We start from the raw sequence: 57,070 nt of genomic DNA on the forward strand, positions 1-57,070 counted from the left end.
TTCTGCTCAAATCTCCCGCTATGCGGAAAGTGATATGGTCAGAGAAGCGGTAAAGACTACAAAGCTCCACAAGCTGGTGGTCATCTACCGCGGAACGGAAATGGTGGCTTGCGAGGAAATATAATTACCGGAGAAGAATTACAGATTCAACAAATAATAAAATGATGAAATGATGAAAGCAAGACATATCTCTTATCTTATCGCATGCATGCTCATGATATGCTGCCTGAATACCCAGGCGCAGAATACATTCCCCTACCCTGCGCTGCCTGATACGCTGCGCAGCGTAGAACAGCGCGCTACCTACCTCAGCGAGCACTACTGGGACAACTATCAGTTTGCTGATACTACCCAACTGAAAAATGAGGAGATTACAGAACAGGGATTCGTCAACTTCATCGATATCCTCGCCCGTTTCAACGACGAGATTGCCCAGAAAGGCATCAGCGCCTTCACTGCCAAGGCTTACGCACAGAAGCCTGCCAAGGAGAAATTCGAGAGCCTGATAGAGCATTATTTCGACGACCCACAGTCGCCGATGAGAAACGACAGGGTGTATAGCTTCTTCCTGGCGGAAATGAAGAAGTCGCCTTACTTCGATGAAGCGGAAAAGGAACGCATCGACTTCAAGTGGAAGGCGGCACGGAAAAACCTGCCAGGCACCAAGGCTACCAACCTCTCCTTCAAGCTGGAAGATGGAAAAATGCATCAGTTGACTGACTATCAGAACGAAAAGGTGATACTCTACTTCTATGATCCGGAATGCGAGAATTGCCACAAGGTTACGGCGTGGCTGAAAAAACAGACCATTCCTGCTGAATACAGAATGCTCAGAATCATTGCGGATGATCAGATTAGTGCTACTTACAGCATCAAGGCGATGCCTACGATTTACTTATTAGACAAAGGCAACATCGTGGTTTTAAAGGACTGTACGCCGGAACTGCTCATCAGCGTAATCAATAACAATTAATAAAAAAAAACTAGACTGGTCGTCTGAGCGACGCTCAACTTATTATCATTTACATTTACATTTACTATTATTCAAATACATTATTTAATTATTCAATTTACATTCTTTAATCACACTTTCTATATTATATTATCTATTCTACCTATTTATATTGAATCATAATCGTAAGGTATTGTATTAATCATATACCCTATCTTATTTCGCCTTTGAAGAGTCGTAATGCATATTGAACTCCTCGCGAGTGTGGTCGTTTCTCTTAACTACGATCACATAGTCACCATCCTTAACTATTCCAACCTTCGCAACAAGAGTGAAATAACCATACTTACCAGACTTGCCGTAATCGCCTGTCTCGGTGATGATAATCTTGTTGCCAACTAACTGAGAGTCAAACTTGATATTTGTGCCCTCATCAAAGATTACATTCTTGTGAGTCAACTGCAACTGACCACCAGAAAGAACCTTGCATACCAGCTTCTCGTTGTTCTCACCATTGATGTTAGAGGTTTCATTTACCTCAGCACCGGTTGTCTGTGAATAACTGAGCAGTGAGAAGTTTGACTTTGTTGTAACGGTGTTGACACGTGTTGTTGTATCGCCCGTCAAATCATCGTCAGCCGCACTGCAGCTTACTAAACCCAATGCCATCATACAAGTGATGACCATTCCAAAAAACTTTTTCATATTTTATCATTTACTAATTGTTATTCAATCATTTAAACCTGGTCTCCTCTTACAAGCATCTGCGGGGTTGCAGCACTCTGGAAGACTTCCAAAATAACCTTTCGGCCTAAATCATCTTTTACAATATACAAATGATATACAAGAATCTCAAAATGTAGTTCTTACATTTGTTCGGCTGCAAATTTAGAGAAAAAAGTAATACGCTCCAAACTTTTTAGGTTAAATTATGTGAAGACACAGAACGTTCACGCACACAACAATCCTGTTACATAACAAAATGAAAGAAAGATGAAAGAAAAGGGCATTAAAAAAGCGGAAACCCCGAAGGATTCCCGCTACTATTTTGGGTTGATAAATCTCGAAGATTAGTCGAGGTTAGCCAACTTGTTGTCAGAATGAAGAACATCCTTGATCTTGTGGCTATAGAGGTCAACCATGTACTCACGAGCCTTACCGCAGTACTGACGTGGGTCGAAGTACTCTGGGTGCTCAGCCAATGTCTCACGAACACCTGCTGTGAAAGCAAGACGAGAGTCAGAGTCAATATTGATCTTGCAAACAGCGCTCTCAGAAGCCTTAGTCAACTGCTCCTCTGGGATACCAACTGCATCTGGCAACTTACCACCGAACTTGTTGATGATATCAACATACTCCTGAGGAACTGAAGAAGAACCGTGGAGAACGATAGGGAAACCAGGAAGCTGCTCCTCAACTGCTGCCAATACGTCGAATGCCAATGGAGGAGGAACGAGGTGACCAGTCTTAGGGTCACGTGTGCACTGCTCTGGCTTGAACTTGTAAGCACCGTGAGAAGTACCGATAGAGATAGCCAATGAATCAACACCTGTACGTGTAGCGAAATCAACAACCTCCTCAGGCTTTGTATAGTGAGACTCCTCAGCTACTACGTCATCCTCTACACCAGCGAGGACACCGAGCTCACCCTCTACAGTTACACCGAACTGATGAGCGTAATCAACAACCTTCTTTGTCAATGCAATGTTCTCCTCGTATGGAAGAGCAGAACCATCGATCATTACAGAAGAGAAACCGAAATCTACACAGTCTTTACATGTCTCGAAGCTATCACCGTGATCGAGGTGGAGAACGATCTCAGGATGGTTGCAACCCAACTCCTTAGCATACTCTACAGCACCCTCTGCCATGTAGCGGAGCAATGTAGGGTTAGCATACTTACGAGCACCCTTAGATACCTGGAGGATAACTGGTGACTTCAAGTTTGAAGAAGCCTGGATGATAGCCTGGAGCTGCTCCAAGTTGTTGAAGTTGAAAGCAGGAACGGCCCAACCGCCCTTGATAGCTCTTGCGAACATTTCCTTAGTGTTCACAAGACCGATTTTCTTGTAATCTACTGCCATAATTGTTATTAATTTTATTGTTTAATGAAACATTCTATTCATTTTTATCTGGTGGATTCTAAACGCCCCCACCATAACCGAGTGCAAATTTAACTTTTTCTTTTGAGACAGCAAAAAATATGCTTACTTTTTCGTGTTACAAGCGAGTTAAAAAAGTTAATTCCCCCTTTTTAGTCGCCTAAAACCCCTTATTTGCTAATTGCACTTTGCAATTTGTACTCCCGAACGGCATAAGCCAAGACGATGAGAAAACCCACGAAAGGTACCACGAAAGGCAGGGTGACATGGGTGGTATCGGCTATCATTCCCATCAGCAGGAAGCCGCATCCACCTATCGGAGTCATCATCAGGAGCGAGGATGCCGACTTGGTGAGATTGCCCAATCCCGTGAGGGCGATGCTGAAGATGGTAGGGAACATGATTGCCTCGAAAAGATAGTTGCCCACCAGGGCTACCAGCGATACGATGCCCAGATCGCAAAGCACCAGTCCGACGCAGACCACGCTGCCCACGGCACAGATGAGGAGCATGGTGGTTGCCTGGATATGGCGCATGATCCAGCTGCCCAGGAATCTGCCTACCATGAAGAACGCCAGGGCAAGGGTGAGGACGAGAGAGGCGGTGCGGTCGCTCATCCAATGCATGCCGGTGACGAAATTGATGAAGTAGGAATTGATGGATATCTCGGCTACCTCATAGCTCAGAAGGGCAAAGAGGCCGAAGACGAACATCCTGTGGTTGGCAAAGAGCTTGGCGATATTGCTGCCCTTCGCCTTGTCTTCCGTCGTCTGCTGGTGCTGGATTTCCGGCAGATCGACACGGGAGAACACCACGGCGATGGCAAGCACCAGAACGCCCAGGATGGCATAAGGTATGACCACATTGCCGCCCTGCTGCGTATCATTGAAGAGGAACTGACCGATGCAGAAGGTGGCAAAGATGCTGCCCAGTCCATTGAACGACTGCGAGAGGTTCAATCGGCTGGTAGCGGTCTCCCTGGCACCCAGTTCGGTAACGTATGGATTGGCGGCTGTTTCGAGGAACACCAGTCCGCATCCGATGACGAAGAGGCAGAAGAGGAAGGCTGAGAAGCTGCCTATCGATGCCCCCGGAATAAAGAAGATGGCACCCAGACCGAAGAGCAGGAGGCCGAACACTACGCCACGGCGATAGCCATACTTATTGATGAAGATGCCCGCCGGTATAGCCATGAGGAAATAACCCAGATAGGTGGTTACCTGGATCAGGGCTGACTGGGTGATACTGATGTGCAGGGCATTCTGGAAGTGCTTGTTGAGCACATCGAGAATGGCACGCGCGAAGCCCCACAAGAAGAAGAGCGACGTGATGAGAATGAACGGGACAAGATATTTCTTGTCGCTCACTGAATGGTTTTCTGTTTCTTGGTTCAACATTTTTTTATTCTATTTCTTTTTTACTGAACACTTTTTTATTCTTGATGCCGGCAGTGCCGGGAGCCTATTCCTGCGGATGCAGGACAGCTCCCTCCTGCTTCTTGCCATCCATCAGGATTCTGAGCGGACGGTCGAAGCGTACATGGCGCACATACTGCGTCTCCTCTACGGCTGGCATCGCATCCAATATCTCCTTGTTCACGAAGCCTCCCTCTTCGGTATTGGTATCTACCGTGAAATAGCCCACGCCGAAAGAGGTGAGGTTCTGGAAGAAGTGGGTGCCCTGACTCGGATCGATGTTGTAATTCTTCAATGCCACCTCTACGATGACGCGGGCGGCACTGATATGAGGCCACTTGACCGGTACGCCCAGGTAATGATCACTCGATCCCCAGCGGCCCGGACCTATCAGCACATAATTCTTGCCATCTGCCAGGAACTTGCGGTTGATGCGCTCGATATCATCGGCTACATAGAAGTTGTTCATCGCCGAGAAGTGGTCATCGTACTTCACATACACCACATCGGTGACATCCTCGCTGATGCCATGGCCCAGGGAGTTGTGGGAACGGAGCAGACAGTCGGCATCCGGTATCGCCCTGACATCCTCGTCGAGCATCTCCTTGGCATCCACGATCGGACGGATCTGGAGGAGATAGAAATCGCAGGTCTTGTCGGCATGGATATTGCAGGCAAACTCAATCTCCACCGGTCGGCGCATCGCCTCGGAACCGCACTTCATCGACATCTGCATGAGTTCCGGCAGGGGTACCACATCGTGCTGGAGCACTCCGGCAAAGGTGATGAGCTTGCGGCCGGTTTCATACACACCGTCGTTGATGACCTGATCGTAAGGGTCGAAGGTAGAGGCGATGTAGTTGAGACTCTGGTCTTCTACCGCATCCTTCACGCGGAGCTTGAGGATATTGAATCCGTCATCCACCTTGAAGTCATCGCCCACATGCTTCATGTCGAGGGCGTAGAACTGGGTCTGGGTATCGCGCAGCGCCATCTCCGTCTCGGAAGTCTGCAGCACCTGATGCGGATGATACGGACAGACGCGGAGGGTCTGACCGCCATCCACGATATACTTACCCAATCCGAGGGCAAGACTGGCAATACCCTCCTCTGCCTCCTCATCGCCGATAGGATAATAGTTGAGCGAACGGAGCACGCCACTCATCGTAGGATAATAGCGGGTGCCATAGTCCTTGCCCACCACCTCCTGCAGGATTACCGCCATCTTCTCCTGGTCGATGACGTTGCGGGTGGCGGTCATGTATGCCTTGGAATCGCGATAGAACACCGAGGCATACACGCCCTTGATGGCGCAGGCGAGCATCTGGAGCATCTGATACTTATCCGCGAGATAAGGTATCATATAGGTGGAATAGATGCCGGCGAAAGGCTGATAGTGGGCATCCTCGAGCAACGAACTGGAACGGATGGCGATAGGACTCTTCGTTGCCTCGAAGAAGGTGAAGAAGTCGGCTATCAGCGAATCGGGCAGCTGAGCATGGAGGAAGTGCTTCAGGATTTCATCATCGCTGGCATCGCTCAAAGCTATCGGATAGAGATTGTTGCTCATCATGAACTCGTCGAAGATATCGGTACAGAGCACCACGGTCTTCGGAATCTGCACGGTGGCATTCTCATACTGGTTGAACTCGGGATGGCGCTTGATGATGTTGTCAAGGAAGGCTAGTCCCCTGCCCTTTCCACCCAGCGATCCTTCGCCGATGCGGGCAAAATGGGCGTACTTGTCGAACTTCATACGGTCGAACACGGCAACCACGCCCAGGTTCTTCATGTGACGGTACTGCACGATGGCATCGAAGATGATCTGCCGGTGGGCATCCACATCCTGCAGCTTCTCCCAGGTGACGTGCTTCAGGAAGGCGGAAACCGGGAAGATGGCACGGGCACAGAGCCAACGGCTCATGTGGTTGCGGCTGATATGATAGAGCATCGAATCGTTGGGGATGTTGAAGATGTTATCCTGCAACTCCTTCAGACTGCGGATGCGCATGATTTCCTCGTGGGTTTTCGGATCGCGGAAGATGAAATCGCCGAAGCCCATGTGCTTCTCCATCAGGCGACGGAGATCCACACTCATCTTCTTGGAGTTCTTATCTACAAAGCGGAATCCCTCGGCTTCTGCCTTGGCACGGTTGTCGCTCTCGGAACTCTCGATGATGAGCGGCACGAACGGATCGGTCTTGCGGATGTAACGGAAGAGACGCAATCCGGCATCAGGACATTTCTCACGTCCGAAGGTATCGGTGCCGTGCTCGGGATTCGCCTCCTGCTCCACCTCGTTGCCAAAAGCCTTGGCGGCACTCTTCAACGGGAATCGGGCATCGCTGATGACACCCAGGGTATTGTTGGAATACTTATCGTAGAGTTTCTGCGCCTCTTCGTAGGTACGGGCGAGCACCACCTTCGGACGGCCACGCATTCGCATCGTGGCAGCATGGCGGTTGAGGGCTTCCTTGGAAAAATTCTTGCTCTGCTCGAGGATATAGTTGTAGAGGTTGGGCAGGATGGAACTGTAGAAGCGCACGGAGTCTTCTACCAGGAGTATCATCTGCACGCCTGCCTCCCGGATATCGTGCTCCAGGTTCATCTTATCCTCTATGAGCTTGATGATGGAGAGGATGAGGTTGGTGTTGCCCAGCCAGCAGAACACGTAATCGAAGATGCTGAGGTCTTCGTTCTCCATTCGCTTGGTGATGCCGTGGGAGAACGGGGTGAGTACCACGCAATGGATATTCGGGAACTTGCCCTTGATATCGCGCGCCACATCGAAGGCATCGTTGTCGGCATTGCCCGGCATACAGATGACGAGGTCGATGACGGTGGAGCGCAGCACCTGGGCTGCCTCTTCGGTGGTTGAGACCTGGGTGAAGGTTGGGGGATAACGGAGTCCCAGCTCCATATACTCATTATATATCTTCTCCTCGATGCGTCCATCATCTTCTAGCATGAACGCATCGTAAGGGTTGGCTACAATCAAGACATTGTAGATACGTCGCATCATGAGATTGACAAATGATACGTCTTTCAAATAGAACTTATTCCACTCTTGGGGTACATTATTTTCCATATGTGTAGCGAATTATAGTGCAAAGATACTGATTTTCTGAGATTTTCTTGCATTTTTCATCGTTTTTTTATATATTTGCAAACAAAATATCGAGAAGTTATGAAAAGAAGATTATTTATCATAGCATTATTGAGTACATTTCTGAGTACATTATCATGCATCCCATGCTGCGGTCAGAAGCATCAGCGTGGCAAGGCATCCTATTACTCTAAACGTGCCACAGGTGCCAGATCGGCAAGTGGACAGAGAATCCACCATGACAGTCTGACGTGTGCACACCGTTATTATCCCTTCGGCACGATGCTGAAGGTTACGAATCTGAGAAATGACAAGAGTGTAATCGTTGAAGTGATCGACCGTGGTCCGTTCGGAAGGGGAAGAATCATCGACCTTTCCTGGGCAGCCGCGAAAGAAATCGACATGATTTCGCAGGGTGTGGCTACGGTGAAGGTAGAAAGACTGGATAACCCTGTTCCTTTCAAGCCTGAGGATAGCAAGCTCCCGAAGATAGATTTCGAAATGGCTGAGTTTGAACCAAAACATTATTTCGAAAAGAAGGAAAAGGCAAGGGAGAAGGCTGAAGCAAAGATCGAGGCAAAGGAAAAAGCTAAAGCCAAGGTCGAAGCAAAAGAAAAAGCCCCTCATCACCGCCATACGCCCTAAAAGGCAAAAGCTCCCAGCACCAACACGCCCTAAAAGGCAAAAGCTCCCAGCACCAACACGCCCTGAAAGGGCAGAAGCTCCTAGCCCAGGGCAACACCCTGGGTAAACCAGCTATGTACAATACGCCCTGAAAGGGCAAAAGCTTTATACTCCCCCCAAAAAAGAAAAAAGCAAGAACCAGCAATCAAGCTGTTTCTTGCTTTTTTTGATTTTATGTTGCAACTACTAGGGGATTATTATCTCTTGGTAGGGATATTGAATTCATTGACCTTGGAAATGGATTTTCCCTCGTGAATCACACTCACACAGAACCGTGCCATTCCATCCTTTAACTTTCTATCCGCTTTCACCATTGCGGTGTATCGAACACCCGATCCTGGGGAAATCTTCTCGACATGGATACTCGGCGAGATGAAGATATGCTTGTTGCCGGTGGTTTCAACCACGGTTGGAACAACATCGTAAACCGGCTCATGACCTCGGTTGACAATCTCGAATATCACCTTGCAGGTTTCATTGCGATTCAAACAATTATCTTCGTTGTCATCAACAAACCGAGCATTCACAATCTCCAAAGTAGGAGAATAGGAGAATCGGGCACCAAGCTCCTCAACGGTAGCAGTCGGCATCGAAGTAGTAGGCTGCTGGGCACTGTAATCGCCGGTATAGTCCTTGCCCTTGAAATCATAGAGACGGTCATCACCCCCATTGTTGGAATCAAAGATCTCCGGATTATCAGTTACGGGAGTATTGCTGTAATCACTTCCGGAGCGCCGCTCTACTCTATCCTGCTTGTAAGCTGCTTCACGGTCAGCCTGCGCCTTATCTGCCTGACTTCCGATGACAGCACCTACAACAGCACCGCCAGCCATGCCGATGATGGTTCCCATATCAGAACCTCTAGGTCCACCAGATAATCCACCGATAGCAGAACCGAGAATGGAGCCGATGGAACCTCCAGCATAGGCTCCACTGCCAGTATATGTATCGCAACTGCTCATCACCAACGAAGAACAGAGCATCAAAAGAATCACTTTTTTCATAACCATATCATTTAATTCTGCTGCAAAAGTACAACTATTTATTGAAAACATCAAGAAAGAATCCCTAAATAAAGTTAGGGAATCCCCTAAAACAAAAAAAGCGCCTCTGTCTAACGACAGAAGCGCTAATATATAGTGAGATCAGTTGTAACTTATTCAGCTGCAGCCTCTTCAGTTGCAGGTGTCTCAGTTGCAGGAGCCTCCTCAGCCTTTGTTGCCTTGCGACTACGACGAGTCTTCTTAGCAGCAGCCTTAGGAGTCTTAGCCATGTTCTCATCAAAGTCAACGAGCTCGATGAAAGCGATCTCAGCTGCGTCACCCTGACGGGTACCCAACTTGATAACGCGAGTGTAACCACCAGGACGGTTAGCTACCTTCTCAGCTACCTCACCGAAGAGAGCCTTCACAGCGTACTTGTTCTGAAGATAACGGAAAACAACACGACGTGATGTAGTTGTATCATTCTTTGAACGTGTGATCAGTGGCTCAACATACTTCTTAAGAGCCTTTGCCTTTGCGAGGGTCGTAGTGATTCTTTTGTGCTCACTCAAGATAAGTGATGCAGCCATGTTAGCCAACATCGCGTTACGATGAGAAGCAGTACGACCTAAATGGTTGAATTTCTTATTGTGTCTCATTTTAATTTTTGTTCTTTTTGGACAAAGGATGCATTACGCATCCTTGTCTAATTTATACTTTGAAATATCAGTTCCAAAAGACAGATTCAGACTCTCGAGCAAATCATCAAGCTCTGAGAGCGATTTCTTACCGAAGTTGCGGAACTTCAAGAGGTCAGTCTTGTTAAACTGAACCAAATCACCCAAGGTATCTACATCAGCTGCCTTCAAGCAGTTGAGCGCACGAACACTGAGGTTCATATCTACGAGACGAGTTTTGAGCAACTGGCGCATGTGAAGAACCTCCTCATCAAACTCCTGGTTGGTATCCTGATCAGGACTCTCCAGGGTAATCTTCTCATCAGAGAAGAGCATGAAGTGATAGATAAGGATCTTCGCAGCCTCTTTCAGCGCATCCTTAGGACTAATGGAACCATCTGTTGTAACTTCGAGTACGAGCTTGTCATAGTCGGTCTTCTGTTCAACACGATATGGCTCAACCGCATACTTTACGTTACGGATAGGGGTGTAGATGGAATCGATTGGGAGAACGTTAACGTCTGTGCAGAATTGACGATTCTCATCAGCAGGAACGTATCCACGTCCCTTATTAATTGTCAGATCAATCTGCATCGAAGCTTTGGAGTCTAAATGACAAATCACCAAATCAGGGTTTAACACTTCAAATCCAGTCAGATACTTGCCTATATCACCAGCCTTGAATTCTGTAGAATTCTCAACGGTGATACTAACTTTCTCATTCTCGAATTCTTCTACTACTTGCTTGAATCGAACTTGCTTGAGATTCAAGATAATGTTGGTAACATCTTCCTTTACACCAGGAACTGAAGAGAACTCGTGCTCAACACCCGCGATGCGGATGGTGTTCACAGCGTAACCCTCCAATGATGAAAGGAGAATGCGGCGCAAGGCGTTACCGATGGTAACACCAAAGCCAGGCTCCAACGGACGGAACTCAAACTTTCCGAACTGGTTGTCAGCCTCCAGCATTACTACTTTATCAGGTTTTTGAAATGCTAATATCGCCATTAATTTAATGATTTATTTAGAGTACAACTCAACGATTAACTGCTCCTTAATATTCTCTGGAATGTCAGCACGCTCTGGCTTGTGCAAGAACTTGCCACTCTTAGAATTGTCGTCCCACTCAATCCATGGGTACTTGCTATGATTGAAACCAGCAAGTGCTGCCTCGATTACCTCGAGAGACTTAGACTTCTCACGAACGGCAACTACCATACCTGGCTTAACTGCAAATGAAGGGATATTAACTACCTTGCCATCAACAGTGATGTGCTTGTGACCCACCAACTGACGTGCAGCAGCACGAGTAGGAGCGATACCAAGACGGAATACCACGTTGTCGAGACGGCACTCGAGATTCTGGAGAAGAACCTCACCAGTAATACCCTCAGCCTTAGCAGCCTTCTCAAACATATTACGGAACTGACGCTCTAATACACCGTAAGTGTACTTAGCCTTCTGCTTCTCTGCCAACATGACACCGTACTCAGACATCTTGCGACGACGGTTGTTGCCATGCTGTCCAGGAGGGAAGTTTCTCTTGGACAAAACTTTGTCTGCGCCGAAGATTGGCTCACCAAAACGACGCGCAATTTTAGATTTCGGACCTATATATCTAGCCATAATATTTATAAAATGCTATAATGTTTGTATCAATGAATGCTATTATACACGACGACGCTTTGGAGGGCGACATCCGTTGTGTGGTAATGGAGTTACGTCAACGATCTCAGTTACCTCGATACCTGCACCGTGTACGGCACGGATAGCAGACTCACGACCGTTACCTGGACCCTTTACGTATGCCTTAACCTTGCGAAGACCAAGGTCGAAAGCTACCTTTGCACAATCCTCTGCAGCCATCTGAGCAGCATAAGGAGTGTTCTTCTTAGAACCACGGAAACCCATCTTACCAGCTGAAGACCAAGAGATAACCTGACCCTCGTTGTTAGCAAGAGATACAATGATGTTGTTGAATGAGCTGTGTACGTGGAGCTGACCGATTGCGTCAACACGTACGTTTCTCTTCTTAGATGTTGCTTTTTGCTTTGCCATAATTAATTTCCTCCTTAGAATTACTTAGTAGCCTTCTTCTTATTAGCAACAGTCTTCTTCTTACCCTTGCGAGTACGAGCATTATTCTTTGTGCTCTGACCGCGAACTGGAAGACCATTACGATGTCTAACTCCACGATAGCAACCAATATCCATCAGTCGCTTAATGTTCATCTGGATCTCTGAACGGAGATCACCTTCAACCTTGAACTCAGCGCCGATAATTTCACGGATCTTGGCTGCCTGATCGTCAGTCCACTCGCTGACTTTCAGGTCACGGCTTACACCTGCCTTATCCAATATCTTTGCTGAACTACTTCGACCGATACCATAGATATAGGTCAATGCGATTTCGCCACGCTTATTCTGGGGCAAATCTACTCCAACAATTCTTATTGCCATTGTTTAATAAAAAATTAAAAAATTAATACTTTGCGTTAAAAGCGGTGCAAAAGTACAACTTTTTTTTGAAACAGCCATACTTTTACAGAACTTTAACATTAGCCCTGACGCAATTTCATCTTAGGGTTCTTCTTGTTGATAACGAAGAGACGACCCTTACGACGTACGATCTTGCAATCAGCTGAACGCTTCTTCAATGATGCTCTTGTCTTCATAACCTTATATGTGATAATTATTTGTATCTAAAAACAATTCTACCCTTAGTCAAGTCGTATGGACTCATTTCCACCTTCACCTTATCACCAGGTAAAATCTTGATGTAATGCATTCTCATCTTACCAGAGATGTGGGCAGTAATGTCAACACCATTCTCCAATTCAACGCGGAACATAGCATTTGATAATGCCTCTACAATTGTTCCATCTTGCTCAATAGCGGCCTGTTTTGCCATAATTAAATTTTTTGTCCTTCTAAATGTTCAACTTCTACGAATGAAGATAAAATTTCAGCTTTACCTTTTCGAACAACGATTGTATGCTCAAAATGAGCTGCTGGTTGACGATCTCTAGTAACTATGCTCCACTTGTCGGGGAGCAAGCCAATCTGACGGTCGCCCATTGTTATCATCGGCTCAATAGCCAAGCACATTCCTTCCTTTAACAGAATGCCGGAACCACGACTGCCGTAATTACGAACGGGAGGATCCTCGTGCATAGCCCTGCCAATGCCATGACCTGTTAGCTCTCGTACTACTCCATAACCATATTGCTGGCAATGAGTCTGTACGGCGTAACCAATATCACCCAAATGCTTTCCTGCCACAGCCTGTTCGATACCCAGGTACAAAGATTCTTTAGTTACCTTAAGGAGTTGTTGAACATCGGAAGTTATCTCTCCAACAGCGAAAGTATAGCAACTGTCACCATTGAAACCTTCTAAAAGGGTGCCGCAGTCGATGGAGATAATATCACCATCCTTCAGCACGTCCTTCTCACTAGGAATACCATGTACTACTACATCATTGATGGAAGTACATATACTAGCGGGAAAAGGCTCTCCATAAGGATTAGGAAAATTCTTGAACGTTGGAATCGCACCGTGATCACGGATGAACTCCTCGGCTACCCTATCCAAATGGAGAGTCGTTACACCTGGTTTTATATGTTTACCTAATTCCGCAAGCGTTGCGCCAACGAGTTGGTTAGCCTTGCGCATCAGGTTAATTTCATCCTCTGTCTTCAGAAATATCTGCATTTCAAAAGATAAAGATTAATATGCAGCAACACCACCCTGACGAGTATGGCCTGAATTGAGAAGACCATCATAGTGGCGCATAAGCAAATGACTCTCGATCTGCTGCAATGTGTCAATCACAACACCTACCAAAATCAACAGAGAAGTACCTCCGAAGAATTGTGAGAAGGCCTGCTGCACATCAAGAAGTCCTGCAAGAGCTGGCATAATCGCAATAAATGCAATAAATAATGAACCTGGTAAAGTAATACGAGACATTACGGTATCAATGTACTCAGCGGTATCCTTACCTGGCTTAACACCTGGAATGAAACCATTGTTACGCTTCATATCCTCCGCCATCTGAGTTGGGTTCAATGTAATAGCAGTGTAGAAATATGTAAATGCAATCACGAGGATTACATAGATTACATTATAAAGTAAACTGCGGTTATCCATCAGCTGCTGAACAACGCTACTTGCATTTTCAGACTGGTAGCGAACTACTGCCAATGGAATGAACATCAAAGCCTGCGCAAAGATGATAGGCATTACGTTGGCTGCGAAAAGCTTCAATGGGATGTACTGACGTGCACCACCGTACTGCTTGTTACCAACCAATCGCTTAGCGTACTGAACCGGAATCTTACGTGTACCCTGTACCAGAAGAATTGAGGCACAAACTACAGCGTAGAGAATAAGGATCTCTACAATGAACATGATCAAACCACCACCAGAGATAGCCTGCAAACGAGAGGTCATCTCCTGCACGAATGCCTGAGGCAAACGAGCGATGATACCGATCATAATGATGAGAGAGATACCATTACCAACTCCCTTATCCGTGATACGCTCACCAAGCCAGAGAATAAACATACTTCCTGCTGCAAGGATGATAGTAGCTGGAATCATAAAGACGGTCCAGCTAATACCCGTTGCCAAAGCGTTAGCAGCCTGCATCTTCAAATTCAGAAGGTAACTAGGAGCCTGAAAGACCAGGATGGCTACAGTCAGGACTCTAGTGTACCATTGTATTTTCTTGCGGCCGCTCTCGCCCTCGCGCTGCATCTTCTGGAAGTAAGGTACAGCGACAGCAAGAAGCTGCATAACAATTGAAGCTGAGATATAAGGCATAATTCCCAATGCGAAGATAGACGCATTAGAAAATGCACCACCAGAGAACATGTCCAAAAGCGACATAAGACCGCCTGAGGTCTGCGACTGCAATTTTTCCAACATGCTCGGATTGATACCCGGAAGTACCACAAACGAGCCAAAACGGTAAATAGCCGTAAACAGAAGAGTAATGAGGAGTCTCTGACGGAGGTCCTCAATCTTCCAACAGTTCTTTAGTGTCTCAATAAACTTTTTCATTACTTAGATTATAGTTGCGTTACCACCTACTGCCTTGATTGCTTCTTCGGCAGTCTTTGAGAAAGCATTAGCTTCAACTTCCAATTTTGCTTTGAGTTCACCGTTACCGAGAACCTTAACGAGCTCCTTACCATTGGTAAGACCAGCTGCCTTGAGTTCCTCAATACCGATCTTTGTAAGGTTCTTTGCTTCTGCAAGAGCCTGAAGAGTTGAAAGGTTTACTGCGAAGTACTCCTTATGGTTGATATTCTTGAAACCAGCCTTTGGAACACGACGCTGCAATGGCATCTGACCACCTTCGAAACCAATCTTTCTCTTATAACCAGAACGAGCCTTGGCACCCTTGTGACCACGTGTAGAAGTACCACCGAGACCAGAACCTGGACCACGACCAATACGACGACGTGAATGGGTAGAACCTGCAGCAGGTTTCAAATTATTTAATTTCATAATCGTTCCTAATTTTTTGAGATTAATTAATCAACTACACTTACGAGGTGATGAACCTTACGGATCATACCACGGTTGCTAGGAGTATCCTCTACCTCAACAACCTGAGAAATCTTGCGGAGACCCAGACAAGCGAGTGTACGCTTCTGATCAACTGGAGCACCGATCTTACTCTTAATCTGCTTGACTTTAATTGTTGCCATATTCGATAAATCCTAATTAACCGTTAAATACTTTATCCATACTGATACCACGCTCACCTGCTACAGTGTAAGCATCACGCATCTCTGCGAGAGCAGCGATAGTAGCCTTTACCAGGTTGTGGGCATTAGATGAACCCTTAGACTTTGCAATAACGTCCTTGATACCTACGCTCTCAAGAACAGCACGCATAGCACCACCGGCCTTCAAACCAGTACCGGCAGCAGCTGGCTTGATGAGAACCTTAGCACCACCGAAAGCTGTCTCAACCTCGTGAGGAACTGTACCCTTGAGTACAGGAACCTTAACCAGGTTCTTCTTAGCAGCCTCAGTACCCTTAGCAATAGCAGCTGTAACCTCACCTGCCTTACCAAGACCGTAACCGATAACACCGTTACCGTCACCTACAACGACGATAGCAGCGAATGTGAAAGTACGACCACCCTTGGTAACCTTAGTTACACGGTTGATTGCAACCAAGCGATCCTTAAGTACTTCTTCGTTATTTACCTTTACTTTATCCATTGCCATAATCGTTTAAAATTTAAGACCACCATTACGAGCACCGTCAGCCAACTGCTTTACGCGACCGTGGTAGAGATAACCGTTACGGTCGAAAACTACTGACTCAACGCCAGCAGCCTTTGCCTTCTCTGCGATGAGCTCGCCAACCTTGGTTGCCTGCTCCTGCTTAGGCATCTTCTCCAAACCGAGTGAAGAAGCTGATGCAAGTGTAGTGCCTGTCAAATCATTAATAACCTGAGCGTAAATCTGCTTGTTAGAGCGGAATACACTGAGACGTGGACGCTCAGCTGTTCCGTTAACATTCTTGCGAATGCGGAACTTTATCTTAATTCGTCTTTCTACTTTCTTTGTTGTCATAATCGTAAATAATTAAAATTACTTAGCTGAAGCACTCTTACCAGACTTTCTGCGAATAACTTCACCCTTGAAGAGAATACCCTTACCCTTATAAGGCTCAGGCTTGCGGAAAGAACGAATTTTTGCACAAACGAGTCCCAACAACTGCTTGTCGCATGACTCCAATGTCAAGATTGGGTTCTGGTTTCTTTCAGACTTAGTCTCAACCTTAATCTCCTTAGGCAACTGGATGAAAATAGGGTGAGTGTAACCCAAAGCGAACTCGATCAAGTTGCCCTGGTTAGAAACACGATAACCAACACCTACCAATTCCAAAACCTTTGTATAACCAGCGCTAACGCCAACAACCATGTTGTGAACGAGAGAGCGATACAAACCGTGGAAAGCCTGCTTCTGCTTAACATTTACAGGACTATTTTCATCGATTTCAAAGCTAATCTGACCATCTGCGTTGATAAACTTGATAGATGGATCAATCCACTGAGAAAGTTCACCCTTAGGGCCCTTTACTGTACAAACGTGTGAATCGTTGTCATAGTTTACAGTAACACCTGCAGGGATACTAATTGGCAATTTTCCTATTCTAGACATATAAAAGCCTCCAATTAATAAATATAGCAAAGAACCTCGCCACCGATCTTAAGATCAGAAGCCTCTTTGTCTGTCATTACACCTTTGGATGTAGATAAGATAGCAATACCTAATCCGTTAATAACTCTTGGCATGTCCTTGTAACCAGTGTACTTACGCAAACCTGGAGTTGACACGCGCTTCAAACACTTGATAGCGTTTTGCTTTGTAGTTGGGTTGTACTTCAAGGCAACCTTGATTGAGCCCTGAGGACCATCCTCTACAAACTTGTAGTTGAGGATGTAACCTTTCTCGAAGAGGATCTTTGTAATCTCTTTCTTCAAGTTAGACGCAGGAACTTCTACAACACGGTGATGAGCCATGATTGCGTTTCTGAGTCTTGTCAGATAATCTGCTATTGGATCTGTCATAAAATATAAATGTTTAATTAATCGGGACTACCCCGACAATATTAAATAATAAAAAATTCCTTGCCTGTAAAGATTACCAGCTTGCCTTCTTAACACCTGGAATCAAACCTGCAGAAGCCATCTCACGGAACTGGATACGTGAAAGACCGAACTGGCGGATATAACCCTTTGGACGACCAGTGATCTTGCAACGGTTGTGAAGACGGATAGGGTTTGCATTCTTAGGGATAGCCTGAAGCTTACGAGCTGCCTCGTATGCTTCGGCTGGATCATTAGAAGTTGCAATAATCTTTTTCAGAGCTTCGCGCTTCTCAGCGTAACGAGCTACAAGCTTTGCACGCTTAATCTCGCGAGCTTTCATTGATTCTTTTGCCATATCTCTTAATCTTTATTTGCGTTCTTGAATGGAAGACCGAATGCCTTCAGAAGTGCAAAACCTTCCTCGTCTGTCTTAGCAGTTGTAACGAAGGTGATGTTCATACCCTGAATACGGTCAATCTCATCGATGTTGATCTCTGGGAAGATGATCTGCTCTGTGATACCCAATGTGTAGTTACCACGGCCATCGAACTTGCTCTCAATACCCTTGAAGTCGCGGATACGAGGAAGAGAAACACGAACGAGCTTCTCCAAGAACTCGTACATACGCTCACGACGCAATGTTACCATAACACCGATAGGCATCTTCTTACGAAGCTTGAAGTTTGCGATATCCTTCTTAGAATATGTAGCAACAGCCTTCTGACCGGTGATAGCAGTAATCTCGTTGATAGCTACGTCAACAATCTTCTTGTCCTGTGTAGCGTCACCGAGACCCTGGTTGATGACAATCTTCTTCAAAACTGGAATCTCCATTGCTGAAGAATAGTTGAACTGCTTCTGAAGAGCAGGAGCGATTGTCTCCTTATATACTTTCTTTAACTGTGCTGTATCCATTACTTGATTTCCTCCCCTGACTTTTTAGCGATGCGAACAACGTTTTTACCCTCATGCTTGATAGCAACGCGAGTAGCCTTGCCACTCTTAGGATCGATCAAACTCAAATTTGAGATATGAATAGGAGCCTCCTGCTTTACGATGCCTCCCTGAGGATTCTGTGCAGATGGCTTAGTGCTCTTAGATACCATGTGCACACCCTCTACGATGGCACGGTTCTCGTCAACGAGGACCTTGAGCACCTTACCTGTCTTGCCCTTATCAGCACCGGCAATAACGATAACGGTATCGTCTTTCTTAATATGTAACTTACTCATTACTTTATACTTTTAAAATATTAAAGAACCTCAGGTGCCAAAGAAACGACTTTCATATTAACTGCACGAAGCTCACGAGCAACAGGGCCGAAGATACGGCTACCACGAAGCTCACCTGCATTGTTGAGCAATACACAAGCGTTATCGTCGAAACGGATATATGAACCGTCTGCACGACGAATCTCCTTCTTTGTGCGAACAATCAAAGCCTTTGATACTGCACCCTTCTTCAAATCACTTGATGGGATAACGTTCTTGACAGCAACGACAATCACGTCACCAACGCTAGCGTAACGACGGCCTGTACCACCGAGAACTCGAATGCAAAGAGCCTCGCGAGCACCGCTGTTATCACATACTGTAAGTCTTGATTCTGCCTGTATCATAATTACTTAGCTTTTTCTACAATTTGTACTAATCTCCATCTCTTTGTCTTAGACAGAGGACGAGTCTCCATGATCATAACTGTATCACCTACGTTAGCCTCATTGTTCTCGTCATGTGCATGGTACTTCTTTGTCTTCTGGACAAACTTACCATAAATAGGGTGCATCTCCTTGAACTTAGCTGCAATAACAATGGTTTTATCCATCTTGTTGCTGATAACAACACCCTGTCTTACTTTTCTTAAATTTCTTGTTTCCATCTGGACCATTATTATTTGTTAAGTTCTCTCTGACGAAGTTCAGTTTTCATACGTGCGATATCACGACGAGCAACCTTAATCTCTGATGGATTCTCAAGTGGAGTTACGTTGTGGTTGATCTTCTTCTTGTTCAAAGCGTCAACTGCTGCCTCCAGCTTCTCAACCAATTCCTTGGTCTCGATATTTTTAATTTCTGCAATCTTCATAATTAAGCGTTTTTATCGTAATCACGTCTAACAATAAACTTAGTCTTCACAGGAAGCTTCTGAGCGCAAAGACGGAGTCCCTCCTTTGCAATGTCGAAGCTTACACCCTCTACTTCGAAGAGAATACGACCTGGCGTAACAGGTGCAACCCATCCTGCTGGATCACCCTTACCTTTACCCATTCGGACATCGGCTGGCTTACGAGTGATTGGCTTATCAGGGAAAATGCGAATCCAGACCTGGCCCTGACGGTTCATGTAGCGGTTCAATGCCACACGAGCTGCCTCAATCTGACGGCTATCGATCCACTTTGACTCAAGAGTCTTGATGCCGAAAGAACCGAATGCCAATTGTGTACCTCTGTGAGCGTTGCCCTTATTGCCACGACCATCTTGAGGTCTTCTATATTTTACTCTTTTTGGCTGTAACATGATAGCTTTCTAAAATTTAACGGTTATTGTTTCTTTTACGATTACCACCACGGTTGTTAGAGCGGCCGTTACCACGGTTGTTGCTCTTGTTGTCCTGTGAGAAGTTTGGAGTAAGATCAGCCTTACCATAAACCTCACCACGGCAAATCCATACCTTGATGCCAAGCAAACCTACCTTGGTAAGTGCCTCGCACTGGCAGTAGTCGATGTCTGCACGGAATGTATGGAGAGGTGTACGACCTTCCTTGTACATTTCCTTACGTGCCATTTCAGCACCGTTCAGACGACCTGTAATCTGAATCTTGATACCCTCAGCACCAGCACGCATAGTGTTAGCAACTGCCATCTTGATAGCGCGACGATAAGCAATCATGTGCTCAATCTGGCTCGCGATGTTCTTACCTACGATGGTAGCATCAAGCTCAGGCTTCTTAACCTCGAAGATGTTGATCTGAATATCTTTCTTATAAAGCTTCTTCAACTCTTCCTTCAACTTATCTACATCCTGACCACCTTTACCAATGACAATACCTGGACGGGCTGTGCAAATAGTAATGGTAACAAGCTTCAATGTACGTTCGATAACGATACGAGAAACACTTGCCTTAGCAAGACGCTCGTTAAGATACTTACGGATTTTCTGATCCTCTACGAGGTTGTCACCGAAGTTCTTACCACCGAACCAATTTGAATCCCAACCACGGATAACACCAAGTCGGTTACTAATCGGATTAACTTTCTGTCCCATTCTACTTAATTATTTTTCGTCATTAGTTTTTGCATCAACAAAGAGAGTAACATGGTTAGAACGCTTACGGATTCTATAACCACGACCCTGTGGTGCAGGTCTCATACGTTTCATTGTAACGCCTTCGTCAACGAAGACCTTACTGATATAAAGCTCACCGTCTTCAGCCTTGCGATTATTCTTTGCCTCCCAGTTAGCGATAGCTGAACGAAGTAATTTCTCAACGTCAGCAGATGCCTGCTTCTTAGAGAAGCGAAGTACTCCGAGTGCACGGTTAACCTCCATACCACGAATCATGTCTACTACATAGCGCATCTTACGTGGAGAAGAAGGAACGCCTACCAACTTAGCGAAGTACAAGTTTTTACGGGCTTCTTTCAATTTCTCAGCCGCAATATGTTTTCTTGCTCCCATTATTTACTTAAATTTTTAAATGGTTTAACCCTTAGCTTACTTTCTGTTACCAGAGTGACCGCCAAAGCGACGTGTTGGAGCGAACTCTCCAAGCTTGTGGCCAACCATATTCTCTGTAACATAAACAGGGATAAATTTATTACCGTTATGAACTGCAACAGTATGTCCTACGAAATCAGGAGATATCATTGAAGCTCTAGCCCATGTCTTAACAACATTCTTCTTGCCACTCTCGTTCATAGCGAGAATCTTCTTCTCGAGAGAAACGTTGATGTATGGACCCTTTTTAAGTGAACGACTCATAATTTACTCTTTATTTTTTGTTAGCTCTTTCGATAATATACTTGTTAGAAAGCTTCTTAGGTGCGCGAGTCTTAAGACCCTTAGCGTACAAGCCCTTACGTGAACGTGGATGACCACCACTCTGGCGACCTTCACCACCACCCATTGGGTGATCAACAGGGTTCATAACAACACCACGGTTGTGTGGACGACGACCCAACCAGCGTGAGCGACCAGCCTTACCAGACTGCTCAAGTGCGTGGTCTGAGTTACCAACACTACCAACTGTAGCCTTACAAGCACTCAAAATCTGGCGTGTTTCACCAGAAGGGAGCTTAATTACACAATAACTGCCCTCACGAGAAGTCAACTGAGCAAAATTACCAGCCGAACGAACCAACAAAGCACCCTGACCAGGACGCAACTCGATGTTGTGGATCACTGTACCTACAGGGATGTTTGCCAAAGGAAGACAGTTACCGATCTCAGGAGCAGCATCTGCACCTGACATCAAAGTAGCGCCTACCTGAAGTCCGTTAGGAGCAATAATGTAACGTTTTTCACCATCAGCGTAGTAAAGCAACGCGATACGAGCCGAACGGTTTGGATCGTACTCGATTGTCTTAACAACTGCTGGAACACCATCTTTCTCACGTTTGAAGTCGATTAAACGATACTTCTGCTTGTGACCACCGCCAATGTAGCGAACGGTCATCTTACCGGTGTTGTTTCGACCGCCGGTAGAACGCTTACCGTAAACGAGAGACTTCTCTGGCACGGATGCAGTAATATCCTCGAACGTGCCAATAACCTTGTGTCTTTGACCCGGAGTAACCGGTTTTAATTTACGTACTGCCATTTTTTATTTTAAATATTGCTGTAAAAATCAATTGTATCGCCCTCCTTCAGAGTAACGATTGCCTTCTTGAACGCATTCTTCTGACCCTTAACAAGACCTGCCTTAGTGTAACGAGCAGAGCGCTTGCCAGCGTAGCGAATTGTGTTCACGTCAACTACTGTAACATTATACAGACTCTCAACTTCCTTCTTAATCTCGAGCTTATTAGCCTCAGGACGAACAACGAAGCCATAGCGGTTAGGCTGCTTGTCTGTAATCTTGGTCATCTTCTCAGTAACCAATGGTTTGATAATAAATGCCATATTCTAATATCTCCTTTTTACTTTGTTAAGATCTGGTCGATAGTCTCAAGCGACTTCTCAGTAATCACTACTACATCAGCGTTCAAAACTTTGTACGAATTGACGTTAGATGCGAGGATAACCTCAGCGCGCTGTAAGTTACGTGCAGACAAATATACGTTTTTATTTGATTCTGGCAAAACAAAGAGTACCTTTTTGCCCTCGATTTTAAGATTCTTAAGAACACTTAAGAATTCTTTAGTCTTTGGAGCCTCAAAAGTGAAATCTTCCAACATCACGATTGCGCTCTCCTGTGCCTTATAAGACAAAGCAGACTTACGAGCAAGAATCTTTACCTTCTTGTTGAGCTTGAAGCGGTAATCACGTGGCTTAGGACCAAATACGCGAGCACCACCTACGAGTACAGGTGAGTTAATATCACCACGGCGAGCACCGCCGCCGCCCTTCTGACGACCAAGCTTACGAGTAGAACCGCTCATCTCGCTTCTCTCCTTAGACTTAGCTGTACCCTGACGCTGGTTAGCGAGATACTGCTTTACGTCGAGGTAGAGAACGTGATCGTTAGGCTCAATGCCGAAGACTGCATCATTAAGAGCTACCTTGCGGCCGGTCTCCTGACCTTTGATATCTAATACGCTAACTTCCATTATTTCTCAATTAAAACAGTTGAACCTTTGCATCCAGCGAAAGAACCCTTAACGATAAGGAGATTCTGCTCTGGAATTACCTTTAACACCTGAAGGTTCTGAGTTGTTACTCTATCACCTCCCATTTGGCCGCCCATGCGCATACCCTTGAATACCTTTGCAGGGTAAGAACATGCACCAATAGATCCCGGCTTGCGAGCGCGGTCATCCTGACCATGAGTAGACTGACCTACACCACCGAATCCGTGACGCTTAACAACGCCCTGGAAGCCTTTACCCTTTGATGTACCAATTACGTCAACGAACTTGCAGCCGTTGAAGATATCAACTGTAATGGTGTCACCGAGGTTGTACTCCTCATCAAACTTGAACTCGGCCAAGTGCTTCTTAGGTGTTGTGCCTGCCTTCTTGAAGATTCCCATCATAGGCTGAGAAGTGCGATTCTCCTTAGCCTCGCCGAAACCTAACTGATAAGCCTTGTAACCATCCTTCTCTACGGTCTTAACCTGGGTTACAACACAAGGACCTACTTCGATAACAGTGCACGGAATATTCTTACCGTCGGCACTGAAAACGGATGTCATTCCGATTTTTCTTCCAATTAATCCTGGCATTTCAATTTAATTTTTAATAATTAGACTTTGATTTCTACTTCTACACCACTTGGCAATTCAAGCTTCATCAAGGCATCAACGGTCTTAGCTGTTGAGCTGTAGATGTCGATGAGACGCTTGAAATCTGAGAGCTGGAACTGCTCGCGAGACTTCTTGTTAACGAAAGTACTGCGGTTTACAGTAAAAATACGCTTGTGTGTTGGCAATGGAATAGGACCGCTAACGATAGCGCCTGTTGCCTTAACAGCCTTCACAATCTTCTCAGCTGACTTGTCAACCAACTGGTGGTCGTAAGACTTCAGCTTAATTCTGATTTTCTGACTCATTTTTAAAATTAAGTTATTATTAATATGAATTATTTTAGTCTAATGGAAGAAGAGGTACGCTGCTTAAGAGTCATTCGCTAAGCAGCGCCTCATCTTACCGTTATTTCTTTATTTGATTAAAGGAGTTCTGCGTGACCCTTAACCTCCTCCAACACTGCCTTAGCGATTGTTGAAGAGAGAGCTGCGTGGTGATCATACTCCATAGAGCTTGTTGCACGACCAGAAGTGATAGTACGCAAAGCTGTTACATAACCGAACATCTCAGCCAATGGAACCATAGCCTTTACGACGCGAGCGCCGCTACGACCTTCCTCCATACCCTGAACGAGACCACGGCGCTTGTTCAAGTCACCGATTACGTCACCCATGTTCTCTTCTGGAGTAACAACCTCTACCTTCATGATAGGCTCCATCAAAACAGGACCTGCCTTAGGGCAAAGTACCTTGAATGCCTGATGTGCTACCAACTCGAATGACAACTGGTCAGAGTCAACTGGGTGGAAGCTACCATCGGTCAAAGTTACCTTCAAACCTGTCATTGGGAAGCCACCGAGTACACCATTTGACAAGCAGTCAGCGAAGCCCTTCTGTACTGATGGGATGAATTCCTTAGGAACGTTACCACCCTTAACCTCGTTGATGAACTGCAAGTCGCCCTCCTTGTAATCCTCGTCCTTAGGACCGATGGTTACATCGATACAAGCGAACTTACCACGACCACCAGACTGCTTCTTGTAAGTCTCACGGCTCTGAGCTGTCTTAGTGATAGCCTCCTTATAGTTAACCTGAGGCTTACCCTGGTTACACTCAACCTTGAACTCACGCTTCAAACGGTCGATGATGATATCCAAGTGGAGCTCACCCATACCAGAGATAATAGTCTGACCGCTCTGCTCGTCTGTACGAACTGTGAAGGTTGGGTCCTCCTCAGCCAACTTAGCGAGACCGTTATCCATCTTAGCGATGTCTGCCTGGCTCTTTGGCTCAACTGCGATAGAGATCACAGTATCAGGGAATGTCATAGACTCCAATACGATTGGATGATCCTCATCACAAAGTGTATCACCTGTACGGATATCCTTGAAGCCTACACCTGCACCGATATCACCAGCGTCGATAGACTCCATTGGGATCTCCTGCTTAGAGTTCATCTGGAACAGACGGCTGATACGCTCGCGCTTGCCTGAACGTGGGTTGTAAACGTAAGAACCAGCAACAACCTTACCTGAGTAAACACGGAAGAATACCAAGCGGCCCATGAATGGGTCGGTAGCAATCTTAAATGCGAGAGCAGATGTTGGCTCATCCTCAGATGGCTTGCGATCCTCTTCCTCCTCAGTATCAGGGTTAGTACCGATGATATTTGGAGTATCCATTGGTGAAGGCAAGAATGCACATACATAGTCGAGCAATGGCTGAACACCCTTGTTCTTGTATGAAGAACCGAGCAACATTGGGCAGCACTCCATAGCACAGCAACCCTTGCGGATAGCAGCGAGGAGCTTCTCCTCTGGGATATCCTTACCATCGAGGTAAAGCTCCATAACCTCGTCATCGAAGTTAGCAGCACCCTCGAGGAGTTTATCACGCCACTCAGCAGCCTCATCAGCCAAATCAGCAGGAATTTCCTCTACGTCATACTCAGCACCCATAGTCTCATCGTGCCAGAGAATAGCCTTCATCTTGATCAGGTCAACTACACCCTTGAAGTTCTCCTCAGCACCAATAGGAATCTGAATAGCAATAGGATTAGCACCCAAGATATCCTTCATCTGCCGTACTGTCTCAAAGAAGTTAGCACCAGAACGGTCCATCTTGTTTACATAACCGATACGAGGTACATTGTACTTGTCAGCCTGGCGCCATACTGTCTCTGACTGTGGCTGTACACCGTCAGCTGCAGAATATGTAGCAACAGCACCATCGAGTACACGGAGTGAACGCTCAACCTCAGCAGTGAAGTCAACGTGTCCCGGAGTATCGATCAAGTTAATCTTATAAGACTTACCGAGATAGTTCCAGTTACAAGTTGTAGCTGCAGAAGTGATAGTAATACCACGCTCCTGCTCCTGGGCCATCCAGTCCATTGTAGCAGCACCATCGTGTACCTCACCGATCTTATGAGTCTTACCTGTATAGAACAAGATACGCTCAGATGTTGTTGTCTTACCGGCATCGATGTGCGCCATGATACCGATGTTACGTGTCAAATGTAAATCGCGATTTGCCATTTTCTTTTAAACCTATTTTATAAATTAAATTAGAATCTGAAGTGAGCAAATGCACGGTTAGCCTCAGCCATACGATGCATATCCTCCTTGCGCTTGAATGCGCCACCCTGGTTGTTGTAAGCATCCATAATCTCTGCAGCGAGCTTATCTGCCATAGTCTTACCACCACGCTTGCGAGCGAAGATAATAAGATTCTTCATAGAGATACTCTCCTTGCGATCAGGACGAATTTCTGTAGGAACCTGGAAGGTTGCACCACCAATACGGCGGCTCTTAACCTCAACCTGTGGAGTAATATTGTCGAGAGCCTGCTTCCAAATCTCAAGTGCAGACTTCTCCTCGTTAGCCATCTTAGCCTTTACGGTATCGAGTGCATTGTAGAAAATCTCATAAGATGTATTCTTCTTACCATCATACATCAAATGATTTACGAATTTAGAGACCTTCTGGTCATTGAAGACTGGATCTGGGAGGATCACTCTCTTCTTTGGTTTTGCTTTTCTCATTTTTTAATCGAAAAAATTTAAATTCTGCATGGGGCTGTATATCGTTCTTCAACACTCGCACCCGAGTATTTACTCAACCTGTTACTTCTCCAGCAAAACGTTTAATAAAATAATCTTTTTACCTAAACTCTCGACCTTCTCCGACCGTGAGTTTTCGGATTTCTTTTAATTTTGTCCGGATTAGAATTACTTCTTTGCCTTTGGACGCTTAGCACCGTACTTAGAACGACGCTGTGTGCGGTTTGCAACACCTGCGGTATCAAGAGTACCACGAACGATGTGATAACGTACACCTGGGAGGTCCTTAACACGACCACCGCGAACCAATACGATTGAGTGCTCCTGCAAGTTGTGACCCTCTCCTGGGATGTAAGAGTTAACCTCCTTAGAGTTTGTCAAACGAACACGGGCAACCTTACGCATTGCCGAATTAGGCTTCTTTGGAGTTGTTGTGTAAACACGAACACAAACACCACGACGCTGAGGACATGAATCCAAAGCTGGTGACTTGCTCTTGTCTACCAATACTCGTCTGCCTTTTCTTACTAACTGTGAAATAGTAGGCATAATTTTACTTTTTAATTTATTATTTTATTTTTATTATTGTCTTATTTCCGTATAAGCCACCACCTTATGGGGCTTTTCGGGGTGCAAAGTTACGACTTTTTCGGCAAACTACCTAAATATTAAGGAGACTTTTAAAAAACGAGGGCTAGTTTTAACTTTATATAACTATTAAAAACAAATATTATAAAGAAAAAGCGGCTTTTAGCAGGAAATTTAGTCTTAGTATGTATGTAGTTATGCATTAAGCCTCACCTTTTGGTGTGCCAAATGGAGCGATAGTACGCTCTGGCTCATCTGCCAACTTAATCTTACCGAAAGCCTGCTCGTAGTTATAAACATTGCTCTGCAATGCCTGGAGCAAACGCTTGGCATGCTCAGGTGCCATGATGACACGGCTCTTGATCTGAGGTGCTGGCATTCCTGGAAGTGCACATGCGAAATCCAAGATGAAGTCTGAACTAGAATGAGTAATCAGTGCCAAGTTAGAGTATGTACCCTCTGCTACTTCTGGGCTGATGCCCATCTGGAACTGATTCTGCTGCTGTTGATTATTCTTATTTTCTTCCATAATTTTATTAAGTTAATAGGATTAAACTTTAAATGATAGTGCAAATTTACACATAATATCTGAAAAAAAAGAATAATTTGCCAATTATTTTGTGTTAAAAGTCCTTTCACACTAAAATGCTTCTAATACAAAGACATAAGCTTAGTGTGAAAGGACTTTTGAAATACAATTTCTTTTTTATCTGAAAAACCGGTCTATCAGAAACGGCTCTTTTCTGCATTACCAGCACCAGAACCCTTATACTTTCTATGACCAGAATTGAATTTATAGACCACTCTGACACCAATTTCACGGGCACTATTATAACTATCCTTCGTCAAGGTTGCATGGTCGCCATACATGGTCCATTGGTCTTTCTGACTTCTGAAGATATCATCAGCATAGAAATTAACAGTCAAAGCTTCATCCAAGAATGTCTTAACCATTCGCATGGAGGCATAATAACCAGAGCGATACCTGCGGAAGGCATTATAGGATGTAGTATTGGCATGAAGGGTCACCCATGAAGTCCAAGTGGAGCTCAACTTAAACTGGTTGTTCCATGTAATACCCAAGGCAGGCTTCGACAAACCACGAGGGGCACCATATTTTTCTGCATCAAAGAAAGGCTTCTGAAAGAAGACTTGCCATATAGGCTGATACCAATCGAACTTGGGAGCAGCTATGACATACGCTGTCATCGTCTGCTTGCTGGAAAAGTTCACATTCCTCATGAAGGCTATATCCTGATGATTATAAAGGGTAACATACCAGATGATGGGATTGTCCTCATAAAGATACTCCACACCAAACGAAATCCAGTTGCACATCACATCCAATGAAACATCATGAGCAATGGTAGGACGAAGATAAGGATCGCCACCTTCATACATATAGCGATTATCATACTGCACCTCATTGCGCAAGGAACTATAAGAAGGACGCTTTGTCTTGCAAGTATATGCAAGAGATGCAGCCCATGGTTCCTTATTCCATGACAGGGTCAGGTTGGGAAACCAATTGCTATAATTCCTGCTAGGCTCTTCTTCATACTTACCGAAAGAATAATACTTGGCAGACACATACTCGTATCTCAATCCTGCATCCATTGAAAACGAGCCTAAAGGATATGAAAAGGCAAGAAATCCCGCCAAATTATCTTCCTTCATATCGGTAGAAGCATCTGCCACAATGCCTTCCGCATTGCTATATTCTCCGCTACTGTGGGTATGGCTCACTTCGCTTCCTAACTCCAACTGCCCCTTGGCTATGGGATAAGAAAGAACCAGTTTGCCTGCAAGCAACTGATTATGGCGGCGACTCGCAGTATGGATTTCCCGATTTTCCAATACGGTAGCCTCTTCTGTTTCCAACATATCCCGCCCAGTTTTTTGCCAGAGATAGGTTCCATTAAAGTCCATTCCCAGTTTATTGACCTTTCCCACATAGTAAGCATTCAACTCATGGGTAGGACCACCTATATCATCGACCAATACTTTCTGTTTGATGATATCCACAGGTTGTCCCTCATTGAATATTTCCTGCTGTCCATCAACATGCCCTTTCGCATAGGGTTCGCATTCTAAATCATAAGAAGCACCGATAGAGTTTTCATCATTGAGGTCATAATTGAAACCAAAGTTTACTTCTCCCATTGTATTGCGATAGGATAAGGGATCATACTGGTTTACGGTAACATTCTTCGTTCCTTCAATATGCTGAATTAACGAAGTAGCTTCCTTATGCCATTTTGTATATCCCCAAAGAGAACCAAACAAGTTGAGCTTTTCACTCTGATAATTGAGACTGAGCTGTTCCGTCCCTCCCAGATAGCCATTATACTTTACCCAGGAATTCAAGGAACCACTCATACCTTCACCTTGCTTCTTGACGGTCCGGATACGAATCACCGAACAGACCGTGGCATCATATCTTGCACCAGGCGAAGTAATGATTTCCACATTCTTGATGGCATCAGACTTCAGGCGCTGCAATTCCCTGGAATCTCTCACCTGCTTATTGTTGATATATATAATAGGTGTACCCTTGCCATAAACGCTGATGGCATCGGTACTACTTACATTGATGCGAGGTAATTGTCGGAGTACATCAACGGCATCTCCTACTTTTGACAAATCAGAATGCTGTATGTCTATGAGCATTCCTTCACGTCCCATCTTGAAAGAAGGCAATTTCGCCTTCACCGTAACACCATTGATATGCATGGTACTCTCCGTCAACACCACATTTCCGACTTTTCCCACATTATACATATTATATAAGGTGTAATAACCCACGCAACTTACTTTGGCGAGAACCTTCTTCATGCCACAAGGTATCACGAAATTGCCGCTGGCATTGGTCACACCACCTGTGAGAAAGGAAGAATCCCTGGGATTGAGCAAAGCCACATTGGCAAACTCCACTGGTCGATGACGTTCATCAATCACCCGTCCCATCAATTTAGTAGGTTCCTTTTGGGTACATTCCACGAATATCAAGCTATCCTCTATCGTAGCCTTCATCGGATAGAATCCAAAGACCCGCCCCAAAGCTTCCTGCAAATCGAGATTACGGAAAGAGGTAGTAACGGTGAAATCTTCCAGTTCATTATAGATAAAACTGATTTTATATCGACGGGTAGCCTTGTCTAAATCCTTCAGAACTTCAGACATGGAACGGTTGTTATAGCTTCGAGAGATGCGCTGTCCAAACGATGCCTGTACCAACAGACACATCAGGAAAGCGAACATATTTTTCTTCATATTTTTTATATTGATTTGATACATATTACAAATAAGCCAACTTGCAAACAGACCTGTCAGCGACAGGATTATTCTACAACAAGTTGCTCATTGTCCAAAGAGAGAATTATCTGTTGTGAATGATTCAATTCATCCACTACACTCTGCAGACTGTTCTCGCTGTTCCATTCATAATAGAAACGAAGCTGCTTGGCTTCCTGGTTCTGGAACACAATCTTCACTCCATAATACTCTGCCATTTCTCCGAGCATCGTTTCTAAGGAAACATTGTCGAAAGTCTTATGCACAATTTCCTTTTTGACATCAGTTGACGTAGCTTTATCACTGACAACAGCAGTATTTGTAAAGGATGCTACTTTTACCTGAGACGTATCCCCTGCCGATGTTTCTTCTACCTGACGATGCGAACTGAATGTATGAATGGCAGCAAAGGCGATACCAGACAGCAAACATACACCAATAAAGGAAGCTGCGAGTTTGTGCCAATCAAAACGGGACTTCACTACCGGATGTTGTTCTGCAAACAATTGCCATTCCTTATCTACATCCAAATCTTTCTCCGTCGCTTCCTTATCAAAAGCCATACGCATCTCCATCATTGTGAGATAGGTCTGGCGAGATTCCTCATCTTGAAGAATCTCCTTAATCTGAGACTCAGAATAATGCTCTGGGTGCTCAATCATGTCGATTACCTGTGTTAACTTATCCATTGTTCTTGGGATTAAAATGTTCTTTTATTCGTTTGATGCCTTGAGCAAGATGCTTATAGACGGCAGCCTCACTGATGCCTAACTCTTCAGAGATATCACGATAAGTGAGCTTTTGGCAATAATGCATATTGACTACCCGACGTGTTTGGAGCGTCAATTCCCGGTCTATAAAACGAAGCATCTGATCAGCCTTGCTCATCTCATGGTCTATCTCGCGAATGATTCGGTTTTCATCATGCACGATATCTACCGCATGATCCACCTTAAGACCAGCCTTGACCTTTTCATGAAGGGTCATCTTTCTGAGAGAATTCAAACATCGGTTTCGAGTAAGAACGACAAAGTAACCTTCCGTACTATTGGGCGGAATCCGCAGCTTTCCACTAAGCATATCTGCAAAAATATCGCTCACCACATCCCTTGCGGTCTCTTCATCCCCTAGAATCATCCTCGAAACGAGAAACATCTTTGAATAATGCTGGCGAAAAAGTTGTTCTATCTTTTCCATTTCTATTTTTATCTGTATTGTTTATCCCAAGAACACATCAAGGTATCAAATTCCCAACCCCAAAAGAAGAAAAAATATTAAAAAGTTGATTTGATATCATCAACAGGCAGGCAATATCAAGAAAAGAGCCATAGATGATGACTCACCTATGGCTCTTATACCTTATTATATATATGTTACTCTAACCTTCAGATTAGTCCACGATTGGAGAATCTGCATAGTCGAGTACATTCTTTCTGTTAGCCTGCATGCGCTCGTACTCTTCCTTAGAACCAACAACAAGCTTCTCCCACTGGCGGAGACCGGTACCTGCTGGAATCAAGTGACCGCAGATAACATTCTCCTTCATTCCCTCAAGGTAATCTACCTTACCACGAATAGCAGCCTCGTTCAAGACCTTAGTGGTCTCCTGGAAGGAAGCGGCACTCATGAAGCTCTTGGTACCAAGAGCGGCACGGGTAATACCCTGGAGAATCTGAGTAGATGTTGCAGCTACGGCATCACGAACCTGAACAAGCTTCATATCGCGACGCTTCAATGCTGAGTTCTCATCACGCAACTTACGGGCTGTGATGATCTGACCAGGCTTGAGCTCAGTGCTATCACCAGCATTGGTAACAACCTTCTTACCCCAGATACGGTCATTCTCCTCAGCGAAGTCGAGCTTATCAACCAACTCCTGCTCCAAGAATGTAGTATCACCTGGATCATCGATACGAACCTTACGCATCATCTGACGAACAACCACCTCGAAGTGCTTATCGTTGATAGCCACACCCTGGAGACGGTAAACGTCCTGGATCTGGTTAACGATGTACTCCTGAACAGCAGTAGGACCCATAATAGCGAGGATATCGCCTGGAGTTACACTACCATCAGAAAGAGGAGTACCAGCACGTACGGCATCATGCTCCTGTACCAGGATCTGCTTAGAGAGTGATACGAGATACTTCTTCTGGTCGCCAGTCTTAGAGGTTACGATGATCTCACGGTTACCACGCTTTACCTTACCCATAGTTACCTCACCATCGATTTCAGATACGACAGCTGGGTTAGATGGGTTACGAGCCTCAAGAAGCTCGGTTACACGTGGAAGACCACCGGTGATATCACCAGCACCACCTACGGCACGAGGAATCTTAACCAAGACCTCACCAGTCTTAATAGTCTGACCATCCTCTACAACGAGGTGACCACCTACAGGGAAGTTATATGTACCAACAATCTCACCGTTTGCATCAATAACATCACAAGAAGGAACCATCGCCTTATTCTTAGAATCGGTGATGATCTTCTCCTCCAAACCAGTAGTCTCATCGACCTCGGCACGGTAGGTCTGATCCTTCTGAACGTCGTTGAACTTCAAGGTACCAGCGTACTGGCTGACGATAACGGCGTTGAATGGGTCCCAACGAGCAATCACAGTATCCTTCTCAACAATCTCACCCTCCTTGTGATACAAAGAAGAACCATAAGGTACATTCAATGTAGCAAGAACGATGTTTGTATTTGGATCAACGAAACGGATTTCAGCCAAGTGGCTTACTACCTTCTCGCACTTGATATCGTTGCCTTCCTCATCTTCCTCTACGAATGGAACAGTGCCCAACTCATCAAACTCGATGCGAGACTTGTTCTTCGCAGCAATCTTAGCATTGGCAGCAGCGTTAGACGCAATACCACCGGCGTGGAAGGTACGGAGAGTAAGCTGAGTACCAGGCTCACCGATAGCCTGTGCAGCAATGACACCCACAGCCTCACCGAGCTGAACCATACGAGCTGTAGCCAAGTTACGGCCGTAACACTTCATGCAGACACCCTTCTTGCTCTCACAAGTGAGTACTGAACGGATCTCAACGCTCTCGATTGGAGACTCATCGATGATCTTAGCCTTAGCCTCTGTGATTTCCTCACCAGACTTAACGATCAACTCACCTGTTGTAGGGTGGATGATATCGTGTACAGATACACGACCCAAGATACGCTCATAGAGAGAAGAGATAATCTCATCACCATTCTTCAAAGCGGTGCAAACCAAGCCACGCAAGGTACCGCAATCCTCCTGAGTAATGATGACATCATGAGATACGTCAACAAGACGACGAGTCAAGTAACCAGCATCGGCAGTCTTCATCGCGGTATCAGCAAGACCCTTACGAGCACCGTGAGAAGCGATAAAGTACTCCAACACAGACATACCCTCCTTAAAGTTAGAAAGGATAGGGTTCTCAATAATCTGCGCACCTTCTGCACCAGCCTTCTGAGGCTTAGCCATCAAACCACGCATACCAGACAACTGCTTAATCTGATCCTTAGAACCACGGGCTCCAGAGTCAAGCATCATGTAAACGGCGTTGAATCCCTGATCAGCCTCAGTCATCTCCTTCATCAGGATATTACCCAAATCGGTATTTACGTGAGTCCACGCATCGATAACCTGGTTGTAACGCTCCTTGTTGGTGATGAAACCCATATTATAGTTGTTGGTGATTTCCTCAACCTCCTTGCGACCACGCTCAACAATCTCCTCCTTCTCAGGTGGGATGATGATATCGCCAAGGTTGAATGACAAACCAGCAACGTATGCCATACGATAACCCAGGTTCTTGATACCATCGAGGAAGGCACAAGCCTCTGCCATACCAACAGCCTTGATTACATTAGAAATCAAGCCGCGGAGTGTCTTCTTAGAGATAACGTCGTTGAAGAAGCCTACCTCATCTGGGATGATACCATTCACGATAACACGACCTACAGAGGTCTCAATCATACGCTTCTGGATTTTACCATCAACCAAGTCGTCAACGATTACCTTAACCAAAGCATGGAGATCACAACGACCCTCATTACGAGCGATCAAAGCCTCCTCAGGGCCATAGAATGTCAAGCCCTCGCCCTTAGCACCTGGACGAATCTTTGTAATATAGTAGAGACCAAGCACCATATCCTGAGAAGGAACGGTGATAGGCGCACCATTAGCAGGGTTCAAAATGTTGTGGCTCTGGAGCATCAGAATCTGAGTCTCCAAGATAGCCTCGTTGCTCAATGGAAGGTGAACAGCCATCTGGTCACCATCGAAGTCGGCATTGAACGCTGTACATGCCAATGGGTGCAACTGGATAGCCTTACCCTCAATCATCTTAGGCTGGAATGCCTGGATACCGAGTCGGTGAAGCGTAGGGGCACGGTTCAACATAACCGGATGACCCTTCATTACATTTTCAAGAATATCCCAAATAACTGGCTCGCGACGATCAACAATCTTCTTGGCACTCTTAACAGTCTTTACGATACCACGCTCTATCAACTTACGGATGATAAATGGTTTGTAAAGCTCTGCAGCCATCAGTTTTGGAAGACCACACTCACCCATCTTCAACTCTGGACCTACAACGATTACAGAACGGGCAGAATAGTCAACACGCTTACCCAGCAAGTTCTGACGGAAACGACCCTGCTTACCCTTTAAAGAGTCAGAGAGTGACTTCAAAGGACGATTGCTCTCACTCTTTACAGCAGAGCTCTTGCGTGAGTTGTCGAACAAGCTGTCAACAGCCTCCTGCAACATACGCTTCTCGTTACGGAGAATAACCTCAGGAGCCTTGATTTCAACCAATCTCTTCAAACGGTTGTTACGGATAATCACACGACGATAGAGGTCATTCAAGTCTGATGTTGCAAAACGACCACCATCCAATGGTACCAACGGACGAAGCTCAGGTGGAGTAACAGGAATAATCTTCATGATCATCCATTCTGGCTTGTTAATACCTTTACTAGCACGGAAACCTTCTACAACTTGCAGACGCTTCAGAGCCTCAGTTTTACGCTGCTGACTTGAATCGTTATTTGCACGATCGCGGAGTTCGTATGACAAAGAGTCAAGGTCTACATTCTGGAGCAACTGATAAATTGCTTCAGCACCCATTTTTGCTATAAACTTATTAGGGTCCGTATCGTCCAAAAGTTCATTGTCACCATTAGGATCATACTGGTCAAGAAGAGCCATATATTCATCTTCTGACAAGAGATCAAGTTTGTGAGAACCGTTCAATTCAAGACCATCAGCATCAGTCTTTCCCTCAAGAATACCAGGCTGGATAACTACATACTTCTCGTAGTAAATGACAGCATCAAGTTTCTTGGTCGGCATACCCAAAAGGTAACCAATCTTATTTGGAAGAGAACGGAAATACCAAATATGAGCAACAGGTACGACAAGTTCAATGTGACCAGAGCGTTCACGACGAACTTTCTTCTCTGTAACCTCTACACCGCATCGGTCGCAGACGATTCCCTTATAACGGATACGCTTGTACTTGCCGCAGGCGCATTCATAGTCCTTAGTAGGACCAAAAATACGCTCGCAGAACAAGCCATCACGCTCCGGCTTATATGTACGATAATTAATGGTTTCCGGTTTAGTAACCTCACCATACGAATTTTCCAAGATCTCCTCTGGCGAAGCGAGACCGATGGTAATCTTCGTAAAATTATTCTTTACCTTTGTATCTTTTTTGAAAGCCATGTTTCTATATATAAATTAGGGGTTCTCAAAATTAATCAAGTTTGATGCTCAAACCAAGGCCACGAAGCTCATGGAGCAATACGTTAAGTGACTCAGGAATACCAGGAGTTGGCATTGGATCGCCCTTTACGATTGCTTCGTATGCCTTGCTACGTCCTACAACATCATCTGACTTAACAGTCAGGATCTCCTGCAAAACGTGGCTTGCACCGAATGCCTCGATAGCCCAGACCTCCATCTCTCCGAATCGCTGACCACCAAACTGTGCTTTACCACCAAGTGGCTGTTGTGTAATCAAAGAGTATGGACCGATAGAACGAGCGTGCATCTTATCCTCAACCATATGACCTAACTTCAAGAAGTAAGTCATACCAACAGTAGCTGGCTGGTCAAACTGCTCTCCAGTCTCACCATCATAAAGGTAAGTTGAGCAGAAACGTGGCAAGCCTGCCTTATCTGTCCATTCAGAGAGATCATCCAATTTAGCACCATCAAAGATAGGAGTAGCAAACTTTACGCCCAACTTTTTACCTGCAGCACCCAAGATACACTCGAAGATCTGACCAAGGTTCATACGTGAAGGCACACCCAATGGGTTCAATACCATATCAACAGGACGACCGTCAGCCATAAATGGCATATCCTCCAAACGAACGACCTTAGACACAATACCCTTATTACCGTGACGACCGGCAAGTTTATCACCAACCTGAATCTTACGCTTCTTTGCAATATATACCTTAGCCATCTGAAGAATACCTGATGGAAGTTCATCACCAATAGTGATAGCAAACTTACGGCGCTTTAATTCAGCATCAAGTTGCTTATACTTGCGGATATAGTTCATAATAAGTCTCTGAATCAAGCCATTGGTATGCTCATCCTTAGTCCACTTATTAGACTGAACACCATCATACTCCAAATTCTTCAAGGCTGTAGCAGTAAAGGTACTGCCCTTGGTGATAATCTCAGCACCTGTATAATCCTTAACACCCTCAGAAGTCATACCTTCTGTAAGTGTAAGCAACTTGTCTACGAGGATATCCTTCAAGTCATCACCCTTTGCCTCATACTCCTCATCAATCTTAGCAAGAATAATCTTATCCTGCTTCTTTGACTCACGGGTCTTGATAGCACGAGAGAACAACTTCTTGTCAATAACTACACCGCTCAATGATGGATTTGCCTTCAATGAAGAATCCTTCACATCACCAGCCTTATCACCAAAGATAGCACGAAGCAACTTCTCTTCTGGTGAAGGATCACTTTCACCCTTAGGCGAAATCTTACCAATCATGATATCACCTGGCTCAATTCTTGCGCCAACACGGACGATACCATTATCGTCAAGATCCTTTGTAGCTTCCTCGCTGACATTAGGGATATCAGATGTGAATTCCTCTACGCCACGCTTAGTTTCACGCACATCAAGAGAGTATTCGTCAACATGTACTGATGTCAATACGTCATCACGAACCATACGTTCAGAAATAACGACAGCATCCTCATAGTTGTAACCCTTCCAAGGAATATAAGCAACAAGCAAGTTACGACCCAAAGCCAACTCACCGTTTTCTGTTGCATAACCCTCTGTCAGGATATCACCCTTCTTTACACGCTGTCCCTTATTACAGATAGGACGCAAGTCGATGGTCATATTCTGGTTTGTACGACGGAACTTAGGAATACGATACTCCTTCAAAGCAGGTTCGAAGCTTACGAACTCATCGTCTTCTGTGCGATCGTAAAGGATACGGATAGTTGTAGCATCAACATATTCGATAACACCCTCACCTTCTGCAGTAACCATAGTACGTGAATCCTCACAAACTTGCTTCTCAAGACCAGTACCTACGATTGGAGCATCATTATGAAGCAATGGTACGGCCTGACGCATCATGTTACATCCCATCAAAGCGCGGTGACCATCATCATGCTCCAAGAAAGGAATCAAACCAGCGGATACAGAAGCTATCTGCTGTGGAGAAACGTCAACATAGTCAACTTGGTCTGGACCAACAACTGGATAATCTGCATCCTGACGACACTTTACTACATCGCGAATGAAAGAACCATCAACAGTTAAAGGAGCATTACCCTGACCGATAATCTTAGACTCTTCATCTTCAGCAGTCAAGTATACAACATCCTCATTAGCCATATCGACCTTGCTATCATTCACCTTACGATAAGGAGTTACAATAAAACCAAGATCGTTTATCTTTGCATACATACAGAGAGAAGAAATCAAACCGATGTTTGGACCTTCAGGACTCTCAATAGGGCAAAGACGACCATAGTGTGTATAATGTACGTCACGTACCTCGAAACCGGCACGCTCACGAGACAAACCACCAGGACCTAAGGCAGAAAGACGACGCTTATGGGTTACCTCAGCCAGAGGATTAGTCTGGTCCATGAACTGTGACAATGGGTTAGTACCAAAGAAAGAGTTGATAACGCTAGAGATAGTCTTGGCATTAATCAAATCTGTTGGAGTAAACACCTCATTGTCGCGAACATTCATACGCTCACGGATAGTACGAGTCATACGAGCCAAACCAATAGAGAACTGGTTAGCCAACTGCTCACCTACTGTACGAACACGACGATTAGACAAGTGGTCGATATCATCAACAGTTGCACTAGAGTTGATCAACTGAATAAGATATTTAATAATCTCAATAATATCTTCTTTAGTCAATACACGTACATCAATGTCAGTATCAAGGTTCAGTTTCTTATTAATACGATAACGACCTACTTCACCAAGATCATAACGCTTATCCGAGAAGAACAGATTCTGGAAAACCTCACGTGCACTAGCATCATCAGCTGGATCAGCATTACGCAACTGACGATAGATATAGTTAACCGCTTCCTTCTCAGAGTTACTTGGATCCTTTGCCAAAGTGTTGAAGATAATAGTAAACTTGTTAGCAGCTTCCTCATCCTTGTGAAGAAGAACAGTTTGCGCTCCACTCTCAACAATCTCCTCAATATTATCAGCAGTAAGTTCAGTCTCACGCTCCATGATTACTTCATTACGCTCGATAGATACTACTTCACCAGTATCCTCATCAACGAAGTCTTCATTCCAACTCTTCAAAACACGAGCAGCAAGCTTACGACCAATAGCAGCCTTCATATTCTTCTTGTTAACCTTCACCTCCTCAGCGAGATCAAAAATCTGAAGAATATCCTTATCCTGTTCGTAACCAATAGCACGCAACAATGTAGTTACTGGCAACTTCTTCTTACGGTCGATGTAAGCATACATCACATTATTGATGTCAGTAGCAAACTCAATCCAGCTACCCTTGAATGGGATGATACGGGCAGAATAGAGCACAGTACCGTTCGCATGTACACCTTGACCAAAGAACACACCAGGAGAACGGTGCAACTGAGAAACGACAACGCGCTCAGCACCGTTGATTACGAATGTACCATTAGCAGTCATATAAGGGATAGTACCCAAGAATACATCCTGGATGAAAGTACCGAAATCCTCGTGATCTGGATCAGTACAATACAGCTTCATCTTAGCCTTCAAAGGTACGCTATATGTAAGACCACGCTCCAAGCACTCATCAATGGTATAACGAGGAGGGTCAATATAGTAATCCAAGAACTCAAGAACGAAATTGTTACGTGTATCGGTGATAGGGAAGTTCTCTGAGAACACCTTATACAAACCGTCATTCTTGCGTTCCTCAGGCGGAGTATCCAACTGTAAGAAGTCCTTAAAAGACTTTAACTGCACATCGAGGAAATCCGGATATGGGTACGGATTATGAACGCTGGCAAAATTTACTCTGTTATCAACAATTTTTGTAGCCATTAGAAGTTATTAAATGGGGTTTTATTAACATGATAATAAAAGACACAAAAAGGTTAGGACTCACCTACTTGGAGAATCCTAACCATTATGTAAGAGATGTAATTAATCTAATTACTTGAGCTCTACCTTAGCACCAGCCTCTTCGATAGCCTTCTTAAGGTTCTCAGCCTCGTCCTTAGATACACCCTCCTTGATTGTAGAAGGAGCACCGTCTACGAGATCCTTAGCCTCTTTCAAACCGAGACCGCAAGCCTCCTTAACAGCCTTAACAACCTGGAGCTTAGCGCCACCAACCTCAGCGAGGACTACGTCGAATGAAGACTTCTCCTCAGCTGCAGCTGCACCACCAGCAGCAGGACCAGCAGCTACAGCTACAGCTGCAGCAGCAGGCTCAATACCATACTCGTCCTTGAGGACTGTTGCCAACTCATTAACTTCCTTAACAGTAAGATTTACTAACTCTTCTGCAATAGCTTTGATATCTGCCATTTTATTCTAAATTTTTATTTGTTTATACTATTAAATTTGATAACATTGTGATTGATTACTCAGGACGCTCGCCCAATGTCTTAAGCACACCGTGAATAGTGTTGCTTCCTGATTGAAGAGCAGAAATAACGTTCTTTGCTGGAGACTGGAGCAAAGCAACAATCTCTGCGATAACCTCGTTCTTGCTCTTGATTGCTGAAAGTTCTGCGAGCTTGTCTGCGCCAACATAGAAACCTTCCTCTGCATAAGCAGCCTTCAATGCTGGAACGCCGTCCTTCTCGTACTCCTTCAACAACTTAGCTGGTACATTAGCTACGTTAGTGAACATAACTGCTGTAGTACCCTTCAAGCTGCCATAAAGCTCAGAGAAATCGATGTCTGAAGCCTCAAATGCCTTGTGAAGCAAGGTATTCTTAACAACAACCATCTTAATCTCACTCTTGAAACACTTGCGACGAAGATTACTTGTCTTCTCTGCATCCAATCCTGTAACATCTACAAGATAGAAATGAGGGAACTCCTGAAGCTTCTGTCCAAGTTCGGTGATGATAGTATCTTTAACTTCTTTCTTCATTTTACAAAACTTTTAGAGTTATTCAACTGATTTAGGATCAATCTTGATACCCTTACTCATAGTGCTTGAAATAAAGATACTCTTGATATATGTACCTTTAGCAGCAGCAGGCTTCAACTTGATAACAGTATTGATGAACTCCTTAGCATTTCCGTAGATCTGCTCAGGTGTCATGCTAACCTTACCGATTGAAGTGTGGATAATACCAGCCTTATCAACCTTAAAGTCAATCTTACCTTGCTTAACTTCCTTAACTGCCTTAGCAACATCCATAGTTACAGTGCCACTCTTAGGGTTTGGCATCAATCCACGAGGACCGAGAACACGACCCAAAGGACCAATCTTACCCATGCAAGATGGCATTGTGATGATGACATCAATATCTGTCCAACCACCCTTAATCTTCTCAACATACTCGTCGAGACCTACGTAGTCAGCGCCTGCTTCCTTAGCAGCAGCTTCCTGATCAGGAGTACAGAGTGCGAGCACGCGAGTAACCTTACCGGTACCGTTTGGCAATGAAACAACGCCACGAACCATCTGGTTAGCCTTACGTGGGTCAACACCTAAGCGTACATCAATATCAAGAGAAGCATCAAACTTGGTAGTGGTAATCTCCTTTACCAACTCTGCAGCTTCCTTCAATGTGTACACCTTCCCTGCTTCAACCTTATCAGCTACTGATTTTTGATTTTTTGTCAGTTTACTCATTTTTCTAATTGAAGTTTTAAATTATTTACCAGGGAAGTCTCCCTTTACAGTAATACCCATACTTCTTGCAGTACCAGCGATGAGCTTCATAGCTGACTCTACAGTAAAGCAGTTCAAGTCCTTCATCTTGTCCTCAGCAATTACCTTTACCTGATCCCAAGTAAGGGTAGCTACCTTCTGACGGTTAGGCTGAGCAGAACCTGACTTGATCTTAGCAGCCTCTTTCAACTGTACTGCAGCAGGAGGAGTCTTGATTACGAAATCGAACGACTTGTCAGTGTAATATGTAATAACAACTGGCAATACCTTACCTGCCTTGTCCTGGGTACGGGCGTTGAACTCCTTGCAGAATCCCATGATATTAATACCTTTAGAACCCAGAGCAGGTCCTACTGGAGGTGAAGGATTTGCAGCGCCACCTTTAATCTGTAATTTGATTAATCCAGCAACTTCTTTAGCCATTTTTTTGTTAATATTTAAAATTGAAACTTATAAAAGGACTTCAAGTTCTCGTAACAGAACCCTATTCCTTTTCTACTTGCATAAAACCTAATTCCAATGGAGTTTTACGTCCAAAGATCTTAACCGTAACTTTCAGCTTGCGCTTCTCCAAGTTAACCTCTTCGACAACGCCGCTAAAGCCACTGAATGGACCTTCCATCACCTTAACAGTATCATTAACCAAGTATGGACAATCGAGATTCTCCTCAAACTCAGTCTCTTCTACCGTACCCAACATACGATTAATATCACGCTGTGGTACAGGAGTTGGTTCATCCAATCCTCCAAGGAAACCCAAAACATTTGGCATGAAGCGCAAAGTATGCGCCACATCACCCTTCAGTCTTGCCTCAACAAAAACGTATCCTGGAAGAGAGACCTTTTCTTTAACGACCCTCTTTCCATTACGTACAGATGCATGCTTCTCGAGTGGAATTAACACCTGAGAAACATTTGCTGCAAGTAAATCATTGTGCTTCATTTCAGCCTCGATGTATTCTTTCACCTTGGCTTCCTTGCCACTTGCGGCCTTGAGCACATACCATTTATTTCCTGTGTCTGCCATTTCCTTTAAAAAATTAACCTGGATAAACTACACCCATAAAGGCTTTGAATACAGAATCCATCGCGAACACAACTAATGCAATGATTAGGGAAGCAGATAATACAACCATTGCACTATGAGTTAGTTCGGCACGTGATGGCCAAGTAGTCTTATGCGCAAGTTCATCGTAACATGCCTTGCAATAACTTACTATTTTATTCATATTATCTTCTATTTAGCACGGGTTGAAGGGCTCGAACCCTCGACACCTGGTTTTGGAGACCAGTGCTCTACCAACTGAGCTAAACCCGTAAGTTGACTTCCGCCTCCGCAGAAGCGGAAGTCATTATATAGTAAATCTAGAAAATTCTAAATTACTTAATATCGTCGAGAATTGATGTAATCTGACCAGAACCTACTGTACGACCACCCTCACGGATAGCGAAACGAAGACCCTCGTTCAGAGCAACCTTGTAGATCAACTCTACCTCAATCTCTACGTTATCACCAGGCATTACCATCTCAACTCCCTCTGGAAGCTTGATCTCACCTGTACAGTCCATAGTACGGAGATAGAACTGAGGACGATACTTGTTACCGAATGGTGTATGACGACCACCCTCTTCCTTCTTCAATACGTAGATAGAAGCCTTGAAGTGATCGTGAGGAGTAATAGCACCTGGGTGTACAACTACCATACCACGCTTAACCTCTGCCTTATCGATACCACGGAGAAGCAAACCTACATTATCACCTGCCTCACCCTCAGCGAGTACCTTGCGGAACATCTCAACACCAGTGATGACAGACTTCTTATCCTCACCAAGACCGAGCAACTGAACCTCGTCACCTACCTTGCAACGACCAGTCTCGATACGACCAGTAGCAACAGTACCACGACCTGTGATTGAGAATACGTCCTCGATAGGCATCAAGAATGGCTTGTCAACCTCACGCTCAGGCTCCTGAATCCACTCGTCAACTACATCCATCAAGTTCTCTACAGACTTAACCCACTTCTCAACACCGTTCAAAGCACCGAGAGCAGAACCGCGTACGATTGGAGTATCCTCCTCATAACCGTACTGCTCGAGGATCTCATGAAGCTCCATCTCAACGAGCTCAAGCATCTCCTCATCGTCAACCATATCGCACTTATTCAAGAAAACAACCAAGCGAGGAACGTTTACCTGACGTGCAAGAAGTACGTGCTCACGTGTCTGTGGCATAGGACCATCAGTAGCAGCACAAACCAAGATAGCACCATCCATCTGAGCAGCACCAGTAACCATGTTCTTTACATAGTCAGCGTGTCCAGGACAGTCAACGTGTGCATAGTGACGCTTTGCTGTCTCATACTCGATGTGAGCAGAGTTGATAGTGATACCACGCTCTTTCTCCTCAGGAGCATTATCAATCTGATCGAATGACTTAACTGCCTCAGATGTACCGAGCTTCTCGTTCAATACCTTAGAGATAGCTGCAGTAAGAGTAGTCTTACCATGGTCAACATGACCAATTGTACCAATGTTTACATGCGGTTTGGTACGCACGAATTCTTCTTTAGCCATAGCTTTTTCTTTTTATTTATATAAATGAATAATCAATTAATTAATATATTGTCTCCACGTTTTCTACTTCTCACTTTCGCTTGAAGTAGAGCTGTAACTGAGAGTTGAACTCAGGACCTCTTCCTTACCAAGGAAGTGCTCTACCACTGAGCTATTACAGCATTTCAACATTGAGCGGAAAACGGGGCTCAAACCCGCGACCCCCAGCTTGGAAGGCTAGTGCTCTATCAACTGAGCTATTTCCGCTTATCAAAGAAAGTGGGTAGTGATGGATTCGAACCACCGAAGGCATAGCCAGCAGATTTACAGTCTGCCCCATTTGGCCACTCTGGTAACTACCCATGGTCTTTCTTTTTCTGAGCCTCTTGTCGGATTCGAACCAACGACCCCGAGATTACAAATCACGTGCTCTGGCCAACTGAGCTAAAGAGGCAATCTTTACAGCCGCAATGCGACTAAGTTTTCGACCTATCGGAAAACGGCTGCAAAGATACAACTATTTTTTCATTCCACCAAATTTTTCGGAATATTTTTTATCGATTTCTTGTTTTTTCTTTAAATTTGGTCAATTGAACCTTCATTGAGTCCACTGCTTGGTCAATTCCTTCCTCAAAAGTATCGCATGTCTTCTCAACGAACAATGTCGTTCCAGGGACAGCAACTTCAAGGTGAACTTCCTTATTAAGAGCGGTAGCAGGCTTAACGACCTTTAATTGCACCTCTACTTTCTGTATATCTTCATAAGTTTTCTCCAACTTGGCGACTTTCTTTTCGATAAACGCCTGTAACTTCTCGGTAGCGTCGAAATGAATCGACTGAATCTTAATTTCCATAGTGACCTCCAATTTTAAAAAGGTTACGCCCTAGGATGGGCAATATTATAAACTCGTTTTAATTGCTCGAACGTAGTATGCGTATAAATCTCGGTTGTCGAGAGATTCGCATGTCCAAGCAGCTTTTTCAAACTTTCAATTCCTACGTGATGATTCAGCATTGCCGTAGCAAATGAATGTCTCAACACATGAGGACTTTTTTTCTTCAACGAGCAAACCCTTGCGAGGTTCGTTCTCACGATATCCCTGACCTTTGCAGGCTGCATCCTTTCACCTTTATCAGAAAGGAAGAATGCCGGAGAAGAAGCTTCAACGCTTGCATCCCTCAACTTAAGATATTCGCGGAGCGTATTTTTAAGCTCGTCACCGAATGGCACTATTCTCTGTTTGTTTCCCTTACCCGTTATCTTGATCTCCGAATTCACGAAGCTGACATCACAGTCATCCAGATTCACGAGTTCCGACAGTCGCATCCCGGTTTCATAGAACGTTATAATTATGGTACGCGCACGTACATTATTATAATCATCGCCCCACACCTGCCTATCCAGGAGTTCATCCATCTCACTTTCCTTAACGAATTGTGGAAGAGGTTTCTCTTTTTTAGGCCCCTTGATGCTATATACGGGATCAGACTCAACATAATGTCTTGTCAAAGCAAACCGGTAGAAGGTTTTCAGAGCACTGAGCCGACGTTCGACCGTTGCAGCTGAGTTTCCCTTATCCATCATGCTTTCCATCCAATTCCGAACCATATCAGAATCGACGGTCTCCCAAGAGAACGAATCAGACAAGCCTTTAGCAAACTTCTCGAAGTGTATCAGATCATCCCGATAGCTTTCTACTGTCCGCGGCGACCTGTTCAGCTCACTGCATAAGTATTCCAAGAACTTGTCTATATTCAACATAACAGTTGTAGTTTTTGTTATTCGGCAACGAAATTACGAAAATATTTCGAAACCACCAAATATTTTGAGGATTTTTTACTTTTAATGCTCTCTTCTTGGACTTTTGCTTCCAATAAGAGAGCATTTTCATCCTCTACCGAGGATAATATTATTCCTCGTTAGCGCGCAACTGCTGTACGTAGATGGCGTGTTCCATCTTGAGACGCTTCAAAACAGATGGCTTGTCGTACTGCTGACGAGCACGCAACTCCTTAACAACACCTGTCTTTTCAAACTTTCTCTTAAACTTCTTGAGAGCTCTCTCGATGTTCTCACCGTCCTTAACTGGTACAATAATCATTTTTTTGCTTTTTAATTTATTATGTTAAACTTATGTTATTTCTAGCGAAATGGGCGTAATGCCACAAATTGCGGGTGCAAAATTACATCTTATTTTTCAGAAAACCAAGATTTTAGGCATTTTTTTGCTCTAAAACCTTTATTTTATGGCTTTTGTGGCATTTTTCAGCCATTTTTTCTCTTCTTCATCGAGATAAGGAGCCAATCTTGCATACACTTCTGCATGATAATCATTGAGCCATGCAATCTCTTCCGGCAAGAGCATCTCTACATCTATCGGAGTGGTGTCGATCGGACAGAGGGTAAGGGATTCTATCTGAAGGAACTTACCGAATTCTGTCTCCTTATAATCTTGAATCAGTATGGTATTCTCGATTCTCACGCCAAACTTTCCAGCAAGATAGAGTCCTGGCTCATCTGTCAGGGTCATTCCTGCACGAAGAGGTGCCGGCATATATTCCATACGAACCTGATGAGGTCCCTCATGCACATTCAGATAAGAACCTACACCATGTCCGGTACCGTGCAGGAAGTTTAGGCCTTCTCTCCACATGCATTCTCTGGCAAGCGCATCCAACTGAGTACCAGAAGCTCCATCCGGGAACTTTGCCAGCTCCAGCTGGATGTGTCCCTTGAGCACCAAGGTGTAGATATGCTTCATCTCGTCTGTTACTGGACCAAGAGCGATGGTACGGGTGATGTCTGTAGTTGCATCCTGATACTGGGCTCCGGAATCCAGCAGAAGAAGTCCTTCCGGCTTGAGCGGAATATCGGTCTCCGGAGATGCCTCGTAATGCACGATAGCTCCATGCTCCTGATAACCTGCTATTGTATCAAACGAGATGTCGCGGAACAAATCCTGCTCAGCACGCAATGCTGTCAACTTCTTATCGATGGAAATCTCGGTCTCACCTCCAGCTTCCACAGCAGGGAGCAGCCATTTCAGGAACTTGACCATTGCCACACCATCACGTACCATCGCTCGGCGATAGCCAGCAATTTCAGCTTCACTCTTTACTGCCTTCATAGCTGGGATTGGAGAGTTCTGGGAAATGATCTCCTGACATTTCACGGTTTTCCAAAGATGATAACTGGTTTCATTGCCATCCAGGAGAATATTATATTCTGCATACTGCTTCAATCCCTCTTCCACCTTATTATAATTATATACAGAGATACCAGCTTCCTGAAGATAAGCACGAATCTCACCTGTAAGCTTAGCCTCATCTACAAAAAGCGACACCTTATCAGATGCAATCAGGAGATAACTAACGAATACCGGATTGCAATGCACATCCGTACCACGCAAGTTCAAAGTCCAGGCAATATCATCGAGTGCAGACACCAGCATACCATCAGCATGAACACCTCGCAAAGCCTTTCTGACTCGAGCTATCTTAGAAACGGCTGTCTCACCGGCAAAATCCATAGGCTGAATCTCCACCAGATTTTCCGGAATAGCAGGACGATTTTTCCATATCTCCTTCAATGGATCAAAATTAGTGCGCAAGGTAATACCACCCTCCTTACGCAAATCAGAGATAAGTGCCGAGGTCATTGCGTATGAGTTGACCATACCATCCAGTCCGACCTCTGGAGATGCAACATCTGCCAATTCCTTTCCCAGCCATTCAGCAACAGTAGGAGTTCCAGGAATCTTGAGCTTCATTAACTGGAACTCTGTTCCACTCAACTGTTCTTCTGCCGCAAGGAAGTAGCGGGAGTCTGTCCACAAAGCAGCAGAGTTCATGGTTACCACAGCGGTACCAGCCGATCCGTTGAATCCGGAAATCCAAGCTCTGCCGAGCCAATGGTCTGCCACATACTCGCTCTGATGAGCATCCGTACTAGGGAAGATAAAGGCAGCCAGATGCTCACGCTTCATCACTTCCCTCAAGCTAGCTAATCTTAGATTGATTTCATTCATAATTGCCAAGTATTGATAATAACATATTCGATTTTCATGCCATTTACCGCCTCCAGAGCAGAGAAAATAACGGCATTTTGCTAATTAGAGATTACAAAGATACTAATTTTAAGAATTAATCACAAATTTAAGCGTAAAATAATGCACGATTTACATTACTTTTTATTAATTTTGCGGTCGGAAAGCTAAAAGTGCGAGATTTACGGTCTTTTTAACCGATAGCAATCCCAAAAAGCAAGGGCTGCGACCAGGTGCCGTCTACCCTAACAAGAAATTTATAAACACTTAAATAAAAAATTGTAGTTATGGAATTTTTAACAAATGACAAGCTCGTTATCGTCGGTGCAGGCGGTATGATTGGTTCTAACATGGTTCAGAGCGCTTTGATGCTCGGTCTTACTCCTAATATTTGTCTCTACGACATCTTCGAGCCAGGTGTTCACGGTGTATTCGATGAGATTCAGCAGTGCGCATTCCCTGGTGTTAACGTTACTTATACAGTAAATCCAGAGGAAGCTTTCACTGGCGCTAAGTACATCATCTCTTCTGGTGGTGCTCCTCGTAAGGAGGGTATGACTCGTGAGGACCTTCTCAAGGGTAACTGCAAGATCGCTGCTGAGTTCGGTGACAATATCAAGAAGTACTGCCCTGAGGTTGAGCACGTAGTTGTTATCTTCAACCCAGCTGACGTTACAGCTTTGACAGCTCTTATCCACTCTGGTTTGAAGCCAAATCAGTTGACTTCACTCGCAGCTCTCGACTCTACTCGTTTGCAGCAGGCTTTGGCTCTCGAGTTCGGTGTACAGCAGGATAAGGTTACTGGCGCTCACACTTATGGTGGTCACGGCGAGCAGATGGCAGTATTTGCTTCTCAGGTTAAGGTTGACGGCAAGCCATTGGCAGAGATGGGTCTTTCTGACGAGCGTTGGGAGGAGATCAAGCACCACACAGTACAGGGTGGTTCTAACATCATCAAGCTCCGTGGCCGTTCTTCATTCCAGAGCCCAGCTTACAACGCAGTTAAGATGATCGAGGCTGCTATGGGTGGTGAGAAGTTCACATTGCCAGCAGGTTGCTATGTAAACTGCGACAAGTGCGGTTTCAAGAACGTAATGATGGCTATGCCTACTACTATCGACAAGACTGGTGTTCACTTCACAGAGCCTACAGGTACAGAGGAAGAGCTCGCTAGCCTCGCTAAGTCTTACGAGCACCTTTGCAAGATGCGCGATGAGATCGTAGAGCTTGGCATCGTTCCTCCAGTAGCTGAGTGGAAAGAGATGAACCCTAACTTGTAATTCTCCACTTCGGATTTTTAGAAGTTAACTCGATAAGGGCTGAATCGTGAAAATGCTTCATGATTCAGCCTTTTTTGATTTCCATTTTTCCTGCCTTCAGCAACTTTATCCGCAAATACGCCATAAAGTTACACTTTTCAGTAAATCGGGTTATACGACTTTGGCATTATTTTTGTAATTTTGCAAACAGAAATAACAAATAAGAAAGGATAATAGAAAATTATGGAACAGATAAAGAACAAATCATTCGGAGGCGAGCGCCCTCTCTTTGGTGCTCACGACGTACGCCTGGAGGACATCACGATTACAGATGGCGAGTCGGGCATCAAGTGCTGCAAGAACATAGAATGCCACCATTCCAAGTTTTATGGCAAATACCCTTGGTGGCATGTGGATGGCTCCCTCATCACAGACTGCTACTTCGCCCCAGAGAGCCGTTCCGCCATCTGGTATAGTGATAATATGGTGATGAAAGACTGCACCATCGATGGTCCTAAGTTCTTCCGCGAAATGAAGAACCTGGAATTGGAGAATGTCAACATCACCGATGCAGACGAGACTTTCTGGAAGGTAGATGGTCTGAAACTGAAGAACGTAAAGCTCCACGACGGCACCTATCCATTCATGTTTTCCAAGAACATCTACATAGATGGATTGGAGAGCGATTCCAAATATGTATTCCAATACTGCAGAAATGTAGAGATTCACCATGCCAAGATAACTACCAAGGATAGTTTCTGGGAGTGCGAGAATGTGACGGTTTATGATTCAGAACTGAATGGCGAGTATCTTGCCTGGCACAGCAAGAACATCAAGTTCGTACGTTGCCACATCAGCGGCGAACAGCCACTCTGCTATATGGACCATGTCACCCTCGAAGACTGCACCTTCGATAAGGAATGCGACCGCGCCTTTGAGGATTGCACGAACATCAATGCACACATCAAGGGAAGCATCACCAATATCAAGAATCCTATTTCCGGAAGAATCGAGGCTGATGAAGTGGGAAGCGTAACCTATACAGAGTTTGCCAAGGCGCCTAAGGGAGCATGTGAAATCATCGACCATTCGAAATAGCAGAAGCATTCATTGCGATTCTGTATTCCCTTAAACAAAATAAGCATTGCCATTAAGGAGAATTGTTCTTAGTATTAAGAGAAATCTCCGTTCATAAACGTTGAACGGACATTCAAAAGCGTTGAACGTAAGTTCAGCAGTGTTGAACATACGTTCAACACTTATGAACGGAGATTTTGATTAAGGAAAAGGAGATTTATCCTACGAGCAATGAAGAAATAACATAGATAGAAAACAAAAATGAAATACAATTTTGATGAAATCATCGAACGTCGCGGTACCAATTCCTATAAATGGGATCTGGTAAAGGAAGACGGCGTTATTCCGATGTGGGTAGCAGACATGGATTTCCAGACCGCTCCCTGCATCATCGAAGCCCTGCAGAAGCGAGTAGCTCACGGCATCTTCGGCTACACCCTCGTACCGGATTCTTATTACGAGGCTATCATCAGCTGGTTCGCACGCCGCCACCAGTGGAACATCGAGAAAGACTGGATTCTCTATACATCGGGCGTAGTACCAGCCATCTCCAGCTGCCTGAAGGCTATCTGCATGCCAGGCGAAAAGGTTTTGGTGCAGACTCCTGTGTATAACTGCTTCTTCTCCTGTATCAAGAACAGCGGCTGCGAAGTGGAAGAAAATGAATTGAAGCGTGTGGGTAACTGTACCTACGAGATAGATTTTGAGGATTTCGAGCGAAAGTGTGCTGACGAGAAGACCACTGCCTTCATTCTCTGCAACCCTCACAACCCAGCCGGTAGAGTATGGAAGAAAGAGGAACTGGAACGAATGAACGACATCTGCCTCAAGCATAACGTGAAGATCATTGCCGATGAAATTCACTGCGAACTCATTATGCCTGGCTATCAATATACTCCGTTTGCAAGCATCAGCGAAGCGTGCCGTGACAACTGTGTGGTACTGAATTCTCCATCAAAGTCGTTCAATATTGCTGGACTTCAGATTGCCAACATCATCTGTCCGGATGCAGCATTGCGCCGCCGCATCAATCGTGCCATCAACATCAACGAGGTATGTGATGTCAATCCTTTCGGCGTCATCGCTCTCCAGGCTGCCTACAACGAGGGTGAGGAATGGCTCGATGAACTGAACCAATATCTCTACGAGAACTATCAGGCAGTAAAGGAATTCTTCAATACCGAATTGCCGCAGGTTCGCGTAACCCGTCTGGAAGGTACTTACCTTGTTTGGCTCGACATTCTGCCATTCGAATTATCTAGCGACGAGGCTTACGAAAAGCTGATGAATGACGGCAAGGTGTTCGTCAACAGCGGTACGATGTATGGCAGGAAGGCTGGTCAGGGCTACCTGCGCCTCAACATCGCCTGTCCTCGCAAAACCCTGATGCAGGGTTTGATTCGCATCGCGCGCGTTCTCAGCCAGTATATGGATGAAGAGGATTTGAGCGGATGCCCTGCATAAAAGAGCGAATAAAAAGAAAAGAATTCTAAATACAATGTTTAAAACAAGATAATATGGAAAATGAAGTTTTGAAAGCCATTAAGGAGAGAAGAAGCATTCGTCGCTTCAAGGCTGACCAGATTACCGACGAGGAGTTGAAGACAGTTTTGGAGGCTGGCACTTGGGCAGCTACCGGTCATGGCACACAGGAGCCATTCATCATAGCAGTTCAGAATCCTGAGGTTTGCGCCCAGCTTCGCAAGATGAACGCAGACATCATGGGTGTAGAGAGTGATCCATACTACGGAGCGCCAACCATCGTCATCGTCCTGGCTCCAGAAAGTAATGTGAACGGAGTAAAAGACGGCAGCCTCATCTTGGGCAATATGATGCTTGCAGCCCACTCCATCGGTCTTTCTTCCTGCTGGATCAACCGTGAAGATGGTATGTTCGCATCAGAAGAAGGCAAGAAATTGATGAAGGATTGGAATCTTCCAGAAGGTTTGATGGGAGTAGGAGCCTTGGCATTGGGTTATGCATCTGCACATCCTCATACCGTAAAGCCTCGCAAGGAGGATTACTACCGCATCATCAAATAGAAAAAGCATAATACAAGCATGGAATGAAACAAATAGAATTCTATGCCAAACATCAAAAAAGGTCTCATGATTTTCAAAAACCATGAGACCTTTTATATATTATAATGTAACCTTAGCCAAAACCTTGTCTGTGGCTCCCGAAAGGCTCGCTACGAAAGCACCAGCCTCATCGCCAGCCTGCTTCAGGAAAGCTTCGTCATTCATCAGCGACTTCATCAAGCCCTCGAAGTCCTCATAGGTATTGATTTCAAAACCACCACCCGACTTCAGCAAGCCCTGAGCTTCCTGGAACTTCTTATTGTTCGGACCGAAGATAACCGGCATATTCCATACAGCTGCTTCCAGCGTATTATGAATACCGACACCAAATCCGCCACCGACATAAGCCACATCTCCATAGTTGTACATACTGCTCAGCAAGCCGAAGCAATCAATAATCAGCACATCAGCCTTGGCTGCCTCCTCAGGAGTAGTCTGCGTATAGCGAACCACCTGCTTATCCTTTAAGAGAGAAAGAATCAGCTTCAGATGTTCCTCAGCAATCACATGAGGAGCAATCAGTAGTCGCCAATCCTTATGCTCATTGAAGAAACGGATAAAGATTTCCTCATCTGGAGGCCATGAACTACCAGCCACGAAGACCTTGTAGTCTGGATGAGATGGTTTCTCTGAAGACGCAGCAGAATCAGAACCAGCCACCCCACTTCTGAAAGCTTCGCAGATAGGCAAATGCTTTGCCGCCTCCTTGATCTGGAGAACACGGTCGAAACGGGTATCTCCTACCACATCCACATCCTTGATTCCGATGCTTTCCAGCAATCGCTTGCTTTCCTCATTCTGCACGAAGAAACGGGTAAAACACTTCAGTACATTGGCATAACTCCTGCCATACCACTTGAAGAATACCTGATCCTCGCGGAAGATACTGCTCACACTATAGGTAGGAATGTTGCGATGCTTCAGAATATGAAGGAAATTAGACCAGAACTCATACTTGATGAAGAAAGCCATCACAGGGCGTACCAGGCGAAGGAAACGGATAGCATTCAGACGTGTATCCACAGGCATATAGCAGATGATGTCGGCACCCTCATAGTTCTTGCGCACCTCATAACCCGAAGGAGAATAGAAGGTGAGCAAAATCTTATACTGAGGATAATCCTTACGAATACGCTCCATCAACGGACGTCCCTGCTCGAACTCACCGAGCGATGCTGCATGAAACCAGATGTACTTAGCGTTAGGATCCACCTTCTGCTTCAATATCTTGAAAGCCTCACGCTCACCACGCCACATCTTGCGTACCTTTTCATTAAACAGACTGGCGATGGCTATGCCCAATAGGACGAAATATATTACGATATTATAGATCATGATATTACTTTTATTGGTTAGTATCTATAAATACGTGAACTCTCTGAGAAACATTCAGCCCGACGGCAAAAGTTCCTCAGAGAGATGTTTATTGTGAATTAACCCAAAACTTCGATAGCCTTGCGAAGGCGACGCAAAGTCTCCTCCTTACCGAGGAAGGCAGAGATGTCGAACATACCTGGACCCTTGCCCTCTCCTACGAGAGTCAGGCGGAAGGCATTCATTACATCACCGAGCTTATAGCCCTTGTCCTCTACCCACTTCAACACGACAGGCTCCTGACCCTCGATTGAGAAGTCCTCGATGCCCTCGAGAACCTCAGCGAGTTCAGTCATCTGCTGAGCAGAATACTCCTTCCAGCGCTTCTTGGCAGTCTTGGCATCATACTCTGTAGGAGGAATAAAGAAGAATGAGCACAATGGCCACAACTCATAGACGAAGTTCACACGGTCCTTCATCATGTGTACCACCTGCTTTACTCTATCCAAAGTCTCCTCTACACCATTGTTAGCCACGATAGGCGCAAAGAGGTTGGCAATCTCATCATCACTCTTCATAAGGATGTACTCATGGTTGAACCAGATGCCCTTCTTGAAGTCGAACTTGGCACCAGCCTTGGAACAGCGGGAGATATCGAAAGCCTTCACCAACTCATCGAGAGAGAAGATTTCCTGCTCCGTACCAGGGTTCCAGCCGAGGAGCGCCAGGAAGTTGACTACAGCCTCTGGGAAGTAGCCACTCTCACGATAACCAGAAGAAACCTCACCGGTCTTAGGGTCGTGCCACTCCAATGGGAATACAGGGAAACCGAGGCGGTCACCATCGCGCTTGCTCAACTTACCCTTACCCTCTGGCTTGAGAAGCAAAGGAAGGTGTGCGAAGCGAGGCATTGTATCCTCCCAACCGAAAGCCTGATAAAGGAGAACGTGCAATGGGGCACTAGGCAACCACTCCTCACCACGAATCACGTGAGAGATTTCCATCAAGTGGTCGTCCACGATGTTTGCCAAGTGATAAGTTGGCAATTCATCAGCACTCTTATAGAGAACTTTGTCATCCAGGATATCACTCATCACCTTCACGTCGCCACGAATCATATCGTTGACATGAATCTCCTGTCCTGGTTCAATCTTGAAACGTACTGTATATTGCTTACCGTCTGCGATGAGCTGATCTACCTCCTCCTTGGAAAGGGTGAGAGAGTTGCGCATCTGCATACGGGTATGAGCATCGTACTGGAAATTCTGAATCTCAGCACGCTTAGCTTCCAGCTCCTCTGGAGTATCGAAAGCGATGTATGCCTTACCATTGTCCAAAAGCTGCTGTACATATTTCTTATAGATATCACGACGCTCGCTCTGACGATAAGGACCATGCTCGCCACCGAAGCTCACACCCTCATCAAACTGGATACCGAGCCACTTGAAAGATTCCAGGATATATTCCTCGGCTCCTGGTACGAAACGATGAGAGTCTGTATCCTCGATACGGAACACAAGCTCACCACCATGCTGGCGAGCAAACAAATAATTATAAAGGGCGGTACGGACACCACCAATGTGCAGTGCTCCCGTTGGACTTGGGGCAAAACGCACTCTTACTTTTCTATCTGCCATGTCTTATTTTATAGCTATTTTTGAATTTTTCTGCAAATTTACAGTTTTTTTTGCGATTATAATAGTTTTTTTTCGTATTTTCGCACTGTAAAAAGGAATTAATGGGAGAAATGCTGATTTTTTGCTCAATATTTGGGAAAATGAGCAGTTTTTTAGCCCAAAAACGTCACAAACCATAAAGCGTAACAAACATGAGTATATTCAACAATCTCGAGGAGAATTATTGGCGCAACCTGATCACCAAGACCATTCTCGTTATCTTTACAGTTGCCATCATTGTCTGGTTTTTGCCACGCAATGAGGGCAGACAGTTCCGTTACGATGTGGGAAAACCTTGGATGTACGGTTCAGTGATTGCCACCTTCGACTTCCCGATCTACAAGACCGATGAAGCCATCAAGCACGAGCAGGATTCGCTGCTGCGGCAGTTCCAGCCGTATTACACCGTGAACACCAATGTCGGCAATGAACAGATCAAGCGCTTCCTCCACGATTTCAACCAGGGAATCCCTGGACTTCCGAAGGAATACGTGGAACTCATAGCCAACCAGCTGAAGCAGGTTTATCAGACGGGCATTGTCAGCACGCCTGAATACAACCGTATCTACAAGGACTCTACCAGTATGATACGCATCATCAGCGGCAAGAATGCCAAGAGCTTTCCTATCGGTAACTTCTACTCTACCATTGCCGCCTATGAGCACATCTTCTTTGATGAGAAGATATCGGCACAGCGGCAGATTCTCTCCCGCTGCAATCTCAACGACTATGTGGAACCCAACCTTATATATGATAAGGAACGCTCGGAGGCAGAACGAACTGACCTGCTGA

Annotated in this window: 64 protein-coding genes and 5 tRNA genes (1 of these 69 running past the window's edge); 7 read left to right on the forward strand and 62 right to left on the reverse strand. The window is 45.0% G+C overall.

Annotation, left to right across the window (positions count from 1 at the left end; all coding sequences use genetic code 11):
• Window positions 1-169 precede the first annotated feature (169 nt).
• Complete coding sequence (locus DW657_RS04555; protein WP_118311589.1) at window positions 170-973, forward strand: DUF5106 domain-containing protein; 804 nt, start codon at window positions 170-172, stop codon at window positions 971-973.
• Between the two features lie 195 nt (window positions 974-1,168).
• Here DW657_RS04555 and DW657_RS04560 read toward each other — a convergent pair whose 3' ends face one another.
• From DW657_RS04560 to DW657_RS04575, 4 genes are all read right to left on the reverse strand, one after another.
• Entirely contained in the window at window positions 1,169-1,657 is a 489-nt protein-coding gene (locus DW657_RS04560) for a hypothetical protein (protein ID WP_147327873.1), read from the reverse strand.
• Window positions 1,658-2,022: 365 nt separating this feature from the next.
• Window positions 2,023-3,036: a class II fructose-bisphosphate aldolase gene (locus DW657_RS04565; RefSeq protein WP_118311590.1), complete on the reverse strand. Its 1,014-nt coding sequence runs from the start codon at window positions 3,034-3,036 to the stop codon at window positions 2,023-2,025.
• A 188-nt stretch (window positions 3,037-3,224) separates the two neighbouring features.
• Window positions 3,225-4,451 carry a sugar MFS transporter gene (locus tag DW657_RS04570; RefSeq protein ID WP_118311591.1) on the reverse strand — a complete coding sequence of 409 codons (1,227 nt, stop codon included), beginning with the start codon at window positions 4,449-4,451 and terminating at the stop codon, window positions 3,225-3,227.
• Window positions 4,452-4,515: 64 nt separating this feature from the next.
• Window positions 4,516-7,557 (reverse strand): PEP/pyruvate-binding domain-containing protein, encoded by a 3,042-nt coding sequence (locus DW657_RS04575; RefSeq protein WP_118311592.1) that lies wholly within the window; start codon window positions 7,555-7,557, stop codon window positions 4,516-4,518.
• A gap of 99 nt (window positions 7,558-7,656) precedes the next feature.
• Between DW657_RS04575 and DW657_RS04580 the strand changes: the two genes are divergently transcribed.
• Entirely contained in the window at window positions 7,657-8,220 is a 564-nt protein-coding gene (locus DW657_RS04580; RefSeq protein WP_089543907.1) for a septal ring lytic transglycosylase RlpA family protein, read from the forward strand.
• 236 nt (window positions 8,221-8,456) lie between these two features.
• Here the strand turns inward: DW657_RS04580 and DW657_RS04585 are convergent, their stop codons facing one another.
• The 56 genes from DW657_RS04585 to DW657_RS04860 form a co-directional block, all read right to left on the reverse strand.
• A complete protein-coding gene (locus tag DW657_RS04585; RefSeq protein ID WP_118311622.1) occupies window positions 8,457-9,263 on the reverse strand; it encodes a hypothetical protein in 807 nt (268 codons plus the stop codon).
• A gap of 152 nt (window positions 9,264-9,415) precedes the next feature.
• Window positions 9,416-9,901: a 50S ribosomal protein L17 gene (gene rplQ, locus DW657_RS04590; RefSeq protein ID WP_118311593.1), complete on the reverse strand. Its 486-nt coding sequence runs from the start codon at window positions 9,899-9,901 to the stop codon at window positions 9,416-9,418.
• A gap of 33 nt (window positions 9,902-9,934) precedes the next feature.
• Window positions 9,935-10,930, reverse strand: coding sequence for a DNA-directed RNA polymerase subunit alpha (locus DW657_RS04595; protein ID WP_089543911.1), 996 nt, complete (start codon window positions 10,928-10,930; stop codon window positions 9,935-9,937).
• Between the two features lie 12 nt (window positions 10,931-10,942).
• The gene (gene rpsD, locus DW657_RS04600) at window positions 10,943-11,548 is read right to left on the reverse strand and encodes a 30S ribosomal protein S4 (protein WP_089543912.1); all 606 of its coding nucleotides are present in this window, start codon (window positions 11,546-11,548) and stop codon (window positions 10,943-10,945) included.
• Between the two features lie 42 nt (window positions 11,549-11,590).
• Window positions 11,591-11,980: a 30S ribosomal protein S11 gene (gene rpsK, locus DW657_RS04605; protein WP_089543913.1), complete on the reverse strand. Its 390-nt coding sequence runs from the start codon at window positions 11,978-11,980 to the stop codon at window positions 11,591-11,593.
• 20 nt (window positions 11,981-12,000) lie between these two features.
• Complete coding sequence (gene rpsM, locus DW657_RS04610) at window positions 12,001-12,381, reverse strand: 30S ribosomal protein S13 (protein ID WP_117662532.1); 381 nt, start codon at window positions 12,379-12,381, stop codon at window positions 12,001-12,003.
• 98 nt (window positions 12,382-12,479) lie between these two features.
• A complete protein-coding gene (gene rpmJ, locus DW657_RS04615) occupies window positions 12,480-12,596 on the reverse strand; it encodes a 50S ribosomal protein L36 (RefSeq protein WP_006848814.1) in 117 nt (38 codons plus the stop codon).
• A gap of 17 nt (window positions 12,597-12,613) precedes the next feature.
• On the reverse strand, window positions 12,614-12,832 hold the full coding sequence (infA, locus tag DW657_RS04620) for a translation initiation factor IF-1 (RefSeq protein ID WP_006848815.1): 219 nt from the start codon (window positions 12,830-12,832) through the stop codon (window positions 12,614-12,616).
• 2 nt (window positions 12,833-12,834) lie between these two features.
• Window positions 12,835-13,635 carry a type I methionyl aminopeptidase gene (map, locus tag DW657_RS04625; RefSeq protein ID WP_118311594.1) on the reverse strand — a complete coding sequence of 267 codons (801 nt, stop codon included), beginning with the start codon at window positions 13,633-13,635 and terminating at the stop codon, window positions 12,835-12,837.
• A 15-nt stretch (window positions 13,636-13,650) separates the two neighbouring features.
• Complete coding sequence (gene secY / locus DW657_RS04630; protein WP_089543915.1) at window positions 13,651-14,988, reverse strand: preprotein translocase subunit SecY; 1,338 nt, start codon at window positions 14,986-14,988, stop codon at window positions 13,651-13,653.
• Window positions 14,989-14,991: 3 nt separating this feature from the next.
• Window positions 14,992-15,438, reverse strand: coding sequence for a 50S ribosomal protein L15 (rplO, locus tag DW657_RS04635; protein WP_006848817.1), 447 nt, complete (start codon window positions 15,436-15,438; stop codon window positions 14,992-14,994).
• Window positions 15,439-15,464: 26 nt separating this feature from the next.
• Window positions 15,465-15,641 carry a 50S ribosomal protein L30 gene (rpmD, locus tag DW657_RS04640; RefSeq protein WP_089543917.1) on the reverse strand — a complete coding sequence of 59 codons (177 nt, stop codon included), beginning with the start codon at window positions 15,639-15,641 and terminating at the stop codon, window positions 15,465-15,467.
• 16 nt (window positions 15,642-15,657) lie between these two features.
• Window positions 15,658-16,170 (reverse strand): 30S ribosomal protein S5, encoded by a 513-nt coding sequence (gene rpsE, locus DW657_RS04645; RefSeq protein WP_117662536.1) that lies wholly within the window; start codon window positions 16,168-16,170, stop codon window positions 15,658-15,660.
• 6 nt (window positions 16,171-16,176) lie between these two features.
• On the reverse strand, window positions 16,177-16,521 hold the full coding sequence (gene rplR, locus DW657_RS04650; RefSeq protein ID WP_089543919.1) for a 50S ribosomal protein L18: 345 nt from the start codon (window positions 16,519-16,521) through the stop codon (window positions 16,177-16,179).
• Between the two features lie 18 nt (window positions 16,522-16,539).
• On the reverse strand, window positions 16,540-17,112 hold the full coding sequence (rplF, locus tag DW657_RS04655) for a 50S ribosomal protein L6 (RefSeq protein ID WP_089543920.1): 573 nt from the start codon (window positions 17,110-17,112) through the stop codon (window positions 16,540-16,542).
• 14 nt (window positions 17,113-17,126) lie between these two features.
• Complete coding sequence (rpsH, locus tag DW657_RS04660; RefSeq protein ID WP_006848822.1) at window positions 17,127-17,522, reverse strand: 30S ribosomal protein S8; 396 nt, start codon at window positions 17,520-17,522, stop codon at window positions 17,127-17,129.
• A gap of 73 nt (window positions 17,523-17,595) precedes the next feature.
• A complete protein-coding gene (gene rpsN / locus DW657_RS04665) occupies window positions 17,596-17,898 on the reverse strand; it encodes a 30S ribosomal protein S14 (protein ID WP_089543921.1) in 303 nt (100 codons plus the stop codon).
• Between the two features lie 5 nt (window positions 17,899-17,903).
• Window positions 17,904-18,458 carry a 50S ribosomal protein L5 gene (gene rplE / locus DW657_RS04670; protein WP_022122149.1) on the reverse strand — a complete coding sequence of 185 codons (555 nt, stop codon included), beginning with the start codon at window positions 18,456-18,458 and terminating at the stop codon, window positions 17,904-17,906.
• Complete coding sequence (gene rplX / locus DW657_RS04675) at window positions 18,458-18,775, reverse strand: 50S ribosomal protein L24 (protein ID WP_089543922.1); 318 nt, start codon at window positions 18,773-18,775, stop codon at window positions 18,458-18,460. The genes rplE and rplX overlap by 1 nt, the downstream gene beginning before the upstream one ends.
• A gap of 20 nt (window positions 18,776-18,795) precedes the next feature.
• The gene (rplN, locus tag DW657_RS04680; RefSeq protein WP_089543923.1) at window positions 18,796-19,161 is read right to left on the reverse strand and encodes a 50S ribosomal protein L14; all 366 of its coding nucleotides are present in this window, start codon (window positions 19,159-19,161) and stop codon (window positions 18,796-18,798) included.
• Between the two features lie 2 nt (window positions 19,162-19,163).
• On the reverse strand, window positions 19,164-19,430 hold the full coding sequence (rpsQ, locus tag DW657_RS04685) for a 30S ribosomal protein S17 (protein WP_006848827.1): 267 nt from the start codon (window positions 19,428-19,430) through the stop codon (window positions 19,164-19,166).
• Between the two features lie 2 nt (window positions 19,431-19,432).
• Window positions 19,433-19,627 carry a 50S ribosomal protein L29 gene (gene rpmC, locus DW657_RS04690; RefSeq protein ID WP_006848828.1) on the reverse strand — a complete coding sequence of 65 codons (195 nt, stop codon included), beginning with the start codon at window positions 19,625-19,627 and terminating at the stop codon, window positions 19,433-19,435.
• Between the two features lie 2 nt (window positions 19,628-19,629).
• The gene (rplP, locus tag DW657_RS04695) at window positions 19,630-20,058 is read right to left on the reverse strand and encodes a 50S ribosomal protein L16 (protein ID WP_006848829.1); all 429 of its coding nucleotides are present in this window, start codon (window positions 20,056-20,058) and stop codon (window positions 19,630-19,632) included.
• A 16-nt stretch (window positions 20,059-20,074) separates the two neighbouring features.
• Entirely contained in the window at window positions 20,075-20,806 is a 732-nt protein-coding gene (gene rpsC / locus DW657_RS04700) for a 30S ribosomal protein S3 (RefSeq protein WP_089543924.1), read from the reverse strand.
• A 9-nt stretch (window positions 20,807-20,815) separates the two neighbouring features.
• Window positions 20,816-21,220 carry a 50S ribosomal protein L22 gene (gene rplV / locus DW657_RS04705; protein ID WP_006848831.1) on the reverse strand — a complete coding sequence of 135 codons (405 nt, stop codon included), beginning with the start codon at window positions 21,218-21,220 and terminating at the stop codon, window positions 20,816-20,818.
• Window positions 21,221-21,256: 36 nt separating this feature from the next.
• Window positions 21,257-21,523 (reverse strand): 30S ribosomal protein S19, encoded by a 267-nt coding sequence (gene rpsS / locus DW657_RS04710; protein WP_006848832.1) that lies wholly within the window; start codon window positions 21,521-21,523, stop codon window positions 21,257-21,259.
• 10 nt (window positions 21,524-21,533) lie between these two features.
• Entirely contained in the window at window positions 21,534-22,361 is an 828-nt protein-coding gene (rplB, locus tag DW657_RS04715) for a 50S ribosomal protein L2 (protein ID WP_006848833.1), read from the reverse strand.
• Between the two features lie 8 nt (window positions 22,362-22,369).
• The gene (rplW, locus tag DW657_RS04720) at window positions 22,370-22,663 is read right to left on the reverse strand and encodes a 50S ribosomal protein L23 (protein WP_006848834.1); all 294 of its coding nucleotides are present in this window, start codon (window positions 22,661-22,663) and stop codon (window positions 22,370-22,372) included.
• 17 nt (window positions 22,664-22,680) lie between these two features.
• Window positions 22,681-23,310, reverse strand: coding sequence for a 50S ribosomal protein L4 (gene rplD / locus DW657_RS04725; RefSeq protein WP_089543926.1), 630 nt, complete (start codon window positions 23,308-23,310; stop codon window positions 22,681-22,683).
• Window positions 23,310-23,924: a 50S ribosomal protein L3 gene (gene rplC / locus DW657_RS04730; protein ID WP_089543927.1), complete on the reverse strand. Its 615-nt coding sequence runs from the start codon at window positions 23,922-23,924 to the stop codon at window positions 23,310-23,312. The genes rplD and rplC overlap by 1 nt, the downstream gene beginning before the upstream one ends.
• A 20-nt stretch (window positions 23,925-23,944) precedes the next feature.
• Window positions 23,945-24,250, reverse strand: coding sequence for a 30S ribosomal protein S10 (gene rpsJ, locus DW657_RS04735; protein ID WP_006283658.1), 306 nt, complete (start codon window positions 24,248-24,250; stop codon window positions 23,945-23,947).
• A 116-nt stretch (window positions 24,251-24,366) separates the two neighbouring features.
• On the reverse strand, window positions 24,367-26,481 hold the full coding sequence (gene fusA / locus DW657_RS04740; protein ID WP_118311595.1) for an elongation factor G: 2,115 nt from the start codon (window positions 26,479-26,481) through the stop codon (window positions 24,367-24,369).
• Between the two features lie 29 nt (window positions 26,482-26,510).
• Complete coding sequence (gene rpsG, locus DW657_RS04745; protein WP_022110377.1) at window positions 26,511-26,987, reverse strand: 30S ribosomal protein S7; 477 nt, start codon at window positions 26,985-26,987, stop codon at window positions 26,511-26,513.
• A gap of 186 nt (window positions 26,988-27,173) precedes the next feature.
• Complete coding sequence (gene rpsL, locus DW657_RS04750; protein ID WP_006848839.1) at window positions 27,174-27,554, reverse strand: 30S ribosomal protein S12; 381 nt, start codon at window positions 27,552-27,554, stop codon at window positions 27,174-27,176.
• A gap of 241 nt (window positions 27,555-27,795) precedes the next feature.
• Window positions 27,796-28,122 (reverse strand): DUF3467 domain-containing protein, encoded by a 327-nt coding sequence (locus tag DW657_RS04755; RefSeq protein WP_089543929.1) that lies wholly within the window; start codon window positions 28,120-28,122, stop codon window positions 27,796-27,798.
• A gap of 197 nt (window positions 28,123-28,319) precedes the next feature.
• Window positions 28,320-30,866: a TonB-dependent receptor family protein gene (locus DW657_RS04760; protein ID WP_158577315.1), complete on the reverse strand. Its 2,547-nt coding sequence runs from the start codon at window positions 30,864-30,866 to the stop codon at window positions 28,320-28,322.
• Window positions 30,867-30,934: 68 nt separating this feature from the next.
• Window positions 30,935-31,576, reverse strand: a complete 642-nt coding sequence (locus tag DW657_RS04765; protein ID WP_118311597.1) for a DUF4974 domain-containing protein — start codon at window positions 31,574-31,576, stop codon at window positions 30,935-30,937.
• Entirely contained in the window at window positions 31,569-32,084 is a 516-nt protein-coding gene (locus DW657_RS04770; RefSeq protein WP_118311598.1) for a sigma-70 family RNA polymerase sigma factor, read from the reverse strand. Before DW657_RS04770 ends, DW657_RS04765 begins: the two co-directional genes overlap by 8 nt.
• A gap of 193 nt (window positions 32,085-32,277) precedes the next feature.
• A complete protein-coding gene (rpoC, locus tag DW657_RS04775) occupies window positions 32,278-36,612 on the reverse strand; it encodes a DNA-directed RNA polymerase subunit beta' (protein ID WP_118311599.1) in 4,335 nt (1,444 codons plus the stop codon).
• Window positions 36,613-36,643: 31 nt separating this feature from the next.
• Window positions 36,644-40,456, reverse strand: a complete 3,813-nt coding sequence (rpoB, locus tag DW657_RS04780) for a DNA-directed RNA polymerase subunit beta (protein ID WP_118311600.1) — start codon at window positions 40,454-40,456, stop codon at window positions 36,644-36,646.
• Window positions 40,457-40,567: 111 nt separating this feature from the next.
• Window positions 40,568-40,945, reverse strand: coding sequence for a 50S ribosomal protein L7/L12 (rplL, locus tag DW657_RS04785; RefSeq protein WP_089543935.1), 378 nt, complete (start codon window positions 40,943-40,945; stop codon window positions 40,568-40,570).
• A gap of 55 nt (window positions 40,946-41,000) precedes the next feature.
• The gene (rplJ, locus tag DW657_RS04790) at window positions 41,001-41,519 is read right to left on the reverse strand and encodes a 50S ribosomal protein L10 (protein WP_118311601.1); all 519 of its coding nucleotides are present in this window, start codon (window positions 41,517-41,519) and stop codon (window positions 41,001-41,003) included.
• Between the two features lie 18 nt (window positions 41,520-41,537).
• Window positions 41,538-42,230, reverse strand: coding sequence for a 50S ribosomal protein L1 (gene rplA, locus DW657_RS04795; protein WP_118311602.1), 693 nt, complete (start codon window positions 42,228-42,230; stop codon window positions 41,538-41,540).
• Window positions 42,231-42,251: 21 nt separating this feature from the next.
• Window positions 42,252-42,692 carry a 50S ribosomal protein L11 gene (rplK, locus tag DW657_RS04800; protein WP_118311603.1) on the reverse strand — a complete coding sequence of 147 codons (441 nt, stop codon included), beginning with the start codon at window positions 42,690-42,692 and terminating at the stop codon, window positions 42,252-42,254.
• Window positions 42,693-42,753: 61 nt separating this feature from the next.
• Window positions 42,754-43,296, reverse strand: coding sequence for a transcription termination/antitermination protein NusG (gene nusG / locus DW657_RS04805; RefSeq protein ID WP_118311604.1), 543 nt, complete (start codon window positions 43,294-43,296; stop codon window positions 42,754-42,756).
• A gap of 13 nt (window positions 43,297-43,309) precedes the next feature.
• A complete protein-coding gene (gene secE, locus DW657_RS04810) occupies window positions 43,310-43,498 on the reverse strand; it encodes a preprotein translocase subunit SecE (protein ID WP_118311605.1) in 189 nt (62 codons plus the stop codon).
• A 16-nt stretch (window positions 43,499-43,514) separates the two neighbouring features.
• Window positions 43,515-43,587: transfer RNA gene (locus tag DW657_RS04815), tRNA-Trp, on the reverse strand.
• A gap of 62 nt (window positions 43,588-43,649) precedes the next feature.
• Entirely contained in the window at window positions 43,650-44,846 is a 1,197-nt protein-coding gene (tuf, locus tag DW657_RS04820) for an elongation factor Tu (protein ID WP_118311606.1), read from the reverse strand.
• Between the two features lie 89 nt (window positions 44,847-44,935).
• Window positions 44,936-45,007 (reverse strand) — tRNA-Thr (locus DW657_RS04825).
• Between the two features lie 12 nt (window positions 45,008-45,019).
• Window positions 45,020-45,092, reverse strand: a tRNA-Gly gene (locus tag DW657_RS04830).
• Between the two features lie 13 nt (window positions 45,093-45,105).
• A tRNA-Tyr gene (locus tag DW657_RS04835) sits at window positions 45,106-45,187 on the reverse strand.
• 18 nt (window positions 45,188-45,205) lie between these two features.
• Window positions 45,206-45,279 (reverse strand) — tRNA-Thr (locus tag DW657_RS04840).
• Between the two features lie 100 nt (window positions 45,280-45,379).
• Complete coding sequence (hpf, locus tag DW657_RS04845; protein ID WP_089543942.1) at window positions 45,380-45,679, reverse strand: ribosome hibernation-promoting factor, HPF/YfiA family; 300 nt, start codon at window positions 45,677-45,679, stop codon at window positions 45,380-45,382.
• 23 nt (window positions 45,680-45,702) lie between these two features.
• Window positions 45,703-46,587, reverse strand: coding sequence for a tyrosine recombinase XerC (xerC, locus tag DW657_RS04850; protein WP_199658305.1), 885 nt, complete (start codon window positions 46,585-46,587; stop codon window positions 45,703-45,705).
• Window positions 46,588-46,735: 148 nt separating this feature from the next.
• Window positions 46,736-46,927, reverse strand: a complete 192-nt coding sequence (rpsU, locus tag DW657_RS04855) for a 30S ribosomal protein S21 (RefSeq protein WP_006848852.1) — start codon at window positions 46,925-46,927, stop codon at window positions 46,736-46,738.
• 138 nt (window positions 46,928-47,065) lie between these two features.
• On the reverse strand, window positions 47,066-48,853 hold the full coding sequence (locus DW657_RS04860; RefSeq protein WP_118311607.1) for an aminopeptidase P family protein: 1,788 nt from the start codon (window positions 48,851-48,853) through the stop codon (window positions 47,066-47,068).
• A 305-nt stretch (window positions 48,854-49,158) separates the two neighbouring features.
• On the opposite strand from DW657_RS04860, the gene DW657_RS04865 reads away from it, so the two are divergent.
• From DW657_RS04865 to DW657_RS04880, 4 genes are all read left to right on the forward strand, one after another.
• A complete protein-coding gene (locus DW657_RS04865; protein ID WP_118311608.1) occupies window positions 49,159-50,151 on the forward strand; it encodes a malate dehydrogenase in 993 nt (330 codons plus the stop codon).
• Between the two features lie 222 nt (window positions 50,152-50,373).
• Window positions 50,374-51,228 carry a DUF3737 family protein gene (locus DW657_RS04870; protein WP_118311609.1) on the forward strand — a complete coding sequence of 285 codons (855 nt, stop codon included), beginning with the start codon at window positions 50,374-50,376 and terminating at the stop codon, window positions 51,226-51,228.
• A 240-nt stretch (window positions 51,229-51,468) separates the two neighbouring features.
• Window positions 51,469-52,671 (forward strand): MalY/PatB family protein, encoded by a 1,203-nt coding sequence (locus DW657_RS04875; RefSeq protein ID WP_118311610.1) that lies wholly within the window; start codon window positions 51,469-51,471, stop codon window positions 52,669-52,671.
• A 53-nt stretch (window positions 52,672-52,724) separates the two neighbouring features.
• Window positions 52,725-53,249 carry a nitroreductase gene (locus DW657_RS04880; protein ID WP_118311611.1) on the forward strand — a complete coding sequence of 175 codons (525 nt, stop codon included), beginning with the start codon at window positions 52,725-52,727 and terminating at the stop codon, window positions 53,247-53,249.
• Window positions 53,250-53,348: 99 nt separating this feature from the next.
• Here the strand turns inward: DW657_RS04880 and DW657_RS04885 are convergent, their stop codons facing one another.
• Entirely contained in the window at window positions 53,349-54,620 is a 1,272-nt protein-coding gene (locus DW657_RS04885; RefSeq protein ID WP_118311624.1) for a 3-deoxy-D-manno-octulosonic acid transferase, read from the reverse strand.
• A 101-nt stretch (window positions 54,621-54,721) separates the two neighbouring features.
• A complete protein-coding gene (gene gltX, locus DW657_RS04890; RefSeq protein WP_117662561.1) occupies window positions 54,722-56,239 on the reverse strand; it encodes a glutamate--tRNA ligase in 1,518 nt (505 codons plus the stop codon).
• A 191-nt stretch (window positions 56,240-56,430) separates the two neighbouring features.
• Between gltX and DW657_RS04895 the strand changes: the two genes are divergently transcribed.
• Window positions 56,431-57,070: the start of an HD family phosphohydrolase gene (locus tag DW657_RS04895; protein WP_118311612.1), read on the forward strand. Its footprint extends 1,478 nt past the window's final position; only the first 640 of its 2,118 coding nucleotides appear in the window; it begins with the start codon at window positions 56,431-56,433; its stop codon lies beyond the right edge, outside the window.

Source organism: Prevotella sp. AM23-5 (assembly GCF_003473645.1).
GTDB classification, from domain to species: Bacteria; Bacteroidota; Bacteroidia; order Bacteroidales; family Bacteroidaceae; genus Prevotella; species Prevotella copri_A.

Coding starts and splice junctions, on each gene's coding strand:
- DW657_RS04555 (WP_118311589.1), top strand. CDS start 170: ATGATGAAAGCAAGACATATCTCTTATCTTATCGCATGCATGCTCATG.
- DW657_RS04560 (WP_147327873.1), bottom strand. CDS start 1,657: ATGAAAAAGTTTTTTGGAATGGTCATCACTTGTATGATGGCATTGGGT.
- DW657_RS04565 (WP_118311590.1), bottom strand. CDS start 3,036: ATGGCAGTAGATTACAAGAAAATCGGTCTTGTGAACACTAAGGAAATG.
- DW657_RS04570 (WP_118311591.1), bottom strand. CDS start 4,451: ATGTTGAACCAAGAAACAGAAAACCATTCAGTGAGCGACAAGAAATAT.
- DW657_RS04575 (WP_118311592.1), bottom strand. CDS start 7,557: ATGGAAAATAATGTACCCCAAGAGTGGAATAAGTTCTATTTGAAAGAC.
- DW657_RS04580 (WP_089543907.1), top strand. CDS start 7,657: ATGAAAAGAAGATTATTTATCATAGCATTATTGAGTACATTTCTGAGT.
- DW657_RS04585 (WP_118311622.1), bottom strand. CDS start 9,263: ATGAAAAAAGTGATTCTTTTGATGCTCTGTTCTTCGTTGGTGATGAGC.
- rplQ (WP_118311593.1), bottom strand. CDS start 9,901: ATGAGACACAATAAGAAATTCAACCATTTAGGTCGTACTGCTTCTCAT.
- DW657_RS04595 (WP_089543911.1), bottom strand. CDS start 10,930: ATGGCGATATTAGCATTTCAAAAACCTGATAAAGTAGTAATGCTGGAG.
- rpsD (WP_089543912.1), bottom strand. CDS start 11,548: ATGGCTAGATATATAGGTCCGAAATCTAAAATTGCGCGTCGTTTTGGT.
- rpsK (WP_089543913.1), bottom strand. CDS start 11,980: ATGGCAAAGCAAAAAGCAACATCTAAGAAGAGAAACGTACGTGTTGAC.
- rpsM (WP_117662532.1), bottom strand. CDS start 12,381: ATGGCAATAAGAATTGTTGGAGTAGATTTGCCCCAGAATAAGCGTGGC.
- rpmJ (WP_006848814.1), bottom strand. CDS start 12,596: ATGAAGACAAGAGCATCATTGAAGAAGCGTTCAGCTGATTGCAAGATC.
- infA (WP_006848815.1), bottom strand. CDS start 12,832: ATGGCAAAACAGGCCGCTATTGAGCAAGATGGAACAATTGTAGAGGCA.
- map (WP_118311594.1), bottom strand. CDS start 13,635: ATGCAGATATTTCTGAAGACAGAGGATGAAATTAACCTGATGCGCAAG.
- secY (WP_089543915.1), bottom strand. CDS start 14,988: ATGAAAAAGTTTATTGAGACACTAAAGAACTGTTGGAAGATTGAGGAC.
- rplO (WP_006848817.1), bottom strand. CDS start 15,438: ATGAAATTAAATAATTTGAAACCTGCTGCAGGTTCTACCCATTCACGT.
- rpmD (WP_089543917.1), bottom strand. CDS start 15,641: ATGGCAACAATTAAAGTCAAGCAGATTAAGAGTAAGATCGGTGCTCCA.
- rpsE (WP_117662536.1), bottom strand. CDS start 16,170: ATGGCAATGGATAAAGTAAAGGTAAATAACGAAGAAGTACTTAAGGAT.
- rplR (WP_089543919.1), bottom strand. CDS start 16,521: ATGACAACAAAGAAAGTAGAAAGACGAATTAAGATAAAGTTCCGCATT.
- rplF (WP_089543920.1), bottom strand. CDS start 17,112: ATGTCTAGAATAGGAAAATTGCCAATTAGTATCCCTGCAGGTGTTACT.
- rpsH (WP_006848822.1), bottom strand. CDS start 17,522: ATGACAGATCCAATAGCAGATTATCTGACAAGACTCAGAAACGCAATC.
- rpsN (WP_089543921.1), bottom strand. CDS start 17,898: ATGGCAAAAGAATCAATGAAAGCTCGCGAGATTAAGCGTGCAAAGCTT.
- rplE (WP_022122149.1), bottom strand. CDS start 18,458: ATGGATACAGCACAGTTAAAGAAAGTATATAAGGAGACAATCGCTCCT.
- rplX (WP_089543922.1), bottom strand. CDS start 18,775: ATGAGTAAGTTACATATTAAGAAAGACGATACCGTTATCGTTATTGCC.
- rplN (WP_089543923.1), bottom strand. CDS start 19,161: ATGATACAGGCAGAATCAAGACTTACAGTATGTGATAACAGCGGTGCT.
- rpsQ (WP_006848827.1), bottom strand. CDS start 19,430: ATGGTCCAGATGGAAACAAGAAATTTAAGAAAAGTAAGACAGGGTGTT.
- rpmC (WP_006848828.1), bottom strand. CDS start 19,627: ATGAAGATTGCAGAAATTAAAAATATCGAGACCAAGGAATTGGTTGAG.
- rplP (WP_006848829.1), bottom strand. CDS start 20,058: ATGTTACAGCCAAAAAGAGTAAAATATAGAAGACCTCAAGATGGTCGT.
- rpsC (WP_089543924.1), bottom strand. CDS start 20,806: ATGGGACAGAAAGTTAATCCGATTAGTAACCGACTTGGTGTTATCCGT.
- rplV (WP_006848831.1), bottom strand. CDS start 21,220: ATGGGAGCAAGAAAACATATTGCGGCTGAGAAATTGAAAGAAGCCCGT.
- rpsS (WP_006848832.1), bottom strand. CDS start 21,523: ATGAGTCGTTCACTTAAAAAGGGTCCATACATCAACGTTTCTCTCGAG.
- rplB (WP_006848833.1), bottom strand. CDS start 22,361: ATGGCAGTACGTAAATTAAAACCGGTTACTCCGGGTCAAAGACACAAG.
- rplW (WP_006848834.1), bottom strand. CDS start 22,663: ATGGCATTTATTATCAAACCATTGGTTACTGAGAAGATGACCAAGATT.
- rplD (WP_089543926.1), bottom strand. CDS start 23,310: ATGGAAGTTAGCGTATTAGATATCAAAGGTCAGGAGACCGGCCGCAAG.
- rplC (WP_089543927.1), bottom strand. CDS start 23,924: ATGCCAGGATTAATTGGAAGAAAAATCGGAATGACATCCGTTTTCAGT.
- rpsJ (WP_006283658.1), bottom strand. CDS start 24,250: ATGAGTCAGAAAATCAGAATTAAGCTGAAGTCTTACGACCACCAGTTG.
- fusA (WP_118311595.1), bottom strand. CDS start 26,481: ATGGCAAATCGCGATTTACATTTGACACGTAACATCGGTATCATGGCG.
- rpsG (WP_022110377.1), bottom strand. CDS start 26,987: ATGAGAAAAGCAAAACCAAAGAAGAGAGTGATCCTCCCAGATCCAGTC.
- rpsL (WP_006848839.1), bottom strand. CDS start 27,554: ATGCCTACTATTTCACAGTTAGTAAGAAAAGGCAGACGAGTATTGGTA.
- DW657_RS04755 (WP_089543929.1), bottom strand. CDS start 28,122: ATGGAAGAAAATAAGAATAATCAACAGCAGCAGAATCAGTTCCAGATG.
- DW657_RS04760 (WP_158577315.1), bottom strand. CDS start 30,866: ATGAAGAAAAATATGTTCGCTTTCCTGATGTGTCTGTTGGTACAGGCA.
- DW657_RS04765 (WP_118311597.1), bottom strand. CDS start 31,576: ATGGATAAGTTAACACAGGTAATCGACATGATTGAGCACCCAGAGCAT.
- DW657_RS04770 (WP_118311598.1), bottom strand. CDS start 32,084: ATGGAAAAGATAGAACAACTTTTTCGCCAGCATTATTCAAAGATGTTT.
- rpoC (WP_118311599.1), bottom strand. CDS start 36,612: ATGGCTTTCAAAAAAGATACAAAGGTAAAGAATAATTTTACGAAGATT.
- rpoB (WP_118311600.1), bottom strand. CDS start 40,456: ATGGCTACAAAAATTGTTGATAACAGAGTAAATTTTGCCAGCGTTCAT.
- rplL (WP_089543935.1), bottom strand. CDS start 40,945: ATGGCAGATATCAAAGCTATTGCAGAAGAGTTAGTAAATCTTACTGTT.
- rplJ (WP_118311601.1), bottom strand. CDS start 41,519: ATGAAGAAAGAAGTTAAAGATACTATCATCACCGAACTTGGACAGAAG.
- rplA (WP_118311602.1), bottom strand. CDS start 42,230: ATGAGTAAACTGACAAAAAATCAAAAATCAGTAGCTGATAAGGTTGAA.
- rplK (WP_118311603.1), bottom strand. CDS start 42,692: ATGGCTAAAGAAGTTGCTGGATTAATCAAATTACAGATTAAAGGTGGC.
- nusG (WP_118311604.1), bottom strand. CDS start 43,296: ATGGCAGACACAGGAAATAAATGGTATGTGCTCAAGGCCGCAAGTGGC.
- secE (WP_118311605.1), bottom strand. CDS start 43,498: ATGAATAAAATAGTAAGTTATTGCAAGGCATGTTACGATGAACTTGCG.
- tuf (WP_118311606.1), bottom strand. CDS start 44,846: ATGGCTAAAGAAGAATTCGTGCGTACCAAACCGCATGTAAACATTGGT.
- hpf (WP_089543942.1), bottom strand. CDS start 45,679: ATGGAAATTAAGATTCAGTCGATTCATTTCGACGCTACCGAGAAGTTA.
- xerC (WP_199658305.1), bottom strand. CDS start 46,587: ATGTTGAATATAGACAAGTTCTTGGAATACTTATGCAGTGAGCTGAAC.
- rpsU (WP_006848852.1), bottom strand. CDS start 46,927: ATGATTATTGTACCAGTTAAGGACGGTGAGAACATCGAGAGAGCTCTC.
- DW657_RS04860 (WP_118311607.1), bottom strand. CDS start 48,853: ATGAATGAAATCAATCTAAGATTAGCTAGCTTGAGGGAAGTGATGAAG.
- DW657_RS04865 (WP_118311608.1), top strand. CDS start 49,159: ATGGAATTTTTAACAAATGACAAGCTCGTTATCGTCGGTGCAGGCGGT.
- DW657_RS04870 (WP_118311609.1), top strand. CDS start 50,374: ATGGAACAGATAAAGAACAAATCATTCGGAGGCGAGCGCCCTCTCTTT.
- DW657_RS04875 (WP_118311610.1), top strand. CDS start 51,469: ATGAAATACAATTTTGATGAAATCATCGAACGTCGCGGTACCAATTCC.
- DW657_RS04880 (WP_118311611.1), top strand. CDS start 52,725: ATGGAAAATGAAGTTTTGAAAGCCATTAAGGAGAGAAGAAGCATTCGT.
- gltX (WP_117662561.1), bottom strand. CDS start 56,239: ATGGCAGATAGAAAAGTAAGAGTGCGTTTTGCCCCAAGTCCAACGGGA.